Below are 57671 nucleotides of genomic sequence, written 5' to 3'. Positions count from 1 at the left end.
GCGCGGGCTCGCCTGCGTGTCGGCGCCGCGGTCACCGTCCGCGAGGCGGGTGACGAAGTCGCGGTTGGCCGTGCCGGCGCCGGTCCCGGCGAAGTCGGGCGTGGTCGGCGTGCCCACCAGGTCGCGGGTGCCACCGAAGCCGTACGGGGAGACCGGTGCGGCCAGCAGCAGCGCGCTCACCCGGTGCGCGTTGTCGACGAGCAGTCGCATCGCCACTCCCCCGCCGAGGGAGTGCCCGACGACCACCACCGGGCGGCCGGCGCCGAAGAGCGTCGGCTCGTCGAGCAGGGCGGCCACGTCGTCGGCGAAGTCCCGCAGACCCCGGGTGGCGTTCACCGGGGCGGTTTCGGAGTCGCCGTACCCGCGCAGGTCCGGAGCGACCACCCGCAGCGTCGACGGCAGCCGCCGGACCAGCGGCTCCCAGAACAGCGAGGACGAGCAGTTGCCGTGGATCAGCAGCACCGGGATGCCGTCGGGCGGGCCGGCCACGCGTACCGCCTGGGTGATGCCGTTCGCCGTGATGGTCCGCTGTTCGGTCTCCATCCGCGGCATGCTGCCACGGCGGTACGCGCCGGTCCAGGTGCGCGGCAGCCATCCGGAGCGCGCTGACCGTGTGGGCCGACCAACCCACGAGGTGCGCTCAGCGGCGCGTGGTGGGCGGTACGGCCAGCGGCAACGGCAGTGTCGGCCGGACGTCCCGCCGGGGCGGGCCGAAGCTGAGCCCGACCGGGTCCGTGAGGGCCACGCCCGGGTCGAACAGGCGCAGCTCGGTACGCCCGAGCCGGATCACGTCGCCGTCCGAGAGGAGTTCCACGTCGGTGATCCGGCGGTCGTTGAGCCAGGTGCCGTTGGTGGAGCCCAGATCCCGCAGCGAGGCTCCCTGCGGGGCCAGCCACACCTCCGCATGGCAGCGACTCAGGTGCGGATCGTTGACGACCAGCTGGCCGGTGGCCGCCCGACCGATCACCAGCGGCTCGGCCCGCACCCGAAAACTCGCTCCGCGCATCGGCCCAGCCGCGACAGTCAATAACGGCAGCAGTTCCGGATGTTCGTCCATGGACACTTAACCCTCCCCCGTACCATTACTCCGCGCGTCAGCCTGCCATCAGACGGTAATCGTCAATACCGACCGGCCGGTCAGCTCCTCGTCACCTCCCGGCCATGTGCTGTTCGACGGTTCGGGCGGGCGGACGCGACATACGCCGCCTGACCTGCCCTGATCAACGAGCGGGCCGGTCGGCGCGACTCCCGCTCACGAAGCCCTGATCACGACCTACCAGCGAGTAATTTTCGGGTCTAGACTTCGGCCATGACGGCTGTGCGTGTCCCGGGCATCCCGATCATCGAGGCGGGTCAACTGGTTTCCACCAGCCCGGCCACCGGCGCCGAGGCCGGCCGCCTCCCGATTGCCACAGTCGCCGACGTCCGGCAGGCCGTCGACCGGGCTCGCGCAGCCAGCGAGTGGTGGGTCGGCCTGGGCTTCACCGGCCGCCGCCAGCGACTGCTGCGCTGGCGCGCACTGCTCGCGCAACGGATCGAGCAGCTCGCCGAGCTGGTGCACGTCGAGGGTGGCAAGCCGGTCGCCGATGCCATCGTCGAGATCGTCACCGCCATCGAGCACATCGACTGGGCCGCCCGCAACGCCCGCCGGGTGCTCGGCCCGCGCCGGGTACGGTCGCGGCTCATCCTCGCCGAGTTCTCCGCGCACCTCGAATACCAGCCGCACGGCGTGGTCGGCGTCATCGGGCCGTGGAACTATCCGGTCTTCACCCCCGTCGGCTCCGCCGCGTACGCCCTTGCCGCCGGTAACACGGTGGTGCTCAAGCCGAGCGAGTACACGCCCGCCGCCGGCCAGTGGCTGGTGGACAGCTTCGCCGAGGTCGTCGACGGGCAGCCGGTCTTCACCGCCGTGCACGGGCTGGGCGACGTGGGCGCGGCGCTGTGCCGTTCCGGGGTCGACAAGATCGCCTTCACCGGCTCCACGGCGACCGCCCGGAAGGTGATGGCAGCCTGCGCCGAGTCGCTGACCCCGGTGCTGATCGAGGGCGGCGGCAAGGACGCCATGATCGTCGACAGCGACGCCAACCTGGACGCCGCCGCCGAGGCGTGCGTCTGGGGCGGCATGACCAACGCCGGTCAGACCTGCATCGGCATCGAACGGGTCTACGCCGTCGACCCGATCTTCGACGCCTTCGTCGACAAGGTGGTCGCCAAGGCCGGCCGGCTGACCGTCGGCCCGGAGGGCACCGACATCGGCCCGATCACCATGCCCAGCCAGATCGACGTGATCCGCCGGCACATCGATGCGGCGGTCAGCTCCGGCGGGCGCGCCGTGCTCGGCGGCCCGAGCGCCGTGCAACCCCCGTACGTGCATCCGACCGTCCTGGTGGACGTCCCGGAGGACTCGGCCGCCATCCGCGAGGAGACCTTCGGGCCGACGCTGACGATCAACCGGGTCCGCGACGCCGATGAGGCCGTCGCCCGCGCCAACGCCTTGTCGTACGGCCTGGGTGGTTCGGTTTTCGGCCGACGGCGCGCGGTGACGATCGCCCGGCGGCTCCGCTCGGGGATGGCTTCGGTCAACTCCACCCTGACCTTCGCCGGGATGTCCACCCTGCCGTTCGGCGGGATCGGTGACTCCGGCTTCGGGCGGATCCACGGCGAGGACGGATTGCGCGAATTCGGCCGCAGCAAGGCCATCACCCGCCGCCGGGCCCGATCGCTGCTTCCGTCGATGACCTTCGAACGGACCCCGGCCGACGTGGCCCGACTCGTCAAAGCCATCAAGGTGATGTACGGCAGGTGAGTGTCGGATAACCGATCTTCGGCAGAGATCGGCGTATAAGTATATTTGCTTGTCGTGTCCGCAGCCGTACATTGCGTTAAATGGGCCACAATCGATTGCGCTACCGCCTTGTCGACAGCGACCGGTCATGGAGCGCCCGGCAACGGCGACGTCGCTCGGAATGGTTGGTGCGCACTTTTCCCGACATCGGCGACATGCACGTTGTCGACCTCGGCGGCCGGCTCGGCACCTGGCAGCGCGCCACCGTCCGGCCGGCCCGGGTGACCGTGGTCAACCTGGAGCAGCCGCCCGCCGTCGTGCCGGAGTGGGCCCACGTCGAGCAAGCCGACGCCTGTGAACTGCCGGCACACGTCAGCGGCGGCGACTACGACCTGGTCTTCTCCAACTCGGTGCTGGAACACGTGGGAGGGCACGAACGTCGGCTGCGGTTCGCGGCTGCCGCCCGCGCACTGGCCGACCGACACTGGGTGCAGACGCCCTACCGGTACTTCCCCATCGAGCCACACTGGATCGCACCCGGAATGCAGTTCCTTCCGGTACGGCTGCGCACCGCGTTCGCCCAGCGCTGGCCGCTCGGGCACAAGCCGACCCGCAGCCACGAAGCCGCCATCCACCAGGTGCTCTGGACCGAATTGCTGGACCGCTCACAGATGCGCCACTACTTTCCCGACTCGCGGCTGCTGATCGAGCGGGTGGCCGGGCTGCCGAAATCGCTGATCGCCGTGCGCAGCTGAGCCCTCAGAAGAGGGTCAGCTCGTCCTTCTCGATGCCGCGCAGCTTGTTGTAATCCACGACCACGCAGCGGATGCCGCGATCGGCGGCGAGCACCCGGGCCTGCGGCTTGATCTCCTGCGCGGCGAAGACCCCGACCACCGGGCTGAGCAGCGGATCGCGGTTCATCAGTTCGAGGTAGCGGGTGAGCTGCTCCACCCCGTCGATCTCACCGCGACGCTTGATCTCCACGGCGACCGCGCCGGAGTTGGCGTCCCGGCACAGCAGGTCGACCGGCCCGATCGCCGTCATGTACTCGCGGCGCACCAGCGTGTACCCCTCGCCCAGCACACTCGGGTTCGCCGCCAGCAACTCCTGCAGGTGCGCCTCCACCCCGTCCTTGCGCAGGCCGGGATCCACCCCCAACTCGTACGAGGTGTCCTGGAAGACCTCCTCCAGGGTGATCCGCAGCTCCTCACCGGCCTTGTTGACCACCCGCCACACGCCGGGAGCCTCCTCCAGCCGGCACGGAGGGCTCATCCAGTTCAACGGCTTGTACGCCCGGTCGTCGGCGTGGATGGACACCGACCCGTCCGCCTTCACCATCAGCAACCGGGTCGCCAACGGCAGGTGAGCCGAGAGTCGTCCGACATAGTCCACCGAGCACTTCGCAATGACCAACCGCACCCGACGAGGGTAGCCGAGCGACCGGCGACCGCCACCGAGCGGCACTGGCGCGTCGATGCGATGCTGAGATCGTGTTCGAAGTCCTCACCGGCACCGGCCTCGCCGCCTCGGCGGGGCTGAACGCCTACATCCCCCTGCTCGCCCTCGGCCTACTCTCCCGCTACAGCAACCTGATCGACCTGCCCAGCGGCTGGACGTGGCTCGGCAACGGATGGGTCATCGTCATCCTGGCCGTACTGCTCGCCGTCGAGATGGTGGCGGACAAGGTGCCGGTGGTCGACCACATCAACGACGTGGTGCAGACCGTGGTCCGGCCGACAGCCGGCGGGCTCGCGTTCGGCGCCGGGTCGTCGTCGGAGACGGTGACCGTCAGCGACCCGGGAAGCTTCTTCTCGTCGCACCAATGGGTGCCGGTGGCCGTGGGCGTCGTGCTCGCCTTCGGCGTACACCTGCTCAAGTCCGCAGCGCGGCCGGTCGTCAACGCGACCACCGCCGGGTTCGGTGCGCCGGTCGCCAGCACCGCCGAGGACGCCACCAGTGTCATCGTCTCCCTGATCGCCATCCTCCTGCCAGTGCTGGTGCTCGCCTTCCTGGTCGGCCTGTTGGCCTTCACCTACTGGTTCCTGCGCCGGCGCTCGGATCGTCGGCGAGAACGAGAGGCCGCCCGCGCTGCTGGGTTCCGCGTCTGACGCACGGATATGCCGCTGGCCGGCGCCCCGTGTTCGGGGTGCCGGCCAGCGGTCGGTGTCATGCGGGGGGTCAGCTGTTCCAGTACTGGCCGACCAGGTCGGCGGCCTGCTGCTCCCACTGGGCGTAGGCGTCCGGGTAGGCCGAGACCTGCACGGTCTGCGCGGCGTCGGTCAGCGGCATGTCCTGCCAACCGTCGACCTGCTTGAGGCCCTTGAGGAAGGCGGTGGTGGAGTAGTCGGGGTCGGTGATCTGCTCCGGCGTGCCCCAACCCGAGCTCGGGCGCTGCTGGAACAGGCCCTGCGAGTCGTGGTCGTTGCGGTCGCCGAGGTGGCCCAGGTTCTTCAGCTTCGACTCCTGCAGGCTCGTCGCGATCGAGATGACCGCGGCGCGCTCGGGCAGGCCGGCCTTCTTGGTGGCGGCGATGATCGCCTTGACGTTGGCGGTCTGCTCGTCGTTGAGGGTGATGTGCGACTGGGTGCCCTGCACGCCGTGCGGGATCAGCTTGGCGGTGTCGGGCTTGTCGGCCTGCACCACCGCGACCGGCTTGGCATCCACCGGGGTGGCGGCGTGGGCGATCGGGCCGGCGAAGACGCCACCGGCGAACGCGAGACCAGCAACGGACAGCACGCTCTTACGAATGATCGTGTTCATGAGGGTTAGCTCCTTCGGGGGTAAGGACACCCACCCACCAGGGGGACGGTGGCGCGGGTGTGAGCACCTCGTCCGGCGCTGCACAAACGGGGGGGAAGTCTTAACGTCGGCGGCCTACGGGCGGGGGGCTCGTGGGGGGGCTCGTGGCGCCGGGTCCAGATGTAACGACCGGCGGGCCGGGGTCATTCCGGGGGGCGGCCCATCCACACGTCGAACCTCGATCGTGGGGGATGTAACGACCCGAGGGGCCGGGGTCATTCCGGCGGCCCGTCGAGCCAGTGCGGTCGGTCGTGGGGTTGTAACGACCGGGCCGGGCCTGGCATTCCAACCCGGGTGCGGGGCGGGCCGGCGGCCGGTGGTACTGCGATCGTCAGGGTATGTAACCCGTCCGGGGCCGCCACGATTCCGGCCTCAGGATGCCACCGGTCACACCCAGAAACCACCCATAAATGGACAACCTGCCCAACAAGCGCGGTGTGGCCCGGTCAGACCGGCCGGTCGAGTGATGATCCACTCGACATGGCCGATACCGGGGTATCCACGGCACCGGGATACACCGACATCAGGGAACCCGAGTCGATCAACACGCCCCCGCCCGATCTCGGGGTCGGATCGTCCGGTCTGGGGGCTGATCCACTCCAGATCGTCGATGTGGGGGTATCCGCCGAACGGGACACCGCCACATCGGCGACCTGGTGTCGATCAACCGCAAACTAGGTGCATTCGGCCAGCAGCCACTGACGAGACGGCGGGATACCGAGCCCGGAAAGGCTGACAAATGCCTAGGATCGGGCAAGAAACCTATGGAGGTCGAGATGACTGCAGCATTGGAGATGCCCCGGGTCCAGGAGTGTGTGGTCGCGGCATGCGCGTACAACCAGGCCGGTGACTGTCACGCCTTCGCGATCACGATCGGCAGCATGGACCACGCGCACTGCCACACGTTCGTCGAGTCACCCGTCCAGGGCGGCTTGGGCAGCCTGATCGCCCAGGTGGGCGCCTGTCAGCGCGCGGACTGCCTGCACAACGAGCAGCTGGAATGCCACGCGCCGTCGATCAGGGTCGGACCGGACAATGACATGGCCGACTGCATGACCTACGACCACCGCTGAGCTGGGGCGGCCAACCACGCAGGGCCCACCAAACGACGCAGTAACCAAAACGACTACGCGGGCCCCAACGACCACGCAGGATCGACCGAGCACGCCGGCCCGACCGCGCGGGGCTGGTCGAGGGCGGAGGTTGGTGAGCTGCGGGTCAGGGCAGGGCGTTGGCGTGGCGGATGACCGTCACCAGGTCGTCGATGATGGTGGTGAGGGCGAAGTCCTTCGGAGTGAAGACCCGCGCCACCCCGGCGGCCCGCAGCGTGTCGGCGTCACCGGCGGGGATGATGCCGCCCACCACCACGGGAAGGTCAGCCCGGCCGGCGGCGCGGAGGCCGTCGAGCACGGCCGGCACGGCGGCCAGGTGCGAGCCGGAGAGCACCGATAGCCCCACCAGGTCGACGTCCTCCTGGACTGCGGCGGCGACGATCTGCCCTGCGGTCAGCCGGATGCCCTGGTAGACGACCTCGAAGCCGGCGTCGCGGGCGCGTACCGCGATCTGTTCCGCGCCGTTGGAGTGTCCGTCCAGGCCGGGCTTGCCGACCAGCAGCCGCAGACGACCGCTGCCCAGCTCGCGGGCGGTGGCGGTGACCCGTTCGCGGACCGTCGCGAGGCCGGGGTCGCCGCCGGTCCCGGTGCCGCCGGCCAGGCCGGTGGGTGCCCGGTACTCGCCGAAGACCTGGCGCAGCGCGCCGGCCCACTCGCCGGTGGTCACGCCGGCCCGTACACATTGCAGGGTGGCTGGCATGAGGTTGGTGGTGGTCGCGGCGTCCGCGCGGAGCCGGGCCAGTGCCGCGTCGGCGGCTGCGGCGTCACGTTCGGCCCGCCACCGGTGTACGTCGTCCACGGCGGCAGCCTCGACGGCCGGATCGACCTGCTCGACGGCCTCCGCTCCGGCGGCGGTCAGCGGGGAGGGTTCGGTCTCGACGTAGCGGTTGACGCCGACCACCACGTCGGCGCCGGACTCCATCCGGCGGCGGCGCTCGGCGAGTGAGGCGACGAGTGCGCTCTTGAGGTAGCCGGTCTCCACCGCGGCGACCACGCCGCCCAGTTCCAGCACCTTGTCCAGCTCGATCCGGGCTCCGGTGACGATCTCCTCGACGAGCGCCGTCATCACGTGCGAGCCGGCGAAGATGTCGGGGTATTCGAGCAGGTCCGACTCGTACGCCAGGACCTGTTGCATTCGCAGCGACCACTGCTGGTCCCAGGGGCGGGGCAAGCCGAGCGCCTCGTTCCAGGCCGGCAACTGCACCGCGCGGGCGCGGGCGTCGCGGGACATCGTCACGCCGAGCATCTCCAGCACGATGCGCTGGATGTTGTTCTCCGGCTGCGCCTCGGTCAGGCCGAGCGAGTTGACCTGTACGCCGTAGCGGAACCGGCGTTGCTTGGCGTCGGTGACCCCGTACCGGTCCCGGGTGATCTCGTCCCAGAGCGCGCCGAACGCGCGCATCTTGGCGATCTCCTCGACGAAGCGCACCCCGGCGTTGACGAAGAACGAGATGCGCTGCACCACGTCGCCCATCCGCTCGGCGGGCACCTGGCCGGAGTCGCGGACGGCGTCGAGCACGGCGACGGCGGTGGCCAGCGCGAAGCCGACCTCCTGCACGGGCGTGGCGCCGGCTTCCTGGAGGTGGTACGAGCAGATGTTGACCGGGTTCCAGCGGGGCATCTCGCGCAGCGTGTAGGCCACCACGTCGGCGGTGAGCCGCAGCGACGCCGCCGGCGGGAAGATGTACGTCCCCCGGGACAGGTACTCCTTGATGATGTCGTTCTGGGTGGTGCCGGCGCAGCGGGCCAGCTCGGCGTCCTGCTCCAGCCCCACGGTGCCGTAGAGGGCGAGCAGCCACATCGCCGGGGCGTTGATGGTCATCGAGGTGTTCATCTCGGCCAGCGGGATGCCCTCGAAGAGCGCCCGCATGTCGCCGAGGTGGGCCACCGGCACGCCGACCCGGCCGACCTCACCGGTGGCCAGCTCGTGGTCGGGGTCGTACCCGGTCTGGGTGGGCAGGTCGAAGGCGACCGAGAGGCCGGTCTGCCCCTTCGCCAGGTTGCGGCGGAAGAGGGCGTTGGTCGCGGCGGCCGACGAGTGGCCGGCGTAGGTGCGCATCACCCACGGGCGGTCCCGCTCGGGCAGCCGGCTCACAGATGCCTTCTCGTCCATGGCCGGAGTCTAAGTTACCGTTCAGTAAAACGGGCTGTGCAAAACCACACAGGTCCATGTCGCGGACATCCGGGTGTGCACGGCACACCGTGGTTGCTACCGCCACACCCCCGACGCCGCACCCTCCCAGTTCAGGAGGGACACTGGCGCTATGGATGACGAGCTGGCCATCTCAGTTCGGGGACTGCGCAAGTCGTACGGCGACAACGTGGCCGTCGCGGGCGTGGACCTCGACGTCCGCCGTGGCGAGGTGTTCGCCCTGCTCGGCCCGAACGGCGCCGGTAAGACCACCACGGTGGAGATCCTGGAGGGCTACCGGGGCCGGGATGCCGGCGAGGTCTCGGTGCTCGGTGTGGACCCCGCGCATCCCGGCCCGGACTGGCGCTCCCGGGTGGGCATCGTCTTGCAGGGCACCGGCGAGTTCGACGAGCTGACGGTGGCCGAGGTGATCCGGCACTTCTCCGGCTTCTACCCCGACGCCGACGACCCGGACAAGGTGATCGAGCGGGTCGGGCTGGCCGGTAAGGCCAAGGCCCGCACGCACACCCTCTCGGGCGGGCAGAAGCGCCGCCTGGACGTGGCGCTGGGCATCATCGGCCGCCCGGAACTGCTCTTCCTGGACGAGCCGACCACCGGCTTCGACCCGGAGGCCCGCCGCGAGTTCTGGGAGCTGATCCGCGACCTCGCGGCGGCGGGCACCACCATCGTGCTGACCACCCACTACCTGGACGAGGCGGAGTCGCTGGCCGATCGGGTCGGCGTGATCACCGCCGGCCGGCTGGTCGAGGTGGCCACCCCGAACCGGCTGGGCAACCGGCAGGAGGCCCTGGCGACGGTGTCCTGGCGTACCCCGGACGGGACGCTGGAGAGCGCGCAGAGCGCGACGCCGACGGCCCTCGTGGCCGACCTGGCCGCGCGCTACGGCGGCGAGGTCCCGGGGCTGACCGTGACCCGGCCGACCCTGGAGGACATCTACCTCACCATGATCGGACACGCGCGATGACGACCACGACGAGGCCGGCGGCGCCGGTCGCCGCGAGCCGTGGGCGCCGGCCGGGTGCGGGCGCGCTCGCCCTGCGTCAGGGCCGGCTGGAGATCACCCAGTTCCTGCGCAGTCGGGAGTCCGTGGTCTTCACGATGGGCTTCCCCATCATCATGATCCTGATCTTCGCGTCGATCTTCGGCGGCGAGATCGGCGGCGGGGTCAAGTTCACCCAGTACTTCATCACCGGCATGATCGCGACCGGCCTGATGACGGTGAGCTTCCAGAACCTCGGCATCTGGATCCCGATCGAGCGGGACCGGGGAGTGCTCAAGCGCTACCGGGGCACGCCGATGCCGAAGTGGGTCTGGTTCGCCGGCAAGGTGATCATGGTGGTGGCGATCGGCATCGTCGAAACCGCGCTCCTGCTGGCCGTCGCCGTGGCGCTGTTCGACCTCGACCTGCCGGGCACCGCCGCGAAGTGGCTCACCTTCGGCTGGGTCTCCGTGCTCGGGGTCACCGCCTGCACCCTGTGCGGAATCGCCATCTCGTCGCTGGCCCGTACGGCCCGCAGCGGCTCGGCGGTGGTCACCCCGGTCTCCCTGGTGCTCCAGTTCATCTCCGGGGTGTTCTTCGTCTTCACCGAACTGCCCACCTGGATGCAGCAGGTGGCGGCGCTGTTCCCGCTCAAGTGGATGTGCCAGGGGCTGCGCTCGGTCTTCCTGCCGGAGAGCTTCGGCGCACAGGAACCGGGCGGCTCGTTCGAGCTGGGCCGGGTGGCGCTGGTGCTGGCCCTGTGGTGCGTGATCGGCCTGGTGCTCTGCCTGACCACCTTCCGCTGGACCACCAAGCGCGACGGCTGACCGGTCGGCCGGGGCGGTCACCCGCCCCGGCCGCCGTGAACCTCAGTACGTGTAGAAGCCCTTGCCGGTCTTGCGGCCCAGGTCGCCGGCGGTGACCATGCGTTGGAGCAGCTCCGGCGGGAAGAACTTCTCGTCGGCGGTGTCGGTGTAGATGTTCTTCGACGCGTGCAGCAGCACGTCCACGCCGGTCAGGTCGGTGGTCGCCAGCGGGCCCATGGCGTGCCCGAAGCCCAGCCGGCAGGCGGTGTCCAGGTCCTCCGCCGACACCACGCCCGACTCGACGAGCTTGACCGCCTCCACCACGAGGGCGGAGATCAGCCGCGTGGTGACGAAGCCGGCGATGTCCCGGTTGACCACCACGACCGTCTTGCCGATCTCCTCGGCGAAGGCCCGTACGGTGGCCAGCGTCGCGTCGCTGGTCTTGTAGCCGCGAACCAGCTCACAGAGCTGCATCATCGGCACCGGCGAGAAGAAGTGGGTGCCGACGACCGCCTCGGGCCGCTCGGTCACGGCGGCGATCTGGGTGACCGGGATGGCCGAGGTGTTGGTGGCGAGCACCGCGTCGGACTTGCAGATCTTGTCCAGGGCGCGGAAGACCTCGTGCTTGATCTCCAGCCGCTCGAAGACCGCCTCGACCACGATGTCCGCGTCCGCCGCCGCCTCCAGGTCGGTGGTCGGGGTGATCCGGGCGAGCGTCGCCTCGACCTCGGACGCCTCGATCTTGCCCTTCTCGGCGAACTTCTCCAGCGACTTCCGGATGCCGCCGAGCCCTCGGGAGGTGGCCGCGTCGTCCAGGTCGCGCAGCGTCACCTGCCAGCCCGCCTGCGCCGCCACCTGGGCAATGCCGGAGCCCATCAGTCCGGCCCCGACGACCGCGAGTCGACCCGCCATCTAACTTCTCCCTCGCTGCGATTGAGTGCCTGCCTGCACCCTAGTCGGCGAGCCTGAACGACGGCTAAGGGGCGGTCGGGAGGCCCCAGAGCCGCCGGCGTCAGATCTCCAGCGACGGCTCCTCCGGCGCGGTGCCCCGCTCGACCGGCACCCCGAGTGCGCGCAGGTCCGCCACGAAATCCGGGTAGCCCCGGTCGACGTGGTGCACGTGGGAGACCTCGGTGGTCCCGTCCGAGCAGAGCCCGGCAATGATCAGCCCAGCCCCGGCGCGGATGTCGGTGGCCCGCACCGGCGCACCGGACAACCGCTCGCGCCCCCGGACGACCGCGTGGTGCCCGTCGGTCTTGATGTCCGCGCCGAGCCGCATCATCTCGTTGGCGAACATGAAGCGGCCGTCGAAGATGTTCTCGGTGATCAGGGACGCCCCGTCGCTGACGGCGGCGAGCCCGATGGCCATCGGCAGCAGGTCGGTGGCGAAGCCGGGGTACGGCAGTGTCACCACGTCCACCGCCCGGGGCCGGTCGTCCATGCGTACCCGGAAGCCGTCTGCCCGGGTCTCGACCAGGCCGCCGGCCGCGACGACCTTGTCCAGCGCGACCTCCAGGAAGGCCGGGTCCAGCCCGGTCACCGTCACGTCGCCCCTGGTCATCGCCGCTCCGAACGCCCACGTGCCCGCGACGATCCGGTCCCCCACGGTGGCATGCCGCACCGGGCGCAGCCCGGGTACGCCGGTGATCCGCAGGGTGGACGTGCCGGCGCCGGAGATCCGCGCGCCCATCTGGTTGAGCATCGTGCAGATGTCGACGATCTCGGGCTCCCGGGCCGCATTGTCGATCATCGTGGTGCCCTGGGCCAGCACCGCCGCCATCACCAGGTTCTCGGTCGCTCCCACGCTGGGGAAATCCAGCATGATGTCCGCGCCGCGCAGGCCGTGCGGGGCGGCGGCGATGACGAACCCGTGCTCGCCGGAGATCTCCGCGCCCATCCGCGTCAGCCCGGAGATGTGCATGTCCAGCCCACGGGAGCCGATCGCGTCGCCGCCGGGGTGGGCCACCCGCACGAACCCGCGACGGGCCAGCAGGGGGCCCAGCACGCAGATCGACGCGCGCAGCCGCCGGACCAGGTCGTAGTCCGCGTCCGCGCCGGGCTGTTCGGGCACGTCGATCGTCACCGAGCGGGACCGGGCTACGCCACCTCGGGCGACCATCGGGTCGACCGGGTCGTCCGCGTCGAACCGGACGTCGCAGCCCAGCCGGCGCAGCACCTCCCCCATGATCGCGATGTCGGTGATCCGTGGGACGTTGGTGATCACGCTCCGACCCGGGGCGAGCAACGCGGCTGCCATCAACTTCAGCGCCGAGTTCTTGGCGCCCACCACGTGCACGGTGCCGGCCAGCCGGGCATCACCGCGCACCCGGATGACGTCGACATCGTTGACCGCCGGATCGCCGGCGTCGCCGGGACCCACCACTGCCGGCCAGCCGGCAGTGGTGTCCGGCCGCGCAGGGATCGTCAGATCCGGTATCCGTAGGCTGTGCGTCATGGCCGTCCACCTCACGCGCATCTACACCAAGGCCGGCGATGCCGGCATGACCAGGCTGAGTAACAACGAGCAGGTGCCGAAGACCGATCCACGGATCGCCGGGTACGCGGATGTCGACGAGTGCAACGCGGCGATCGGCGTCGCGCTCGCCCTGGGACAGCTCGACGACGAACTGCGGGGAGTGCTGGAGTCGATCCAGAACGACCTGTTCGACGTGGGCGCCGACCTGGCCACCCCGGTCGAGCCGGACCCGAAGTATCCGCCGCTGCGGGTGACCGAGGAGTACGTGGAGCGCCTGGAAGGCTGGTGCGACGAGTACAACGCACGCCTGAGCAAGCTCGACTCCTTCATCCTCCCCGGCGGCACCCCCGGTGCGGCGCTCCTGCACGTGGCGCGGACCATCGCCCGGCGTGCCGAACGGGCCGCGTGGGCACTGGTCAGCCACGATCCGGAGCGAACCAGCCCGCTCCCGGCAAAGTATCTCAACCGGCTCTCCGATCTGCTCTTCATCCTGTCAAGAACGGCAAATCCGGCGGGCGATGTGCTATGGGTGCCGGGCGGCAAGCGCTGATCGTGGGCGCCTCGCCGGCACGTGGAGGTGTGGGTTCCCGATCTGGCCGCCGCCACGCGTAGTTGGGGGCGGCTCCTCGCCGGGCAGGGCTGCGCTCAGCCCTCAGCACCGACCTCTTGATCGACACGGGGTCGCCGATATTGGGGTATCACGACAGCAGGACAGCCCCAGATCGGCGATTCCGTGTCGGTCACGCCGGCCAGCGACCGGAGCCGCGGCTCAGGCAGCCGGCCAGTCCTGGGAGGCCATACGCGGCGAGACCGCCCCCGGAGGGGCGGCCTCGAGCCAAGAGAGGAAACCGGTCACTGTCGACCGCGCCATGGCGATCTCCACCGGTGCGTGGTGACTGGTACAGCGGAGAATCACCCAGTCTGCCGGCATGGAGAGCCGTTCCTGGCCCTCCGGCAAACGGCGGCGCTCCACCGCGAGCCCTTTGCGGGAGAGCACCCGCTTGGGCCGCAGCGCGAAGCTGAACATCCGGTACCAGCGCAGCTCGTCACCGGCGAACCGGCCGAAGCCCGGTGACCAGCCGCGGCCGTCGAGCATGGTGGTGACCCGGACGCTGAGCCGGATGATGCCACCAGTGCGGGTGACCAACGCCCGGCGGACGAAGAGGACGAGAATCGCAACGAGGACGACGGCGACGCCGATCCCGATTCCTTCGACGATCTCCATCCCCGGTACGACTCAGTGGCTCTGCGCGGAAACCGGGGTAGCGCTCTCGGCCAGCACCGTGACACGGTCGGGGCTCACCGACAGGAAGCCACCGGCCACGTCGTACGAGATCTGCTCACCACCAGCGAGCTTGATCCGGACCTGACCGGGCTCGGCGAGCTGACCGAGCAGCGGCGCGTGCCCCGGCAGGACACCGAGCTCACCCTCGGTGGTCCGGGCGACGAGCATCTCGGCGTCACCGGACCAGACCTTCTCCTCGACGGCGACGAGCTCGACGTGCAGCTGCTGTGCCACGCTGTCTCCTTGCTGCGGCGGGCGGATTTCCGAAAGTCTAGTCCTGACGACGACCCGCCCCCAACGCGGGTGGGGAGAGTTGCGCCACGACTACTTCGCCTTGTTGTGGAATTCCGGGTGCTCCAACAGGAACGGGTCCAGTTGTTCATTGTGCAGGGCGGTGAAGAAGTCCGCGACGCCTGCCTCGAACTGCTCACCCTTGTATTTCTTGCCGTCGTAGACCCCACCACCGGGGAGCTTGATCATCTGGATGGTGTTCGGGCGGATGTCCTTGAGGGCGATCCCGAAGTCGACGACGCTGTTGCCCCGACCGTTGAAGATCAGCGACTGCCCGGCGGCGCGGAGCACCTTGTCCAGCTTGATCGGGTTGGCGACCACGTCGGCGCTGAACGCCTGGCCGACCATCGCCTTGACGAACTGCTGCTGATGCCGCTGCCGGCCGTAGTCCCCGTCCGGGACGCCGTTCTTCGGGTAGCGCTGCCGGACGTAGTCCAGCGCCTGCCACCCGCTGAGGTGGTGGGTGCCCTTCGGGTAGACCGCCTGCGGACCGATGTAGCCCTCGCCGCGCGGATTGCCCGGACGGGCCTTGCCGTCCGGCTGCTTGTGCTCGGACTTCACCTCCCGCTCGACGGTCATGGTGACGCCGCCCATCGCGTCGACGATCTTCTGGAAGCCGGTGAAGTTGATGATCGCGCCACCGTCGAACCGCTTGATGCCGGTCACCTTCTGCACCGTCGTGGCCAGCAGCTCGAAGCCGCGCGCCGCGTCGGGATTTTCCCCCGGCACCTGGCTGCCGAACGACATGGCGGCGTTGATCTTGGTCTTCTCGCCGTGGAAGTTGGCCTTCTTGAACGGCGGGATGTCGACGTACAGGTCGCGGGGCACGGAGAACAGGTAGGCCCGGTCCATCGAGGCGGGCACGTGCAGCACCATGATCGAGTCGGCCAGCGGCGCCGCCGTCGGCGTACGCGGGTCGATGCCGACCAGCAGAATGTTGAGCGGACCCTTGATTTCGCTCTTCTTCGCCTGGGCGCCGGCGGCCTGGTCACCGAAGAGGTCGGCCTTGCCGACCGCGCCTTCGTAGCGGGCCATCAGCACCTCGGTACCGACCAGCACCATCCCGCTGAGCATGGTCAACACAGTGCCGAACACCGTGCAGACCCGAGCCCAGCGCGGCACGCCCCGCCAGATCGACGACTTGCGGCCACTCTTGCCGGCCTTACCCACGAGCATCTCCGTTCGTCACGCCCACGAGTAGAAGACGGGCGCGCGTCGCCGAAAGGTTGCAAAAAACAACGCTCGTTCGGGTGAACGCGCGCAACGACCGTATCTCGCCGGTCGCCCGAGCGCCGACCACGAGTAACGGACCGCGACGATGGTAAGGCGCGAAGATGAACAAAAGACTGCCCCGGCATTGCCGGGGCAGTCTTTTGTGTCAGCTCTGGTCGAGCTGTCAGCTCTTCATCAGTTCCTCAGCCTTGCTCTCCAGGTCCTCGAGACCGCCGCACATGAAGAACGCCTGCTCGGGGAAGTGGTCGTACTCGCCCTCGCTGATCTTGCGGAACGCCTCGATGGTCTCCTTGATCGGGACCGTCGAACCCGGCACGCCGGTGAACTGCTCCGCAGCGTAGGTGTTCTGCGACAGGAAGCGCTCGATCCGCCGGGCGCGGGCCACGGTGATCTTGTCTTCCTCGGAGAGCTCCTCGATGCCGAGGATGGCGATGATGTCCTGCAGGTCCTTGTAGCGCTGCAGGATCCGCTTCACCTCGGTCGCGACCTGAAAGTGCTCGGCGCCGACGAACTCCGGGGCGAGGATCCGGGACGAGGACGCCAGCGGGTCCACGGCCGGGTAGATGCCCTTGTCGGAGATCGACCGCTCCAGGTTGGTGGTCGCGTCCAGGTGGGCGAACGTGGTGGCCGGGGCGGGGTCGGTGTAGTCGTCCGCCGGCACGTAGATCGCCTGCATCGACGTGATGGCCTGGCCCCGGACGGAGGTGATCCGCTCCTGGAGCTCGCCCATCTCGTCGGCCAGGGTCGGCTGGTAACCCACCGCGCTCGGCATACGGCCGAGCAGGGTGGAGACCTCCGAACCCGCCTGGGTGAAGCGGAAGATGTTGTCGATGAAGAGCAGCACCTCCTGCTTCTTCACGTCCCGGAAGTACTCGGCCATGGTCAGCGCGGAGAGCGCCACCCGCAGCCGGGTGCCCGGCGGCTCGTCCATCTGGCCGTAGACCAGCGCGGTCTTGTCGATGACGCCGGACTCGGTCATCTCGGCGATGAGGTCGTTGCCCTCACGGGTGCGCTCACCCACGCCGGCGAAGACCGAGGTACCACCGAAGTTGCGGGCCACACGGGTGATCATCTCCTGGATGAGCACCGTCTTGCCCACGCCCGCGCCACCGAACAGGCCGATCTTGCCGCCCTTGACGTACGGGGCGAGCAGGTCGATGACCTTGATGCCGGTCTCCAGCATCTCGGTCTTCGGCTCCAGGTCCGCGAAGGCCGGGGCCTTGCGGTGGATACCCCACCGGTCGTCCGGGGTCAGGGTCTCGCCCTCTTTGAGGTTGAGCACCTCGCCGATCGCGTTGAACACGTGGCCCTTGACCGCGTCGCCCACCGGCACGGTGATCGGCTCGCCGCGGTCACGCACCTCCGCGCCGCGGACCAGGCCGTCCGTCGGCTGCATCGAGATGGCGCGGATCAGGTTGTCACCCAGGTGCTGGGCGACCTCCAGAGTCAGCGTCTTCTCACCGCTGGACAGGTTCACGTTGACGTTGAGGGCGTTGAACAGGGCCGGCATGGCGTCGCGCGGGAATTCGGCGTCGACGACCGGGCCGATGACCCGGACCACGCGACCCGTGGCCGTCTTGGTCTCTACTGGTGCAGTCATCACACTTCACTTCCCGACGCGGCCAGCGCGTTGGCGCCGCCGACGATCTCGCTGATCTCCTGGGTGATCCCGGCCTGGCGAGCCGAGTTCATCTCGCGCGTGTACTTCTCGATCATCTCTTCGGCGTTGTCGGTGGCGCTCTTCATCGCCCGCCGCCGTGCCGCCGACTCACTCGCCGCCGACTCGATCAACGCCGCGTAGATCCGCGTGTTGATGTACCTCGGCAGCAGCGCGTCGAGCAGCGCCTCCGCCTCCGGCTCGAACTCGTACGCCGGCAGCAGCCCCTCGGAGCGCGGCCGGTCCTCCACCTGCATCGGACCGATCACCTTGGTGACCGGGGTCTGCGTCATCAGCGAGTGGAACTCGGTGTAGACGATGTGCAACTCGTCGACGCCGAGCACCCCGTCCGCACCGGCACCGCCGTCGACGTCGTCCGCGCCGGCCGTGAACGCCTTGATCAGCGTCTCACCGACGGCACGGGCGTCCTCGAACGACGGCTGCTCGCTGAACCCGGTCCAGTTCGCCTCGATCGGCCGGTCACGGAACCGGTAGAACCCGACGCCCTTACGCCCGATGACGTAGAGCACCGGCTCCTTGCCGTCCGCCTTCAGTCGCGCGATCAGCGACTCGGCCATCCTGATCGCGTTGGAGCTGTAGCCGCCGGCCAGGCCACGGTCGCTGGTGACCAGCAGGACGCCCGCCCGCCGCACCCGCTCGCGCGGGGTGAGCAGCGGGTGGTCGATCCGCGCGTTGGACGCCAGCGCCGTGAGCACACCGGTGATGGCCTGGGCGTACGGCAGGGACGCCTGCACCCGGGCCTGGGCCTTGGCGATTCGGCTCGTCGCCACGAGCTCCATCGCCTTGGTGATCTTCTTCATCGACTTCGCCGAGCGGATCCGTTGACGAAGAACGCGTACCTGGGCCGCCACGGGATCAGCTCTCGGCCGAGCCGGCGGGCGCGCCGTCGCGGTAGCGGGTCACCGTCTCGCGGCTCTGGTCACCCTCGAGCGGCTTGGCCGGCGCGTCGTTGATCCGAGGCTCGTCCTCCTTGCCGAGGAAGACCTTCTTGAACTCGCTGATCGCGTTGTCCAGGGAGCCGATGATGTCGTCGTTCCACTGGTTGTCGGCGATCCCGGCCAGCACCCCCGCGTGCTTGTGCCGCAGGTACTGGAGGAACTCCGACTCGAAGCGACGGACCTCGCCCACCGGGACGTCGTCCAGCTTGCCCTCGGTGCCGGCCCAGACCGTGACGACCTGCTCCTGCACCGGGTACGGCGAGTAGTTCGGCTGCTTGAGCAGCTCGACCAGGCGCGAACCGCGGTCCAGCTGGGCCCGGGAGGCCTTGTCCAGGTCGGAGGCGAAGGCGGCGAACGCCTCGAGCTCGCGGTACTGGGCCAGGTTGAGCCGCAGCGAACCGGCGACCTTCTTCATCGGCTTCACCTGCGCGGCGCCACCGACCCGGGAGACCGAGGTGCCGACGTTGATCGCCGGACGAACGCCCTGGTTGAACAGGTCGGTCTCCAGGAAGATCTGGCCGTCGGTGATCGAGATGACGTTGGTCGGGATGAAGGCCGAGATGTCGTTGGCCTTCGTCTCGATGATCGGCAGGCCGGTCATCGAGCCGCCACCCAGCTCGTCGGAGAGCTTCGCGCAACGCTCCAGCAGGCGGGAGTGCAGGTAGAAGACGTCACCCGGGTACGCCTCACGGCCCGGCGGGCGGCGCAGCAGCAGCGACACGGCGCGGTACGCCTCGGCCTGCTTGCTCAGGTCGTCGAAGACGATCAGAACGTGCTTGCCGCCGTACATCCAGTGCTGCCCGATGGACGAGCCGGTGTACGGGGCGAGGTACTTGAAGCCGGCCGGGTCGGAGGCCGGGGAGGCCACGATGGTCGTGTACTCCATCGCGCCCGCCTCCTCGAGCTGCCCCTTGATGGAGGCGATCGTGGAGGCCTTCTGGCCGATGGCGACGTAGATGCAGCGGACCTGCTTCTTCGGGTCGCCGGTACGCCAGTTGTCCCGCTGGTTGAGGATGGCGTCCAGGGCGACCGTGGTCTTACCGGTCTTCCGGTCACCGATGATCAGCTGCCGCTGGCCCCGACCGATCGGGGTCATCGCGTCGATGGCCTTGATGCCGGTCTGCAGCGGCTCGTCGACGGACTGCCGGGCCATCACGTTCGGAGCCTGCAGCTCCAGCTCGCGGTAGCCCTCGTTGGCGATGTCGCCGAGCGCGTCGATCGGCTCGCCGAGCGCGTTGACCACGCGGCCGAGGAAGGCGTCGCCGACCGGAACGGAGAGAACCCGCTCGGTGCGCTTGACGCGCTGCCCCTCCTCCAGCTTGGCGGAGTCACCGAGAACGACGACGCCGATCTCCCGGACGTCGAGGTTCAACGCCACGCCGAGCGTGCCGTCCTCGAACTCCAGGAGCTCGTTGGTCATGGTCGAGGGCAGGCCCTCGACGTGGGCGATGCCGTCACCGGTGTCGGCGACGGTGCCGACCTCCTCGCGGGAGACGTCGGGCGAATAGGAGGAGACGTAGCGCTCCAGGGCGCCGCGGATCTCCTCCGTCGAGATGGTCAGCTCGGCCATCCTCTGCTTCCTTAAAATTCAGGGGCCCGGGGATACCTAGTACCGACCGGTCCGAATGGCGTCTGTCATTCAGGTGCTTCGCGGGAGCCGTCAGCGCTTGGCGAACGCGTTACGAGTCTCGTTGAGTCGGCGCAGGATCGTCCCGTCGTAGAGGTCGGAACCGACCCGGACGCTCATGCCACCGAGGATCTCGGGGGCGACCGTCTGCTTGATGTCGACCTGTCGACCGTATAGCTCGGCGAGTCGAGCGCCCAGCCGCTGCTCCTCGGCGTCATCCAGCGGGGCCGCCACGGTCACGTACGCGACCTGCCGGTCCCGCCGGTCGGCGGTGAGCTCGACCAGTCGGGTGAGCGCGCCGCTGAAGGAGCGTCCGCCGAACCCGGAGAGAGCCACCTCGATCAGGCGGACCGTCACCGGGTGGGCCTTGCCCACCAGCAGCTCACGAACCAGCCCGGCGCGCTGAGCCAGCGGCGCGATCGGGTCGGTCAGCACGGTGGCGAGCTGCGGCTGCCCGGCGACCAACTGGCCGAACCGGAACAGCTCGTCCTCCACCTCTCCGAGGTCACCGGTGGCGTCGGCGCTGGCCAGCAGCGCCTCCACACCGAGCCGCTCGGTGCCGTCGAGCAACTCCGACGGTGCCGACCAGCGGCTGGCGACCAACGTGCTGGTCAGGTCGAGCGCCTGCTCGTCGAGCTTGCCGCGCAGCATGGTGCCGAGCAGACCGGCGCGGTCCTCGCCGGACCGTGCCGGGTCGGAGAGCGCCCGGCGCAGCCGGACCTCCCGCCGCAGCAGATCCGCGACGGAGAGGACGCCGTCGGCGGTGGCGGCGACCGCCTGCGGCTGGGCGCCGCGGGTGTAGGCCTCCAGCCGCTCGACGGCTGCCTTGTACGACTCCCGGCTGGCGGCGTGCATCAGCGGGCCCCCGCGCTCTCAAGATCGGTGAGGAAACGCTCGACGGTGCCCTTGCGACGGGCCTCGTCGGCGAGCGACTCCCCCACGATCCGGCTGGCCAGGTCGACAGCGAGACCGCCGACCTCCGCACGCAGGTCGCGCACGATGGTGGCCCGCTCGGCGATGAGCTGCTCCTTGCCCGCGGCGACAACCCGCTCGGACTCCTCCCGCGCCTTGGCGAGGATGTCCTGTCGGATCCCCTCGGCGTCGGAGCGGGCGTCGTCACGGATCTTGGCGGCTTCGGTACGCACCTCGGCCAACTGCGCGCGGTACTGCTCGAGCAGCTGGTTCGCCTCGGCCTGGGCCGCCTCCGCACGCTTGAGGCCACCCTCGATCGCATCGACCCGTGCCTGGTACATCGCCTCCATGCGCGGCATGACGAACTTCAGCAGGATGAAGACGAGCAGGGCGAAGGAGATCGAACCAACGACGATCTCCTGCCAGATCGGCAGGATCGGGTTGTGCGCGCCTTCCGCAGCGAGATACATGTCAGACCTCCGGGTCGAAGAGCGGACGGTCAGTTGACGGCGAAGGCGAGCACCAGGCCGAACAGGGCGAGCGCCTCGACCAGGGCGAAGCCCAGGACCAGCCAGGTCCGGTTGAAGCCGGCGGACTCGGGCTGACGGGCGCTCGACTGGATGTAGGCCGCGAAGACCAGGGCGACGCCGATACCGGGGCCGATGGCGGCGAGACCGTAGCCGATGGTGTTGACGTTACCGTTGATGGCGGCGAGAACGTCCATTGCGGGTATTCCTCCTAGTTCACACGTGAGTTCTCACGTGTACGCGGTCGGTATCCAGAAGCTTGGTCGGGCCGGGTGACCCGCCGAGCGGGTCTCAGTGCTCGTCTGCCAGCGACGACCCGATGTAGTTGGCGCTCAGCGTGACGAAGACATAAGCCTGCAGCACCGCGACCAGGACCTCGAAGAAGGCCATCACGATCGCCATGGCGAAGGAGAAGACCGAGGTCACCTGGACGAAGATGCTGTCCGAGGCGAGCATCACGAACCCGCCGACGGTGAAGACCAGCAGGAGCAGGTGGCCGGCGAACATGTTGGCGAATAGCCGCAGGGCCAGCGTGACCGGCCGGACGATGAAGTTCTGCAGGAACTCGATCGGGATCAGCAGGAAATGCATTGGCCACGGGACGCCGGGCAGGATCAGCATCATCTTCAGGTATTTGCCGAAGCCGTGCTTCCGGACGCCGATGTAGAGGTACATCACGTAGGAGATGGCCGAGAGCACGATCGGGAAGGCGATGTGCGAGTTGGGCGAGATCTGCAACCCGGGCACGATGCTGAAGAGGTTGGTCAGCAGGATGAAGCTGAAGAGCACCGTGAAGTAGGGCGCGAAGCGAATGCCCGCGTTGCCCATCTGCTCGCGGGCGATGTTGTCCCGGACCAGGCCGTAGACCGACTCCGCATACCACTGGGCCTTACCGGGGACCAGCTTGGGCTTCCGGTAGGCGAGCATGAAGAAGATGATCAGCAACGCGACCGCGAGCCAGATCATGATCCCGAACTTGGTGACCCAGGGGCCGGCCACGTTCGGCGGGTAGAAATCTCCGACGCTGGGGGGCCAGGGAAGCCCCTCGGCGGCGACGAGCTGTCCACTCACCGTGTCATCCTCCGCACTCGACAGACCCGCGTGTGCTGGAACTCAAGCACCGAGCCTCTTCATGATCAAGTAGATCGCTCCGGCTGCGCCGAACATCATGCCCGTGGCGATCCCGATGCCCGTGGGAAATCCGATAAGGCGTCCCGCTAGCCATCCGAGGAAACCCCACACCACAATTCCGGCGATGAGATAGCCAAGAACGGTGCCGGCAACGCCCTCCGATGAGTGCTCATCGGACTTCTTGGGGTGAAGGTCGTCGGCCATGACGCCGCGAACGATATCAGCCTGCCTGCGCCAGGGTGTGCGGCACCCCCCACACTGCGGGCAGCGTGCGGGTCGCACTACGGGCGCGTCAACCGTCGCCAAGGCTACTCCCGTCAAGTCCGCCGAGGCAGCCCGACGGGACCGGCAAATTGCCGACAATCGTCCGCTGAGGAGCCCGCAATCGGACGTGATTAGTCGCGCCGCGACCGGAATGTCGGCAGCGGAGACCGCAGCGCCCAGGTCAGGTGGGCTCCGGTCCAGACCACCACGGCCGCGATGACGCCCACGCCCATGGCCCGTAAACCACCCCAACCGGTGGCCGCGATGGCGGACATGGTCAGACCGAGGATCACGATCTTCACGCTGTAGGTGACCAACCCGACGGACATGATCATGCGCGGGTTGATGGCGTCCGCCCAGGCGACGGAGAACCCGGAGATGAGATAGCTCACCACCACCAGCGCGATCCCGGCGGCCACTCCGGCGGCGCCCTCGGCACCCTGGAGGACTGCCGCGAGAGGGACCGCCAGCACCGCCAGCACCGCACAACTCAGCAGCGTAAGGGGAAGGTACGGCAGCCGAACCCGGATCGCGCCCGGCTCACCCGCCCGTGGCTCGCTCATCGGGGGTACGCCGGGAACGTCGCGACCAGCTCGGCCACCTCGGCGCCGATCCGGGTCAGCTCGTCGGCACCGCCGGGCGCCCCGGCATCGGTGCGTACCGCACGGGCGATCAGGGCGGCCACCTGCCGCAACTCCCCCTCCCGCATGCCCTGCGTGGTGACGCTCGGCGTGCCCACCCGGATGCCGGAGGCCACCATCGGCGGCTGCGGGTCGTACGGGATGGCGTTCTTGTTCAGGGTGATCGACGCGGCGTCGCAGCGTCGCTCGGCCTCCGCGCCGGTCACCCCCACCTCCCGCAGGTCGATCAGGGCGAGGTGGGTGTCGGTGCCACCGGAAACCGGGCGCATCCCCTCCTCGGCCAGCCCGGCGGCGAGCGCCTGGGCGTTGCTGACCACCTGCCGGGCGTACGTCTGGAACTCGGGCTGGGCGGCCTCGCGCAACGCGACCGCCTTGGCCGCGACCGCGTGCATCAGCGGGCCGCCCTGGGTGAACGGGAAGACCGCCTTGTCGATCCGCTGGGCCAGCGACTCACGGCACAGGATCATGCCGCCGCGCGGGCCGCGCAGCACCTTGTGGGTGGTGGCGCAGACCACGTCGGCGTACGGCACCGGGGACGGAATCGCCCGGCCGGCGACCAGGCCGATGAAGTGCGCCGCGTCCACCATCAGGTACGCGCCGACCTCGTCGGCGATCTCCCGGAACCGCGCGAAGTCGATCAGGCGGGAGTACGCGGTCGCGCCACAAATGATCAGCTTGGGACGGTGGGCACGTGCCAGGTCCCGTACCTCGTCGTAGTCGATCAGCTCAGTGTCCGGCCGGACCGGGTAGCCGACCGGGTGGAACCACTTGCCGGAGAAGTTCACCCGGCTGCCGTGGGTGAGGTGCCCGCCGTGCGGCAGATCCATCGCCAGGACCGTGTCCCCCGGCTGCACCAGCGCGGCGTACGCGGCCAGGTTGGCGCTCGCCCCGGAGTGCGGCTGGAGGTTGGCGTGCTCGGCCCCGAACAGCTCCTTGGCCCGGGCGACGCCGATCTCCTCAGCCCGGTCCACCTCCGCGCAGCCGCCGTAGTAGCGGCGGCCCGGGTAACCCTCGGCGTACTTGTTGGTAAGCGTCGAACCGAGCGCGGCAAGCACCGCCGGCGAGGTCAGATTCTCGCTGGCGATCAGCTGCAGACCACCCCGCAACCGGTCCAGCTCGCCGAGGACCACCCCGGCGATCTCCGGATCGGTTGCCCTGAGCTGCGCAAAATCCGGCCCCCAGAAGGTGCTCGTCTCGGTCTCCACAGCGAACGAGTCTAGAGGGACGCACACTGGGACCCGTGAGATGCCTCGTCACCGGTGCCACGGGATACATCGGCGGGCGACTGACGCCGCTCCTGCTCGCCGACGGGCACACCGTACGCTGCCTGGCCCGTAAGGCAGTGCGGCTGCGCGACGTGCCCTGGGCCTCGGCCGCCGAGATCGTCGAGGGCGACCTCAGCCGGCCGGAGACGCTGCCCGCCGCGTTCGCCGACGTGGATGTCGCCTACTTCCTGGTGCACTCGCTCGGCCGGCCCGACTTCGAGGCGGCCGATCGCGCGGCGGCGACCAACTTCGCGACGGCGGCCCGCGCGGCCGGCGTACACCGGATCGTCTATTTGGGCGGCCCGGAACCGGCCTCCGACGAGGAGGTCCCCTCCCCGCACCTGCGGTCCCGGGCCGAGGTGGGTCGGATCCTGCTGGCCAGCGGGGTGCCCACGGCGGTGCTCCGCGCCGCGGTGATCATCGGAAGCGGCTCGGCGTCGTTCGAGATGCTGCGCTACCTGACCGAGCGGCTGCCCGCCATGGTCACCCCCCGGTGGGTGGGTAACCGGATCCAGCCGATCGCGGTCCGTGACGTGCTGCGCTACCTGGCCGGCTGCACCGCCCTGCCGCCGGAGGTCAACCGGGGCTTCGACATCGGCGGGCCGGACGTGCTGACCTTCCGCGACATGATGCAGCGGTACGCGCGGGTGGCCGGGCTGCGCCGGCGGATCATCGTGCCGGTCCGGCCGCTCACCCCGTCGCTCTCCTCGCACTGGGTCGGCCTGATCACCCCGGTGCCGAACGCCATCGCCCGCCCGCTGGTCGAGAGCCTGATCCACGAGGCGGTCGCGCACGAGCACGACATCGCCCGGTACGTCCCCGACCCGCCCGGCGGCCTGACCGGCTTCGACCAGGCGGTGACGCTGGCGCTGGCCAAGGTACGCGACGCCCAGGTGGAGACCCGCTGGTCGAACGCGAGCGGCCCGGACGCCCCCGCCGAGCCGCTGCCCAGCGACCCGGACTGGTCCGGTGGGACCGCGTACACCGACCTCCGCGAGCGGACGGTCGACGCGTCACCGGCGGCGCTCTGGCGGGTCGTCGAGGGCGTCGGCGGCGAGAACGGGTGGTACTCGTTCCCGCTCGCCTGGTCGATCCGTGGCTGGCTCGACCGACTCATCGGCGGAGTGGGGCTGCGGCGCGGCCGACGCGACCCGCACCGGTTACAGGTCGGCGAGGCACTGGACTTCTGGCGGGTGGAGGAGATCATCCCGGGCGAGCTGTTGCGGCTGCGCGCCGAGATGCGCCTGCCCGGCCGTGCCTGGCTGGAGATGCGGGTGCTGCCCGCCGACAACGGGCGCAGCCGCTACCAGCAACGCGCCGTCTTCCTGCCCCGAGGGCTGAGCGGGCACGCCTACTGGGCGTCGGTGGCACCGTTCCACGCGGTGGTCTTCGGCGGAATGGCCCGCAACATAGCCCGAGGCGCAGAACAGAACCCCTAAACCACCCCACCCCACCCCCGCGATCTTGCACTTTGGGTCGCAGGTTTGGGTGCTTTGGCACCTTTTGTCGCGGCAGAAAGTGCAAGATCGCGAGGGCGGGGTGGGTTGGGGTGGGTGGGGTTAGTTGCCGGTGCGGGCTCCGGTTACCTGGAAGGCGGCCCGTTCGCTGGGCGGGACGAAGTCGCGCACCGGCTGGCCGCGCAGGCCGGAGGCGAGCACCTCGCCGACCGCGTCCACCATTCGGGCCTGCACCGCCTGACCGACCGCGTCGCGGGGATCATCCGGGTTGGCCGCCATCGAGGCGACCGCGAGCTGCGGCGTGAAGGCCACCACCGTCTCCGTCTCGTACCGCTCGGAGCTGCCGGTCTTGCCGGCCACCGGACGGCCGAGCCGGGCACGCAGGTCGGGCGCGGTGGCACCGTCGCACTGCCGGTACATCGACTGGTCGCCCACCGGGCACCGGGACGCGTCGATCGCCGCCCGGGCCACGTCAATGTCCAGGACCTGCCGGCAGTCCGGCTTGGCGGCGTCCACCGGCCGGCCGGTCGAGTCGCTGATCGAGACCACCGGCAGCGGCCGGCACCAGGTCCCCTCGGCAGCCACCGTGGCGTACGCGGTGGCCAGGTCGAGCGGGGTCGTCGCGGCGACGCCCAGGGTGAACGGGCCCCAGTTCTTCGCACCGTAGCGGGCCAGCCGTTCGTCGGCGTCGGCGCGCAGCACGATGCCGAGCCGTTCGGCCATCTCCACCACCCGGTCGGCGCCGACCCGCTCGGTGAGCCACGCGAAGTAGGTGTTCACCGAGCGACCGAACGCGGTCCACATGGTGCGGGGGCCGTCCATCGACGAAGGGCTGGCGTTCGACGGGCACCACTGCCCGTCGCAACTCGCCTCCCCGGTCACCGGGAACCGGGTGAGCAGTTGCGTCGGCGCCGTGAACTCCGTGGACAGCGGCAGGCCGGACTCCAGCGCGGCCAGCAGGGCGAAGAGCTTGAACGTCGAGCCGCCCTGGTAACCGTCGATCGCCCCGCCGCCGGCGACGAGTTGGTTGACCGTGTTCGGGTGGTTCTTCTGGCCGACCGGATTGTCCTTGACGCTGTAGGTGCGGTTCACCGACATCGCCAGCACCCGGCCGGTGCCGGGCTGCACCACCGTGGTCGGCATCGCCCGCGCGTCGGTCGTCCGGTAGATCTTGCGCACCTGCTCGGTGGTGGCCCGCTGCAACGCCGGGTCCAGCGAGGAGACGATGGAGAAGCCGCCCCGGCGCAACGTGCGCTGGCGCTCGTCGGCGGTCGACCCGAACGCCGGCTGGCTGCTCCACCAGCGGGTGAACCAGTCGCAGAAGAAGCCCCAGTCGTTGTTTCCCTCGGGCACTCCCGTGCAGTCGTTCGGGGTCTCGCTGGGCCGCAGTTGCAGCGGCTCGGCCCGCGCCGCCGCAGCCGCGTCGGCCGGCACCTGGCCCGACTCCACCAGCCGCTCCAGCACGTACGTCCGACGGTCCAGCGCGCTGTCGGCGTCGCCGTTGATCGGGTCGTCGCTGTCCGGCGACTGCACCAGGCCGGCCAGCAGCGCCGCCTGGGCCAGGGTCAGCTCGGCCGGGGACCGGGAGAAGTAGCGCTTGCTGGCGGCGGCGATCCCGTACGCCCCGGCGCCGAAGTAGGCGATGTTGAGGTAGCGGGTGAGGATGTCCTCCTTGCTCAACTCCCGCTCCAGCGCGAGCGCGTACCGCATCTCCTGGAGCTTGCGGGCGGTGGTGACCTCGGTGGCCGCCCGGCGCTGCCGCTCGGTCAGCCGGGGATCGCTGGCGAGCACGTTGCGGACGTACTGCATCGTCAGCGTGGAGGCGCCCTGCCGGGTCTGGCCGTCGCGCCGGTTCACGGTGAACGCGCGTACCACGCCGCGCAGGTCCACCCCGCTGTGCTGGTAGAACCGGACGTCCTCGGCCGCCACGATGGCCTGGCGCATCACCGGCGCCACCTCCTGCAGGGGCACGTCCACCCGGTCCTCCTGGTAGAAGGACGTGATCAGGGTGGTGCCGTCGCTGGCGTAGAGGTTGGAGCGCTGGGCGGTGGGCGGCGTGCGGAGCGTGTTCGGCAGCTCCGAGTACGGCGTGGACAGGGCGCTGAAGCCGATCCCGAAGACCAGGGCCGCGGGCAGGGCAGCCCCGGCCAGCACCAGCCCGGCCAGCACGCCGGCGATCACCACGGTCAGTAGTTTGTCGAGTCGGGCCCGGATCATCAGCTCTCCCCGCAGGAGCCGGTCACACTAGGACCCGTTCAGAATGACCCGGAAGACCCCTTTCGCCCCTCGTTTTCCCCAAACCCGGAGAAAACTCGCACGGCGCTCAGGGCAGCAGCGCGGCGGCCAGCGGGTGGACCGTCTCCTCGATCTCGTCGGCGACCCGGCTGAAGCACTGGTCACCGCGACCCCAGGGGTCGTCCAGATCATCGGTGGGCAGCAGGCTGGTGCCCAGCCGGTTGCCGTGGGCCGCCGCCACCAGGGCCACGCCCCGGGCGTACACCCCCTCCGGGGTCGCCTCCGCCGCCGGCAGCGCGGCGGTGTCCACCGCGGCGAGCAACCGGCCGAACTCACCGAGCACGAACGTGCGGGCCGCCGCGTCCGGACGCAGCGCCACCACGTACTCCTGCTGGTCGGCCGTGGCCGTCAGGACCAGGTCTGCGGCGTCGATGAGGTCCGAACGCAGCTTGCGCGCCGCGAAGCCCTCGACGTCCCCGCCCCGGCCGATGACCTGCCGGGCCGCCGGCGGGTTCATCTCCTCACCGGCGTGCCAGCCGCCGGTGCCGGCGCTGTGGCTGTGCAGCAACTCCTCGGCCCCGGCCGGGTCCTGCGAACGCCGCGCCAACCGCTCCCGGACCGCGAGGGCGAGCAGCCGCTCGGCCATCGGCGAGCGGCAGATGTTGCCCATGCAGACGTGCAGAACGGTGAACGGGGGCACTCAGACCCCCTGGATGTCGACGAGATCCGGAACCACGTCGCGCAGCTTCTCCAGCGGGATCGCGCCGGCCCGCAGCAACTGCGGCACCTCGCCGGTCAGGTCCACGATCGTGCTCGGCACCGGGTCCGGGCAGGGCCCGGCCTCCAGGTACGCCCGCACCGAGTAGCTGAGCTGGTCGCGTGCCTCCTCGGCCGTCACCGCCGCCGGTTGGCCGGTCTTGTTGGCCGACGAGACCGCCATCGGGCCGGTCTCCCGCAGCACCTCAAGCGCCACCGGGTGCAGCGGCATCCGCACCGCCACCGTGCCCGACTTGTCGCCCAGGTCCCACTGGAGGCTCGGCGAGTGCTCGACCACGATCGTCAGGGCACCCGGCCAGAACGCCTCCACCAGCTCGCGAGCGGCCGTGGGCAGCGAAAACACCAACCCGTCCAGGGTGTGGCGCGAACCGATCAGCACCGGCGGCGGCATCTGCCGGCCCCGGCCCTTCGCGTCCAGCAACGCCTTGACCGCGTACGGAGTGAACGCGTCCGCGCCGATTCCGTAGACGGTGTCCGTCGGAAGGACGACCAGCTCGCCGTTCTTGACCGCCTCGATGGCCGCAGCGATGCCGCGGTCCCGATCGGCGGGCGACCGGCAGTCGTAGAGCATCACGAGGAGTCAGTCTGCCACGCCGAGCCGGAAGCGGCGTGCTGGCCGTCCGCCGATCGGGACGCGGTGGCATATCGAGGGCGCCCGGTGAGGTCCCGATGCTCCGTGACGGCGGTGAACCGGCCGTCCGCGACGAGCAGCGCGGGCACCGCCACGTCGTGCGTGTCGTCGTGCTCGATCCCGACCACGCCGCCGGGGCGCAGCAGCTCCGCCGCGCGGGTGAGCACCGGCCGGATCACCGTCAGGCCGTCCACGCCGCCGAAGACCGCCTCCGCCGGATCGTGCCCGGCCACCTCCGGCGGCACCACCACCTCCACCGGCACGTACGGCGGGTTGCAGAGCAGCACGTCCACCCGGCCGACCAGGTCGGCCAGCAGATCCGGCGCGGTGACGTCGGCCTCGACCACCTCGATGGGGCGGTCCCCCGCCGCGGCCCGCTCGGCGGCGTTGCGGCGCAGCCACGCCAGCGCCGCCGGGGACCGCTCCACCGCCACCACCCGCGCCCCGGGCAGCTCCTGGGCCACCGCCAACGCGATCGCGCCGGAACCACTGCACAGGTCCACCACCAGCGGCTCGGGCCGACCCCGGCCCTGCTCGACGCCCCAGCCGGCCAGCAACTCCGTCTCCGGGCGGGGCACGAAGACACCCGGGCCGACCGCCAGCTCCAGGTGCCGGAACCCGGCCCGACCGGTCAAGTGCTGCAACGGCTCCCGGCTGGCGCGGCGCTCGACCAGTTCGTCGAGCCGGGCCACCTGGTCGTCGTCCAGGTCGTCGGCGAGCGCCAGCCGGCCCCGGGGCACCCCCAGCACGTACGCCGTCAGCAGCTCGGCCTCCACCCGCGCCGGGCCCACCCCCGCGGCGGCGAGCGCCCGCGCGGCCCGGACCACGGCGGCGGACGGACGGACGCGGCCTGTCCCTTCGGGGGTGTGTTGCGGCAAAGTACTCACGACATAATCATGAAGTGTCACCGGCGATGTCACGAACGGCCGCGTCGAGGCGCACACGACAGGAGGTTGTGAGTGGGCTGGCTCGACCGGGTCGATGACCAGGTTGACGCCCTCACGCATGCCCGGGCGTTGCAGGAGGCCAGCCGCTCCGCGGAGTCGTACGCCCTGTTGGAGCGGGTGATCCGCACCACCAACGATCCGACGGCGCGCGCGGACGCCATGGTGCAGCGGCTCTCCGCGCTGATCAATCTCGGCCGCACGGCGGAATTCACCCGGGCCATCGAGGAGGCGTCGGCGGCTGTCCGCGACCTCAACGAGCCCTACCTGCACGGGCACCTCAACGCACTGGCAGCCCTCGCCGCGCACCACCAGGGCGCGCTGGACCGCTGCGTCACCCACCTGGTCAAGGCCGCCCGGGCGCTGGGCGCCGTGGAGGACCCCGACCGGGACACGGCCTGGGGCTGGCACGACCTCGCAATGGCCTACAGCTATCTCAGCTTCCACGGGTACGCCCTGGGCGCGATCGAACGCGCCCGGCAGCTCGGGATGACCGCCGGCATCCCGGAGGAGACGTTCGCGGCGCCGGGCATCAGGCTGCGCAACGCCGTGGCGCTGGACCACAACGGGGACAGCGACGGGTGTCTGCGCGTACTCCGGGACGTCGCCGCCGACCTGACCCGCTTCGTCCGCACCGGGCGGGCCGGCAACCTGCGTCCCAGCAGCCTCGCCGCGTACGGCTACTCGGCGGCGCGGCAGGCCGCACTCGGCGACCCGGTGGATGCGACGGGCGAGGCCGAGCCGTCCCGGCTGCTCAGCCACGGCGGCGACAGCGCCCGCGCCCGTGACATGCGGCAACTCGGGATGGTCTGCCTGGCCGTGGCCGACGGGCGGCCCATCGAGGCGGTCGCCCGGCTGGACACCATCCGGGTGTCCACCGAGACACTCGGCTCGGCCGAGTCCGCACGGCTGCGCAGCATCGCGCTGAGCCGGGCCGGCGACCACTCGGCGGCGCACCGGGCCGACCGGCTGGCGTTCCGGCTCGCCGCACAGCGCAACGACCGGCTCCGCGACGTCTACATCGACGGCATCGCCGCCCGGATCGACCACGAGGAGATGCGCCGGGAGGCGGCACGGTACGAGGGTGAGGCGCTGACCGACCCGCTCACCGGGCTGCCCAACCGGCGTCGGCTGGAGCGGTACATCACCGCCGTGGTCACCCGGGGCGACCGGGTGGTGATCGGTGTCTGCGACCTGGACGGCTTCAAGGCGGTCAACACCCGGCACGGGCACCACTCGGGCGACCTGGTCCTGCAACGCATCGCCGGGGTGATCAACCGAGTGATGCGCCGGGGTGACTTCGTGGCCCGCTACGGCGGCGACGAGTTCGTGGTGGTGCTGCCGGACACCGGCATGGTCGAGGCCGCCGAGGTGGCGCGTCGGATCGAGGCGGCGGTGAGCGCCGAGGACTGGGAGTCGCTGGTGCCGGGCACCCCGGTCGGGATGAGCATCGGCTTCGCGGAGGTCTCCGGCGGCAGTGGGCTGCGCGACGCCCTCAGCGTCGCCTTCGAGGAGGCCGACCGGGAGATGCTGCGCGCCAAGTCACGCCCCCGCGCGAGCTGACCGCGAGAGCTGGCGTCGATCAAGGAGTTGTGGTGCCTCATCAAAGGCCCACGGCGTGACAAACCGCCCACCACAACCCCATGATCGACGGGGCGCGGGACGGGACGGGACGGGACGGGGCGCGCGGTCAGCGGCGCGACAGCTCGGTGTCGCCGGCCAGGCGGGCCGCGCGGTCGGCCTCGGCCAGCGCGTCCAGCACCCCGTCCAGGTCCCCGGCGAGCGCCAGGTCCAGGTTGTACGCGGTGTAGCCGATCCGGTGGTCGGTGATCCGGTTCTGCGGGAAGTTGTAGGTGCGGATCCGCTCCGAGCGGTCCACCGTGCGGACCTGCGCCTTGCGGGCGTCCGAGGCGGCGGCGTCGGCCTGCTCCTGGGCGGCGGCGAGCAGCCGTGCCCGCAGGATCCGCATCGCCTGCTCCCGGTTCTGCAACTGGGACTTCTCGTTCTGGCAGGAGACGACGATGCCGGTCGGCAGGTGGGTGATCCGCACGGCCGAGTCGGTGGTGTTCACCGACTGACCGCCCGGCCCGGACGACCGGAACACGTCGATGCGTAGATCGTTCTGGTCGAAGGTGACGTCGACGTCCTCGGCCTCGGGCAGCACCAGCACTCCGGCGGCGCTGGTGTGGATCCGGCCCTGCGACTCGGTGACCGGGACGCGCTGCACCCGGTGCACGCCGCCCTCCCACTTGAGCCGCGACCAGACGCCGTTGCCGCCGTCCGGCACACCCTTGGTCTTGATCGCCAGCGAGACGTCCTTGACGCCGCCGAGGTCGGAATCCTGGGCGTCGATCACCTCGGTGACCCATCCGTGCCGCTCGGCGTACCGGGTGTACATCCGCAGCAGGTCACCGGCGAACAGCGCCGACTCCTCGCCGCCCTCACCGGCCTTGATCTCGACGATCACGTCCTTGGCGTCGTGCGGGTCGCGCGGGATGAGCAGCTCGGCGAGACGCTCCTCCAACACCGGCAGGGACGACGCGATCGACTCCACCTCGCTGGCGAAGGAGGGGTCCTCGGCCGCCAACTCGCGGGCGGCGGTCAGGTCGGCACGCGCCTGCTCCAGCTCGCCGGCGGCCTTGTTCAGCGGCACCAACTCGGCGTACCGACGGCCGACCCGACGCGCGGTGGCCTGGTCGGCGTGGATGGCCGGGTCAGCCAACCGCTTCTCCAACTCCGCGTACTCGTCGAGGAGACCGGCCAGACGCTCGCTGCTCATGCTGCGGATGCTCCTTCGACGGTACGGGGGGGCGCCGGCCGGGCCGGGCGGACAGCCGGTCGCCGGACGAAAACAGGGCGGAACGCGGACGGCGCCCGCATCCGGCAGAAACCGGACGCGGGCGCCGAACGGTGAGTTACTTGGCCTTCTTGGCCTGAACCTTGGCGTACTTCTGCTGGAACTTCGCGACCCGGCCGGCGGTGTCGAGAACGCGCTGCTTACCGGTGTAGAACGGGTGGCAGGCGCTGCAGGTCTCGGCGTGGATCGCCCCGCCCTTGGCGGTGCTGCGGGTCGTGAACGTGTTGCCACAGGAGCAGCTGACCTCGGTGGTCACGTACTCCGGGTGGATGTTTGCCTTCATCTCGCCTCGGTCCTCTCGTTGGTGGTCGCCGGGTCGCCGTCATCGCTCGTCGCGCCGTACGCGACGGGCTCGGGCGTGAACCGGAACCGGTGGCCGATTGACCAGTGTGCCATGGGCCTGAGCCGACCCGATAATCGGGCCACACACCTCGTCCGGCATCGTCAACACGTGCCTCCTCGTCCGCATTCCCGCCGCCCAGCCCGGCATTCGTCCACCCAACGAACCGCCGTCGCGTGCCCCGCCGGGGGTACGCCCGTCGAGCCCGAGGTGCCCCGATGACCCGCCTGATCGCCACCCGGGGCCTGCCGGCCTCGGGCAAGACGACCTTCGCCCGCACACTCCAGCCGTCCGTCCTCCGGGTCAACCGGGACGACCTGCGGCGGATGCTGCACGGCGAGCGGCTCTTCACCCAGTGGGCGGAGGCGCAGGTGACAGTCGTGCAGCAGGCTCAGGTCGAGGCGCTGCTGCGGGCGCGGGCGAACGTGTGCGTGGACGACACCAACCTGCGGGCGCGGACGCTGCGGGGCTGGGCCGAGCTGGCTGCCCGCCACGGCGCGGAATTCGAGGTCCACGACTTCACCGACGTACCGCTGGACGAGTGCCTGCGCCGCGACGCCGCTCGCCCGGTCGACGACCAGGTCGGCGCGGACGCGATCCGCCGGCTGCACGAGCGGTACCTACAGTGGCGCACGCTGCCCCTGCCGGTGCCGCAGGCCCGCACCGGACGGCCAGCCGCCGTGCACCCGCCGTCGGCCGAACCTCGGGAGATCGTGCTGGTGGACATCGACGGGACTGTCGCGCTGGCCGTCTCCCGCAGCCCGTACGACATGACGCGGGTGGGCCAGGACCACCCCAACCCGGCGGTGATCGCGGCGGTCCGGGCGATGCACGCCGCCGGGTACGGGGTGGTCTTCTGCTCCGGGCGGGACGCCTCCGCCCGAGCGGCGACCGAGGCGTGGCTGGCCCGGCACGTCCGGGTCCCCTACCTCGGCCTGCACCTACGCGCGGTCGGCGACTCCCGCAAGGACTCGATCGTCAAGCGGGAGATCTACGACCGGGAGATCCGGGACCGTTACCGGGTGGTCGGCGTGTTCGACGACCGCGTCCAGGTGGTCCAGATGTGGCGTGCCCTCGGCCTCACCGTCTTCCAGGTGGCGGACGGCGACTTCTGACCCTGGCCCGCCGCCCCGGCCCGTGCGGCTCGACGGTGCGGGGCGGCGGGGGCGGGGTCAGGCCGCGGGCGCGGCGGCCCGAGCGGTGAGGGTGATCGCGGTTTCGGTGCGGACGCCGTTGACGGTGACCGCCAGAACCACCGACCCGGGCCGCAGCGCCGTGAGGGTGCCGGTGGCCGGGTCGAAGCGGGCGGTGTGCCACGGGCGCACCCCGGCCGCGGAGCCGATGTGCACGCCCGGCGAGGCCGACCAGTCGGCGCTGACCGGCGCGGCCACCGGCACCGTACGCCCGTCGGGTTGGGTGAGCGTGGCGTCGACCGTCGCCGGGCTGCCGACCGCCACGCTGGGCGGAGCGTTCAGCGTGAGCCGGTCCAGGTGTGCGTGGAACTCCGCGTCCACCCAGCGTGGCCCCTCGGCGAGCGGGTCACGGCGGGCCCGGTCGGCCTCGGCCGGGGTGACCGGGTCCACACCGAACTCCGTCCAGCCGGTGAAGCCGCCCTGGTCGGCGGGGGTGGAGGGCGTCTTGCCCGCGTTGCCGTTGATCACGTAGGGCACTCCGTCCACCCGGTCGGCGTGGAAGGTGCCGACGTGCCCGCCGACGAACAGCGCGCCCTTGCCGGTGCGGTGCTGGAAGTCGGCCAGCCACTGCTCCAGCAGCGCCGCCTCCTTGCGGTCGCCGAGTTGGCTGGCCTGCGCCGGGCTGGGGTCGCGCGCCGGGTGGTGGTGCAGGACGACGACCGAGCCGACGCGCCGGTCGGTGGCCGCCGCGTCAAGCGTCTCGCGCAGCATCCGTACCTGGTCGAAGCCACCGCCGCGCAGCGTCCCGGTGGACGAGTTCAGCGTGACGAACCGGGTGCCGTTGTGGTCGAACACCCGTGCGGTGGCACCGAATGCCGCCTCGAAGTTGCTGATCGGGGCACCCATGATCTCGTGGTTGCCGGGCACGTAGTACCAGGGCAGCGCGTCGCCCAACTCCTCGTCGAGGATCCGCCGGGCCAGCGCGAAGTCGGCCGGGTAGGCGGTGTCCACGAAGTCTCCGTTGATGAGCAGGAAGTCCGGCCGGGCCGCGCGCACCTCGCGCAGCGTCCGCCGGGCCTGGGCGACCAGGTCGCTGTCCGGCGCGGCGGCGACGAACTGGGCGTCGGAGAGCACCGCGAACCGCCACGGCGCGCCGTCCACCGTGCCGTCGCGGACCACAACCCGATCGGTGCGCGGGTTCGCCGCCGGCACGTCGACCGTCGGCGGCACCTTCGCCACCAGGTCATCGATGATCACTTCGCTGGTGTACTGCGCGGCGGCGTTCGTCTCGGCCACGTAGAAGCGGCGCACCCGCACCGGGTACTGCACCCCGGCCGGCACCGCGAACTCCACGTACCGCCAGCCGGTCCAGGTGATCAGCGGGCCGCGCAGCACGTGCTGGGTGTCCTGGGCGTCGTGCAGGTGCAGGCTGGGCCACTCACCGGTGCCGTTGCCTTGGATCCACATGCCGAACGCCTGCGGCTGGCCGGGCACCTCGATCCAGGCCGGCGGGTCGGCGTACGCGGCCCGGGTGCCGGTGGACTGGCTGAAGTCGTACGACATTCGCAGGCCGGTGCCGGTGTGGCCCGGCGCCGGCGCGACCGACCCGCTGGCCCGGGCCTGGCTGAACCGCCAGGACGCGGCGTCGTCGAAGCCCGCGACGGGCACGTCGGTCAGCCCGACGGTGACCGGCAGGACGGTGCTCTGCCGTCCAACGTGGATGGTCACCAGGGCGGAGCCGTTGTCCCGCACCGCGCTGACGCTCAGGTTGCCGTCGCCGGTCGGGGTTATCCGCAACAGGTCCCGGTCGTAGTCGACTGTCACATCGGCCGGCTCGATCGGCGCGGTGTTGCCTTCGGCGTCGTATCCGACCACGCCGACCAGGGCGTTGCCGTCGCGGCCGGTCAACCCCACCCTCGGCACGGTGGAGCCGATCCGGGCCAGCGGGCCGAGCACGGTGAGGTTCAACGAGCCGGTGGCCCGACCCCGCGCGGCGGTGACCGTGCTGGCCCCCGGCGTGCCCGCGTGGAACACCCCGTCGCGGCCGACCCGACCGCGTACCGCCGGGGTCGCCCGCCAGGTGGGCGCGCCGGCCGCCGGGCCGTACGTCTCGTCGTAGCCCGCCGCGGTGAGGGTGCGGGTCAGTCCGGGGAAGACCCGGTCGGGCCGGCCGCCGCGCACCGGCGAGACGCCCGGGGCGACGGTGGGGTCGCTGGCCGTCTCGACCCAGAAGCCGGTGAGCCGGCCGCTGCCCTTCGGCGCGTAGATGGCCAGGCCGTTGGGCACGGCCCGTTCGCTGCCGTCGGAGGGGCCGTTCTCCACCTGCACGGCCGACGCGCCGGGCTCCCGGGCCAGCAGCGTGGACGAGCCACCACCGTCCAGGTTGAGCGCGTGGTGGGCACCCAACTCGGCCATCATCCGGCCCATCTCGGTCTGCGTCACGCCGCGGCTGTCGACCTGACGGCCGTCCACCGTCAACATGATCATTTTCCGGCCGTCGGCGCTGAACCCGACGGCGGTGCGCGGAGCGAGCGTCGGGTCGGCGATGCCCTGCACGACGCCGTCGCGGACCAGGACGTTGCCGCCCCCGACCGCCGCGTGCAGGGTGCTGCCGTCGGACGGCTTCGGCCGCCAGGCCACCGTCACCGGGTCACCGGGGCGAAGCCCCGCGAGGGCGTCCGCGCCCGCGTCGCGGCCGAGCAGCACGGTGCTGCCGGCGACGATCGGGCCGCTGCCGGCCGCGCCGGTCACCGAGGCCACGCGACCGCCGGTCACGGTGACCTCGACCACGCGGGCGGCGCCCTCCACGGCGCGCTGCCGGGAGTACGTCCCCCACAGCTCGGTGAACGCCCCGACGCCGTCGGCCTGCACCAGGTTGTTGAACTGGGTCAGCGATACCGGCCCGGCGGGCAGGGTGGCGGTGCCGTCGAAGTTCACCTCGATCACCCGGCCGAGCCCGTTCACGGTGATCGCCGCCGCGTTGCGATGGCCGCTGACCGCCGACTGGACCAGCTCGCCGTCGCGGACTCCGACGCCCTGGGCGGCACCGGAGTTGTTGATGTCGAAGAAGTCGCCGTTGACCGCGGCGACCGCGCGGGAGGCGTCCACCGCCTTGCGCAGTGGCTCGGCCCGGCTGACCGCCCCGGAGTTGACGTAGTCGACGGTGGCACCGCCGGCGAGGTCCGTGGTGAGCGCGTCGGCGCGCAGCCAGCCATCGGCGTCGTACCGGTCAAAGGACGTGAGCTGCACGCCTGGCGCGACCGGGCGGGTGGCCTTCGTGGTCTCCAGGCCGCCGGCCGGTTCCAGGCCACCAGCGGCGGCGGCAGGGGTGGTCGCGGCTGCCGGGTCGGCGGCCAGGCTGACCGAGCCAGCCGGCCGGGAGGACGCGGGCGGCGCGTCCTCCGCGACGGTGGGCGCGGTCCCGGGCAGCGAGGCCCCGGTAGGCGCGGAGGCGACGGGCGGGGCCGCGGGTGCGGAGGCGACGGGCGGGGCCGCCAGGGCGAGCAGCGGCGTCAGCAGCAGGACGCCGGTGCGACGGGCGGATCGTCTGCGGGTACGCATGGACGACAGTCAACCCGCCAATGAATAGAAGTTTCAAGCCCCGCCGACTGAACCGAAGGAAAATTCCGCCAGCCGGGCTCCTGGCTCCCCGCCGAACCCCTCTGGTGGCGTGCGAGCAGGGCCGGCCACCCCCTCTCGGTCCCCTTTGCTCTGCTTCAACGGGCGCAACACAAAGCACCCCGAAGTGTTGCGCCGGTTGAAGCAGAGCAAAGGACGACGGGCGGACACGACGAAGGGGCACGGCCGCGATGGCCGTGCCCCTTCGTCGTCGGTCAACCGGGGATGGTCACTCCCCCGGCGTCGACTTCGCGATCTGCATCAGGAACTCGATGTTGGTCCGGGACTGCTTGAGCCGGTCCAGCAGCAGGTCCATCGCCGCCTGCGAGTCCAGCGAGTGCAGCACCTTGCGGAGCTTGTGGATGATGGCCAGCTCCTCGGGCGCGAGCAGGACCTCTTCCTTACGGGTACCGGACGGGTTGATGTCGATGGCCGGGAAGGTGCGCTTGTCAGCGATCTTCCGGTCCAGCTTCAGCTCCGCGTTGCCGGTGCCCTTGAACTCCTCGAAGATGACCGTGTCCGCCATGGACCCGGTCTCCACCAGGGCCGTCGCGATGATGGTCAGCGAGCCGCCGTTCTCGATGTTGCGAGCCGCACCGAGGAAGCGCTTCGGCGGGTAGAGAGCGGTGGAGTCGATACCACCCGACATGATCCGGCCGCTGGCCGGCGCCGCCAGGTTGTACGACCGACCGAGCCGGGTCACCGAGTCGAGCAGCACGACGACGTCGTGCCCCAGCTCGACCAGGCGCTTCGCCCGCTCGATCGCCAGCTCGGCCACCGTGGTGTGGTCCTGCGGCGGACGGTCGAACGTGGCCGCGATGACCTCGCCCTTGATCGACCGCTGCATGTCGGTGACCTCTTCGGGCCGCTCGTCCACCAGCACCACCATCAGGTGGCACTCCGGGTTGTTCCGGGTGATCGCGTTCGCGATCGCCTGGAGCACCATCGTCTTACCCGCCTTCGGCGGCGACTGGATGAGCGCTCGCTGGCCCTTGCCGATCGGCATGACCAGGTCGATGACCCGGGTGGTGAGGATGTGCGGCTCGGTCTCCAACCGCAGGCGCTCCTGCGGGTAGAGCGGCGTGAGCTTGTAGAACTCCGGCCGGCGCCGCGCCTCCTCCGGCTCCATCCCGTTGATGGTGTCCAGCCGCATCAGCGGGTTGTACTTGTCCCGCCGCTGGTCACCGCTGTTGCCACCCTCACGGTTGGCACGCACCGCGCCGGTGATCGCGTCACCGCGACGCAGGCCGTACTTCTTGATCTGGGACATCGAGACGTACACGTCGTTCGGGCCGGCGAGGTAGCCGGTCGTCCGCACGAAGGCGTAGTTGTCGAGCACGTCGATGATGCCGGCCACGGGGACGAGGACGTCGTCCTCGCCGACCTGCGGCTCGCGTCCACCGGTGTCGCCACCGGTCTCGGCGCGCTCGCCACGGCCACGTCGGCGGTCGCGGAAGCGGCTGCGCCGGCCACGCCGGCCGCCGCCCTCACCGTCGTCGTCGTCGTTGTCCCGCTCGACCCGCTCGACCCGCTGACCACGGTCGTTGCGGTCGCCGCGGTCGGCGCGCTCCGGCCGGTCGTTGCGCTCGGCACGCTCGCCCCGGTCGGAACGCTCGCCCCGGTCGTTGCGGTCGCCCCGGTCAGAGCGCTCGCTCCGCTCGTTGCGGTCGCCGCGCTCGGCCCGGTCGGAACGCTCACCCCGCTCGCCCCGGTCAGAACGCTCGCCGCGCTCGGCCCGGTCAGAACGCTCGCCACGGTCGGAACGCTCGGCCCGGTCGGAACGGTCGGCCCGCTCGCCCCGGTCAGAGCGCTCGTTCCGGTCGGAACGCTCGGCCCGCTCCCGGCGGCCCTCACCGCGGTCGGCCCGCTCGCCGGTCTCCACCTCGTCGGTACGCGCCTCAGTGCTGCGCGCCTCAGTGGCGCGAGGCTCGGTGGCGGGAGCCTCTGTGGTGCGGGGCTCAGCGGCACGGGGTTCGGTGCTGCGGGGCTCGGTGCTGCGGGGCTCGGTGCTGCGCGCCCTTGTGGTGCGCCCCTCAGCCGGGGCGGTCCGGGTACGACGGGTACGACCCCGGGTCTCGGTCTCGGCAGCCGGCTCGGCCGGCGCCTGCTCAGCGCTGCGGCTCTCAGCCGCCGGGCGATCCACGGTCTCGCGCACCTCCTCACGGGCCGGAGCGGCCGCGGCCGCGACCTCGGCTCGCGGTCGAGGGGTCCCGGCGGCGTTGCCGCCCTGCCGCTCGGAGATCGCGGCGATCAGCTCGCCTTTACGCATGCGAGCCGTGCCGGAGATGCCGAGCGACGCAGCCAGGCTCTGCAGCTCTGGCAGCAGCATCGCCGACAGACCGGTGCCGCTGCGCCGACGACGGGCGGGGGCGGCTGCGGTGGCATCGCCAGCGACGTTGGAAACATCCGACGTCACGTCGGTGGTGTCGCTCAATGGATTCCTTCCCTCGATAAGGCCGGGACTGCCCGGAGTCGGAACTCAGGTGGCCGGGCGGCCTCGGTGCACCCGCCTCGCAAGGACGCGTCGCGGGAGTCTGTGACACAGCAGCCGGTGGTTTCCCGACTCACCAACGTCGGTGAGCAGGTCTCGCCGTCTGCGGCGACCTGTGGAAACTGCGGTGCGGCGTGGGCCTTGGGCAGGGGTGACGGGCTGACCGCCGAGAGCTTCGGGGGTGCGCCGCCCCGCAGGAGATCGCGTGCTTCGCGGCTGTGCTAGGCCTAGAGCGTAATCAACTCTTCCGACCTGCGGCAACAGGGTCCCGCTCGGCGTGTCCCAGTCTACCCCGGGCGACCCGGGCACCGCTGACGTCTATCGGTAACTTCCAGAACTCCCAGTCTGTTCCCAGGTGGAAGCCCGCTGGCGGCTCGCTCAGCGCCAGCACTGTCGGGCCGGCCCCACTGACCACAGCCGCCACACCCGCCGCGCGCAACTCGTTGACCAGCGCAGACGTGGCAGGCATCCCGGCTGCACGGTAATCCTGGTGTAGTCGGTCGACGGTGGCCGGCAGCAGCAGCGACGGATCTGCGGTCAGCGCGTGGACCAGCAGGGCCGCCCTCCCGGCGGTCAACGCGGCGTCGGCGTGCGGGACGGTGGCCGGCAGGGCGGCCCGCGCGGTCGCGGTCAAGCCACGCTCAGCCGGCACGAAAACCGTGGGCCGCACCCCGTCGGCGACCGGCAGGGACACCGCGCGGGCACCGGTCGGCTCGGACCAGGCGAGCGTGAAACCGCCGAGCAGGCACGGCGCGACATTGTCCGGATGGCCCTCGATCTCGGCGGCCAGCCTGAGCACGCCCGGCTCGTCCAGCCGGTGCTCCCCATCGGCGACCAGTGCGCGGGCCAGGAGCACCCCGGCGACGATCGCGGCGGACGACGAGCCCAGCCCGCGCGCCTGCGGGATCCGGTTGACGCACTCCACACTCAGCCCGTCGGGCTGCGCACCGAGCACGTCGAAGGCCGCGCGCATGGCTCGTACCACCAGGTGCCGGTCGTCGTCCGGCAACTCGCCGGCGCCCTGACCGGTCACCGTCACCCGGACGCCGGCGGGCGCGACCTCGGCAGCCAGGTCGTCGTAGAGCCCGAGGGCGAGACCCAGCGCGTCGAAGCCTGGGCCCAGGTTGGCGCTGGTCGCGGGGACCCGGACCCGAACCGGCCCGGCGGTGAAGTTCGTCGGCACGCGCCCATGCTAGGGGTCCGCACCGACGTTCCGGTCCGCTGCCCGCAGCATGGGACCGCCAGGTCAACCGGTCGGGTTCGGAACCGGCTCGGTAACCGGGTCGGTGAGCGACAGCCGGCGGGTGGCGATCCGCCAGCCGATCGCGTACACGAGGGTGACCAGCCCACAGCCCGCCAGCACCACCCGTTCGTCCACCACGTCCACCACCAGGGCCACCGCCAGTTGGCTCACCGAGATGGCCAGCGTCGCGAGCATCATGTCGGTGGCGAAGACGCGCCCGCGCAACCGGTCCGGCACCTCGCCCTGGAGGGCGAAGTTCGACATCACCCAGTTGCTGCCGCCCGCGAAGTGCGCCACGAAGACCAGCAGCAGCACCAACGGGAACCAGCGGACCACCGACGTGCCCAGGTAGGACAGGCCATAGAGCGACATGGACAACGCGAGCCCGGGCAGCAGCCAGGAGCGGTTGGTCAGCACCCTGCGCATCAGGATCGGCCCCACCAACGCCCCGGCCCCGCGTACCGCGAAGAGCAGGCCGGCGCCGAGCGGACCGGCCCCGTACACGCTGGCGAGCAGCGGGAACACCGTCAGCACCCCGTTGCCCAGGCCGACCGCCGACTTGACCGTGACCAGCGCCAGCACGCGGGGCCGGTGCCCGATGTAGCCGAGCGCCTCGCGGACCGCCGACCAGGTCCGCTGGGCCGGCAGTTCCGGGTCGCGGGCCGCCTGCAACGGCCGGCGGATCCGCGTGGCCAGGCCCGCGGCCAGCACCAGGCCCACCCCCGCCACCCAGAAGCAGACGTACGGGCCGGTGGCCGAGCTGAGTACGCCGCCGAGTGAGGCGCCGACCACCGTCATGGTGCCCCAGGCCGAGCCCGCCACCGCGTTGCCGGCGGCCAGTTCGTGCGGCTGGAGCACGTTGGGCAGCGCGGCCTGGGCGGCCGGTGAGTAGAAGGCCTTGGCCACGGCGACCACGCCGATCGCCACCAGCGCCAGCCACGCCGTGCCGGCGCTGCGGACGCCGAGCAGCAGCAGTACGCCCACCAGGGCGGCCACGTTCGCGGCGATCATGATCTTCCGCCGGTCGAACCGGTCGGCGACCGTGCCGGTGTACGGCAGCAGGAGCGCCACGATGCCGGTGTCCACCGCCAGCACCAGCGCGCCCCAGACTCCGCTGCCGGTCAACTGGGGCAGCAGCACCAGCAGCGGCACCATGACGAACCAGTCGGCGCCGAAGACCACCAGCTCGGCCAGGAAGAGGTTGCGGAAGCTCCGATTGCCGGTGAGGACGGAGAGGGTGGTCGCCACGGAGCGGGACCCTACCCGGTCAATGCGGGGCCTACTCCGGTTGCGAGGAGTGTCGATACGGTCACGAAGGTGTAACCCTGGGCCCGCAACCCGGTGATCATGTCAGGGAGGCCGTGCAGCGCGACCAGGCGCCGCCGTGCCCCCACGTCGTGCCCGAGCAGGATCGTTCCCGGCCGGACGTCGGCCACGATCCGGCGGGCGTGCCCGGTCGGGTCATCGGGAAATTCCCGTTCCACCATCTGCAGTGACCAGAGGACCAGGCGGCAGCTCAGCCGGGCCGCCGCGTGCAGCACCGCGCCGCCCAGGTGGCCGTACGGCGGGCGGATCAGCCGGGGCGGCGTTCCGATCAGGTCGGCGATGGTGTCGTGGCTGCGGCTCAGGTCGTCGTACGCCTCGCCGGCGTCCATCCGGGCGAGGTCGTGGTGCGCCCAACTGTGGTTGCCCACCTCGTGCTCGGCGAGTCGGTCGCGCAGGAGGTGGGCGTGTTGTCTGACCTGCACGCCGACCAGGAAGAACGTGGCGGGCACCTGGTGCCGGGCCAGAGCGTCCAACACCATTGGCGTCCACTGTGGAGATGGTCCGTCGTCGAAGGTGAGCGCCACCAGTCGCCTCTCGGTCGCCACCGACCAGACGGCCGTGAGCGTTCCGCTGCCGACGTCCTGCTGCCTGTTACCGACCGTGGCGCCGGCCGGGCCATCGCCGAGCGGCAGCCCGCGGCGATCGACCCGCCACGCCTCGGACGCTCCCGCGCCGACGGCGGCCCCGCCTGCCAGCAGCCCGCCCCGGCGCAGCAGGTCGCGACGGGACCACCCCCGCGCGCCCTCGCTCATCTGCCGCCCCGCTCCGCTCGCACCCTCGAATGCCTACCAGAAGTATGCAAGAGGTGACATAAAGTGCAGGCCGGTTGTTCGATCGGAGTGTCGGCGCCCGCGAACGGGACCGCCCCCGGCAGGTCGAGGCCTGCCGGGGGCGCCGTGGTGTTGCCGGGTCGACTACTCGGTCGGCTCCGACGGGGGCAGCGGCGAGGTGCGGCTGCGGGGCAGCCGCAGCACCTCGAACTGGTCCGTGCCGTCCACCAGCGCACCGGAGGGTCGCGCGGCCGGCTGCGAGCCCTCCGCCGTGGCCGACGCGGACCCGGAGCTCGACGCCGATGCGGCGGCGGGCACCGCCACCTGGTTCGGACTGGACGGCCCCGCGGTCTCCGACCCGGTCGGCTCGGGCACGGCCGCGTCCCCGGAACGCCGAGCGCGACGCCGATCCCGCAGCGACCCCTTGGTGTGCTCCACCATCGTGTAGAGCGTCGGCACCAGGATCAGCGTCAACAGCGTCGAGCTGAGCAGGCCACCGATCACCACCACCGCCAGCGGCTGGGAGATGAAGCCACCCTCGCCGGTCAACCCGAGCGCCATCGGCAACAGCGCGAAGATGGTCGCGATCGCGGTCATCAGGATCGGGCGCAGTCGACGCCGGCCGCCCTCGACCACCGCCTCCTGGACGCCCATGCCCTGCGCCCGGTACTGGTTGATCAGATCGAGCAGCACGATCGCGTTTGTCACCACGATGCCGACGAGCATCAGCACACCGATCAGGGCCGGCACGCCCATCGGCGTCCCGGTGATCAGCAGCAGGCCGATCGCGCCGGTCGCCGCGAACGGGATCGAGATCAGCAGGATCAACGCCTGGGTGAGGCTACGGAACGTGGCCACCATGATCAGGAACACGATCGCGATGGCGGCCAGCACGGCCAGCCCCAGGTCGGCGAAGGCGTCCGCCTGGTCGGCGCTGACCCCACCGATGGCGAAGGTCGCACCCGGCACGTTGATGGCGTCCAGCCGCTTCTGCAGCTCCTGGCTGGTCGCGCCCAGGTTCGAGCCGGTCGCCGTGCCCGTCACCGAGACGCTGCGCTCACCGTCGATCCGGGTGACCTGCTGCGGCCCCTCGGCCTGCGTGATGTCCGCGATGTCGTCCAACTTCACCGGGCCGACCGGAAGGGCGCGCAGCTCCTCCAGCGACACCGGCGCCGTCGCGCTCAACCGCAGCACCACGTTCTGCTGACGGCCGTCGAGCGAGACCTGCCCCAGCGGAGCGCCACGGAACGCCTGCGACACGAGCTGACCCACCGCTGCCTCGGTGAGCCCGACCCGGCCGGCGGCGACCCGGTCGACTGTCACGTCGACCCGCGGCACCCGCTCAGCGAGGCTGGTGGACACGTCCTCGACGCCCGGCACCCCGGCCATCGCCGTCCGGGCGGCCTCGGCGGCGCGGGTCAGCACCTCCGGGTCGCTGCCCTGGACGATCACCTCCAGCTGACTGGTCGAGGCGTCCTGCCCGCCACCGAAGGTGATCTGCTCCTTGTCGATGCCGAGCTTGTCGAACTCCTCGCGCAACGTCGTACGCATCTGCTTGGCATCGGTGTCACCGTCGAGCGCCAGCGACCAGGTCGCGACGTTGTTGCCGCCGCCGCCCGCGAACGGGTTGTCCCCGCCGCCCGCGGTCACCTGGTACGTCTCGACCCCGTCGATACGCCCGAGCACCGCCTCGACCCGCCTGGCCGCCTCGTCGGTGGCGACGAGACCGGTGCCCGCCGGCAACTCCTGGCGGAAGCTCAGCGTGTCCTGACCGGAGTCGTCCAGGAAGTTGGTCTCCAGCTTCTGCGCCAGCCCGAAGGTGCCGAAGAGCACCAGCAGGCCGACCCCGACCGTGATCCAGCGGGTCGACCGCTCGCGGGTGGCGAAGCCGATCACCGGCAGGTACGCCCGCTGCAACGGATTGCGCAGCTCCTTCTCCTCCGCGCCGCGCCGCACCGCCTCGTCGTCGACCGTGCCGCCACGCGGCTTGAGGAACCAGTACGCCAGCACCGGGATCACGGTCAGCGAGACCAGCAGCGAGGCGAGCAGGGCCACCGTCACGGTGATCGCGAACGGTGCGAAGAGCTGCCCGACGAACCCACCGACAAGCGCGATCGGCGCGAACACCGCCACCGTCGTGAGGGTGGACGCGGTCACCGCGCCGGCCACCTCACGGACGCCGGTGATGATGGCGTGCTGCTTCTCCTCGCCGTACTCCAGATGCCGTTTGATGTTCTCCAGCACCACGATCGAGTCGTCCACCACCCGGCCCACCGCGATGGTCAACGCGCCGAGGGTGAGCAGGTTGAGCGAGTAGTCGCCGATCCACAGGGCGAGCAGCGCCACCAGCACGGAGAGCGGGATGGAGACCGCGGTGACCACGGTCGAGCGCACCGACAGCAGGAAGACCAGGATGACGATGACCGCCATCACCAGGCCCAGCAGACCTTCGGTGGTCAACGCCTCGATCGACTTCTCGACGAACGGCGCCTGGTCGAAGACCACGGTCAGCTCCGCGCCGGAGGCGTCCTTGAGGTCGGCCAGCCGGTCCCGGATCTCGTGCGAAATCTCCACCGCGTTGCCGTCCGGCGCGGCGGTGACCATGATGCCGAGGCTTTCCTTGCCGTTGGTCCGGGTGATGGCGGTGATCGGGGCGAGTGTCTGCTCGACGGTCGCCACGTCACCGAGACGGACCGGGACCGCGCCGGGCGCGACCACGATGCCGCGCAGGTCGTCCATGGTGGCGATCGGCGTACCGACCTGCACCGGGAGGGTCAGGCCGCCCTCGGCGACCGCACCGGCCGGCATCGACACGCCGTTGGTCTTGAGCGCCGAGCCGATCGCGGTCGGCGGGAGCTTCGCCGCGGCCAGCTTGGCCTGGTCCGGGGTGACCACCACGACGTCGTCGCGGGCCCCGGTCACCTCGACCGCGCGTACCCCGTCGATGCTCTCCAGCTCCGGCACCACCGCCGAGCGCAGCTTCTCGGCCAGGGCCCGTTCGTCACCGGTGCCGGCAGCGGCCAGCACCATTGCCGGCAGGTCGTCGGTGCCGCCCGCGATGACCTGCGGGTCGACGTTCTCCGGCAGTTGGGCGTCGATCCGGCTCAGCGCGGTCTGCATCTTGTTGACCGCGTTGTCCAGGTCCGTGCCGAACTCGTACTGGACCTGGACGGTCGCCGATCCCTCACGGGACGTGGAGCTGATCTTGTCCAGACCGGGGATGCCCTGCAGGGCGTTCTCGATCGGTTCGGTCACCTGCGACTCGACGATCTCGGGTCCGGCGCCGGGGTAGGCGGCCACGATGAACGCGCCCGGGAACTCCAGTGATGGCAGCAGTTGCTGCTTCAACGACGGCACGGCGAACGCTCCGAACGCCGTGATCACCACCGCGATGAGGGCGACGAGCCCTCGGTTGGCGAGGCTGAATCTGGCGAGCAGCGACATCGGCCTGGTTCACTCCTGAACGAGATTACGGGCGGGGATATCCGAGAGTGTGCCGGACTCGATCACGCCGACCCCCGCCGCCCCCACGCCCGCTCGTCGGCGGCGGCGGGACGCCGCCCCCCGCCGCCCACCCGGCCGGGTGGTTACCGCCTTATGCCAGGTCGAGGGCGCGTGCCGCCGCCAGCGGGTCGTTCGCGATGGTCAGCGGGGACGGCGCCGTGGAGATCGCCCACTCCGGATCCTTCAGGCCGTGACCGGTCACCGTGCAGACGACCGTCGACCCGGCCGGCACCGCACCCGCCGCAGCCTGTTGGAGCAGGCCGGCCACGCTGGCCGCGCTGCCCAGCTCCACGAAGACCCCGACCTCGCGGGCGAGCAGCCGGTACGCGGAGAGGATCTCCCGGTCGGTCACCGCGGCGATCAGACCACCGGAGGCGTCCCGGGCGTCGAGGGCCTTGGTCCAGCTCGCCGGGTTGCCGATCCGGATCGCGGTGGCGATGGTCGACGGCTCCGGCACCACCTGACCGGTCACGATCGGGGCCGCCCCGGAGGCCTGGAAGCCGTACATCTTCGGTGCGCGGGTGGTGGTGCCGGCGGCGTGCTCCTCCGAGTAACCCATCCAGTAGGCGGAGATGTTGCCGGCGTTGCCGACCGGCAGGCAGTGGATGTCGGGCGCGTCGCCGAGCGCCTCGACGATCTCGAAGGCGGCGGTCTTCTGGCCCTGCAACCGGTCGATGTTGACCGAGTTGACCAGCGCGACCGGGTGGTCCTGGGCCAGCTTGGCGGCGAGCGCCAGGCAGTCGTCGAAGTTGCCGTTCACCTGGAGCAGCTTCGCCCCGTGCACCAGCGCCTGGGCCAGCTTGCCCAGCGCGATCTTGCCCTGCGGCACCAGCACCGCGCAGGTCAGCCCGGCACGGGCCGCGTACGCCGCGGCGGACGCGCTGGTGTTACCGGTGGAGGCGCAGATGATCGCCTTGTTACCGGCCTCGACCGCCTTGGACACCGCGACGGTCATCCCCCGGTCCTTGAAGGAGCCGGTCGGGTTGGCGCCCTCCACCTTGAGGTACACGTCGCAGCCGAGCCGCGCCGACAGCACCGGCGCCGGCAGCAGCGGGGTGTTCCCCTCGTGCAACGTGACGACGGGCGTGGCCGCGGTGACCGGCAGCCGATCCCGGTACGCCTCGATCAAACCCCGCCACATGTCGCTCTCCTCGCCTCTGACCCTCGCGCCGACCTGCGCACACGGTCACCCTGGACCAGCCTGTCGGAGCGTCCGGTGGCACACCCCGGGTTACCCACCTGGCGGGACGAGCGAGCGCCCCACGACCGGTGCAACGATTCAGGCCCCGCCCTCGACCCGCAACACACTGGTGACCGATCGCACGATGTCCAGGCCACGCAGTTCACCCACGGTCGCGGCGAGCGCGGCGTCCGGCGCGACGTGCGTGACGATGACCAGTTCGGCGTCGCCGTCCCGGCCGGGCGCTCCGCCCGCGGAACCCTGCCGCACCGTCGAAATCGACACGTCGTGCCGGGCGAACACACCGGCCACCGCGGCCAGCACACCCGGACGGTCGGCCACGTCCAGGCTGATGTGGTAGCGGGTCAGCGCCTCGCCCATCGGCCGGACCGCCAGGGCCGCGTACGCGCTCTCGCTGGCCGCGCGGACTCCGGCGAGCCGGTTGCGGGAGACCGCCACCACGTCGCCGAGCACGGCGCTGGCGGTCGGCGCGCCACCCGCGCCCCGGCCGTAGAACATCAACTGCCCGGCCGCGTCGGCCTCCACGAAGACAGCGTTGAAGGCGTCACCGACGCTGGCCAGTGGGTGGCTGCGGGGGATCATCGCCGGGTGCACCCGGACGCTGACCGTCTCGCGGCCGGCCGTGTCGACGCCCCGGGCCGCGATGCAGAGCAGCTTGATCGTGCAGCCCATCGCCTGGGCGCTGGCCATGTCGGCGGCGGTCACCTCGGTGATGCCCTCGCGGTGCACGTCGGCGGCGCCGACCCGGGTGTGGAACGCCAGCGAGGCGAGGATCGCCGCCTTGGCCGCCGCGTCGAAGCCCTCCACGTCGGCGGTCGGGTCGGCCTCCGCGTACCCCAGTTCGGTTGCCTCTTCGAGCGCCTCGGCGAAGCCTGCGCCGGTGGCGTCCATCGCGGAGAGGATGAAGTTGGTGGTGCCGTTGACGATGCCGGTGACCCGGTTGATCCGGTCGCCGTGCAGCGACTCCCGCAGCGGGCGCAGCAGCGGGATGGCCCCGGCGACGGACGCCTCGTAGTAGAGGTCGCCGCCGCCGTCGGCGGCCGCCTCGTGCAGGGCCACGCCGTCCTCGGCGAGCAACGCCTTGTTGGCGGTGACCACGCTCTTGCCCGCGCGCAGCGCCTCGACCAGCCAGGTTCGGGCCGGCTCGATGCCACCGACCACCTCGACCACCACGTCCACGTCGTCGCGCTTGACCAGGCCGAGCGCGTCGGTGGTGAACAGGGACTCATCGACCGGCAGGTCACCGCGGTCGCGGCCGAGCCGGCGCACGGCGATGCCGGCGATCTCCAGCGGAGCGCCGATCCGGGCAGTCAGGTCGGCCGACTGCTCGTGCAGCAGCCGGACCACCTCCTGACCGACCGTGCCGCAGCCGAGCAGAGCCAAACGCACAGGTGACGTCATCCAACATCCAATGCGAGCAGGTCCTCTTCCGTTTCCCGCCGGACGATCAGACGCGCCTGACCGTCACGTACCGCGACGACCGCTGGTCGGGGCACGTGGTTGTAGTTGCTGGCCATGCTCCGGCAGTAGGCGCCGGTGCCGGGCACTGCGACAAGATCTCCGGGCTGCACGTCGGCGGGCAGGAATTCATCCTTCACCACGATGTCCCCGGACTCACAATGCTTTCCCACCACGCGGGCGAGCAGGGGCTGCGCGGTCGATGCCCGGGAGGCCAACGTCGCCGAGTAGGACGCGTCGTAGAGCGCCGTGCGGATGTTGTCGCTCATCCCGCCGTCGACGCTGACGTACGTCCGGATGCCGTCGAGGTCCTTGACCGTGCCGACCTCGTAGAGGGTGAACACGGCCGGCCCGACGATGGCCCGGCCGGGCTCGATCGACAGCCGGGGCACGGCCAGGCTCTCCGCCGCGCACTCCGAGTCGACGATCTTGCGCAGCCGCTTGGCCAGGTCCTGCGGAGTGGCCGGGTCGTCCTGGGTGGTGTACGCGATACCGAAACCGCCGCCCAGGTCCAGCTCGGGCAGCTCCACCCCACGCGCGTCGCGGATCTGCGCCTGTAGGCCGAGCACCCGCCGGGCGGACACCTCGAAGCCGCTCGCGTCGAAGATCTGCGAGCCGATGTGCGAGTGCAACCCGCGCAGCTCCAGCACGCCCTCGTCGAGGACCCTGAACGCGGCCTCGGCGGCGGCGCCGCCGGCCAGCGAGAAGCCGAACTTCTGGTCCTCGTGCGCGGTGGCGATGAACTCGTGGGTGTGTGCCTCGACACCCACGGTGACCCGGATCAGCACCCCGGGCCGGACGCCCCGCTCACGGGCCAGCGCGGTGAGCCGGTCGATCTCGGTGAACGAGTCGAGGATGATCCGGCCCACACCCGCGTCCAGCGCCCGACTCAGCTCGGCCACCGACTTGTTGTTGCCGTGGAAGCCGATCCGCTCCGGCGGCATCCCCGCCGAGAGCGCCGTGGCCAGCTCGCCGCCGGTGCAGACGTCGAGGTACAGCCCCTCCTCGGCGATCATCCGGACCACCGCCCGGCAGAGGAACGCCTTGCCGGCGTAGTAGACGTCCTCCTTCGGGAAGGCCGCCCGGAAGTCCCGGCAGCGCGAGCGCAGGTCGGCCTCGTCGAGGACGTACACCGGGGTGCCGAACTCGGCCGCGATGTCGCGGACGCTCAGGCCCGCGACGGCGACCGCGCCGTCGGCGCCGCGCGTCACGCTGCGCGGCCACAGCGCCGGCATCAGGGCGTTGACGTCCTCCGGGGTACGCAGCCACGCCGGCCCCCGGCTGCCGATGTCGCCGTGCAGCGCACCAGCCTCGTGAGCCCTCATGTCACATCCTCTCGGGTGCGGAGACGCCGAGCAGGTGCAGGCCGTTGGCGATCACGGTGCGGGTGGCGTCGTTGAGCCAGAGCCGGGCCCGCTTGGCGTCGGAGACCGGCTCGTCGCCGCGCGGGAGGATCCGGCAGGCCGGCTCGTCGTAGAAGCGGTGGTACGCCTGCGCGACGCGCTCCTCGAGGTAGCGGGCGATCCGGTGCGGCTCGCGCAGCTCGGCGGCGGAGGCGACCACGGCGGGGAACTCGGCGAGCGCCTTGAGCAGCTCGTTCTCCTTCTCGTGGCCGAGCAGGTCGGGGCGGAACGCCTCGCCCTCGCCCCGGGTGAGGCCGACCTCGGCGGCGTGCCGGGCCACGCTGGCCGTCCGGGCCGCCACGTACTGCACGTAGTAGACCGGGTTGTCGCGGCTCGCCCGCGTCCACAGCTCGATGTCGATGTCGATCGGCGAGTCGCTGGAGTAGCGGGCCAGGGCGTACCGGGAGGCGTCCACGCCGATCGCGTCGACCAGGTCCTCCAGCGTGATGACCGTGCCGGCCCGCTTGCTCATCCGCAACGGGGCGCCGTCGCGCAGCAGGTTGACCAGCTGCCCGATGAGGATCTCCAGGTTGCGCTCCGGGTCGTCGCCGAAGCAGGCCGCCATCGCCTTCATCCGCCCGACGTAGCCGTGGTGGTCGGCGCCCAGCATGATCACGACCCGCTCGAAGCCGCGCTCCCGCTTGTCGAGGTAGTAGGCGCAGTCCGCGGCGAAGTACGTCCACTCGCCGTTGGACTTGCGCAGCACCCGGTCCTTGTCGTCGCCGAAGTCGGTGGTCCGCAGCCAGGTGGCGCCGTCGGACTCGTAGACCCGACCCTGCTCGCGCAGCCGGACCAGCGCGAGATCCAGCTCACCCCGGTCGTGCAGGTCCTTCTCGTTGAAGTAGGTGTCGAACTCCACCCCGAAGTCGCGCAGCGTGGAGCGGATCTCGTCGAACATCAGCGCGACGCCCTCGACCCGGAACACCTCCTGGGCGGCGTCGTCGTCCAGGGTCAGCACGTCGGGCCGCCGGGCCTGCACCTCGGCCGCGATCTCGGCGATGTACGCCCCGCCGTAGCCGTCCTCCGGTGCGGGCTCGCCCTTCGCCGCGGCGAGCAGCGAGCGGGCGAACCGGTCGATCTGGGAGCCGGCGTCGTTGAAGTAGTACTCCGTGCCCACCTCGGCACCGGCGGCCCGCAGCAGCCGACTGAGCGCGTCACCGACGGCCGCCCAGCGGACGCCGCCGATGTGCACCGGGCCCGTCGGGTTGGCCGACACGAACTCCAGATTGATCTTCTCGCCGGCGAGCCGGTCGCTGCGGCCGTACTCCGCGCCGGCCTCGACGATCAGCCGGGCGAGCTGGCCGGCGGCGGCGGCGTCGAGCCGGATGTTGAGGAAGCCCGGCCCGGCGATTTCCACCGACTTGATGCCGGATGCCCGACCCAGTTGGTCGGCTAGGGCGGCGGCCAGATCCCGCGGCGGGACGCCCACCTTCTTGCTCAACTGCAGAGCGAGCGTCGACGCGTAGTCGCCGTGCTCGGGGTTGCGCGGTCGCTCCACCACCGTGCGCTCCGGCAGCGCGGCGTGGTCCAGGCCACGCTCGTCGAAGACGGCGTGGGCGGCGGTGAGGACGACCGAGGCGAGTTCTGCAGGAGTCACTCCCCCATGTTATCGGGGGTAGACTCGGGCACTCGGCGGCAACCCTGCGCGTCATCGGCCCGCCATCTCCCCTGACCGACCGACCTGACGAGGCACGATGAGCATCAGCACCCCGGGCGGCCCTGAGCGCCGCCCGACCGTGGTCAGCACCGGCAAGAAGCCGGCTGCGGGCCGGCCTGCGTCCGGCGCCAAGGCCGGCTCCAGCAAGCCGACCGGCAAGCCTGCAGGCAGCCCGCGGGCAGGCGGCAAGGGCCCCCGCAAGCCGGTCACCCCGGTCAAGGTGAGCCAGGGTCGGGCCTGGGGCCCGATCGCGCTCTTCGTCGCCGTGGGCGTGCTGGCGGCCGGCATCATCGGGTACGGCGCCTGGGCGTCGTTCCAGGGCGCCAAGCCGTGGGACAAGCGGGCCAACGCCATCGACGGCATCGTCAACATCCGCAAGTCCGACCCGGACAGCCTGAAGTACGAGTCGCACAAGTCCGGCCCGCTGACCTGGAACTACTCGCCGCCGGTGGGCGGGGTGCACAACGCCACCTGGCAGAACTGCATGGGCGACGTGTACGACGCCCCGATCGCCAGCGAGCACGCGGTGCACAGCATGGAGCACGGCGCCGTCTGGATCACCTACCAGCCGAACCTGCCGCAGGACCAGGTCGACAAGCTCGCCGGCAAGGTGCGCGGCGTCGAAAAGATGATGCTGAGCCCGTTCGAGGGCCTGGACAAGCCGATCTCCCTCCAGGCGTGGGGCTACCAGCTCAAGGTCGACAACGCCGACGACGGGCGGATCGACGAGTTCATCAAGGCCCTGCGGGTGAACGCCTCCATCGAGGGTCCGACCGCACTGTGCAACCAGGGTGTGACGGCCACCGGCACCACGCCGCGTGACCTCCAGGCCCAGACGCCCACCCAGTAAGGACGGCGAATGACTGCCCCCGCCACCACCGACAGCGAGCACAACGCGGCACCGGCCGACCCCGACGAGGACGGCCGGGGGCCGGCACGTCGCTACGGCGTCCCGGCGCTCGCCATCATGGTGGTGGTGGGCCTGCTGCTCGGGTACGCCGGCGGCCTGCTCACCCCGCAGCTCACCCGCCCCGGCGACACCTCGGTCGAGGCGGGCTTCGCGCGGGACATGACGACGCACCACACCCAGGCGGTGGAGATGAGCCTCACCGCCTACCGGTCGGCGACGATGCCCGCGGTGCGGCAGATGGCCGTGGACATCGCCACCGGGCAGCAGGGCGAGATCGGCGCCATGCAGACCTGGCTGCGGGAGTGGGGCCTCAGCCCGACCGGGTCGCAACCGCCGATGGCCTGGATGTCCGACGGGGCGACCGTCAAGGACGGGCTGATGCCGGGGATGGCCACCCCGCAGGAGATGACGGCGCTGCGCGACGCCCAGGGCATCGAGGTCGACCGGCAGTTCCTGACCCTGATGATCAACCATCACCTGGGCGGGATCCACATGATCGACGCGGTGCTCGGCGAGACCGACAACGACGAGGTGGTGCGGGTGGCGCAGACCATGAAGGCCACCCAGCAGACCGAGTTGAACAACCTCCGGCAGCTCCAGACGCAGGCCAAGGGCTGACCCTCCGCACGGGCACATCGGGCCCGCGTCCCCGCCGCACGTCGGCGGTGGCCGCGGGCCCGCGCCATGTCGGGCGCTGCGCGCGGCAGACGGCAGCCCTTGATCCACTCCAGATCGGCGACATGGGGGTATCCCTGCGGGTGGATGCCCCCACATCGGCGACCTGGAGTGGTCAAGGGCTGGCCACTGCGTCGAGGCTTGGTCGACCCGTCGCAGCGACTACGCCGGCCCGCTGCGGCGCGTACCGGCAGGGCGACTTGTAGACGTTTGTCGCCTAGCGACCGGTTTGGTCGATTGGAGCGGTCCAACCTATTACGTTGCTTAGAGAGTTTTCTCCCCACATATCGTGACCAGTTGCGATTCGGGCTCGTTGCCAAAGACGTGGGGGTTGCACTCAGAGACGCACGGCGTTCGGTCACCAGTTGGTGCCGACGCCACACCATCGGCGGTGACGGGGCGGTGGCAGCCGTCCGTCGCGGACAGCGGCAGGGCGAGCCGGGAATGCTCAGCCGCGAACAGGAACTCGAACTGATCGACGCGCTGCGGGGCGTCCACCCCGACGAGTTCGGCCTGGATGAGGAGCTGTGGACGCGGCAGAGCCTCACCACGCTCATCCAGCGCCGGTTCGACCTGCCGCTGGACGCGGGCGCCGTCGGGGCGTACCTGCGAGCCTGGGGGTTGGGTCCGCGGGAACCGCGCGAGCGGGCCTGCGGGCTATGCGTCAGCGCGGTCGAGCGGTGGGTCCGCAGCGAATACCCGGCGATCACCCGGGCGGCCCAGGAGCACCTGGCGGAGGTCTACTGGATCGGCCGGGTGCGACTGCGCGGCACCATGCCGGCCGCCGACGTGATCTCCGCCGTCTCGTCCCGAGGCCGGGTGCGGTTCATGATCACCACACCGACGGTCGACCCGCCACTCCCCCGCGACTTCGTGCTGCGGCTCAGCGGCGAGGAGCAGCGCACAGTGCACCTGATCGTCGACGGCTCCTGGCCGCGCAACGAGTGGCCGCGCCGCCTGCCCCGACGGATCGTCCTGCACCCGCTGCCCAGCTGCGGTCGGGCGATCGCGGCGGCCTGAGCACCCGGGTGAGCCGGTCTCCGACACGATCGGCTCACCCGATACCGATTCGGCGTTCGCGCAGCAGGTTTGCTAGTCTTCTCCAGTCGCTGAGCCCCCGTAGCTCAGGGGATAGAGCACCGCCCTCCGGAGGCGGGGGCGCAGGTTCGAATCCTGCCGGGGGCACCAAGAATGACCTCGCCGGGCGCAGGAGCATGTCGGCTCCCCGCGCCCGGTTTTGCGTTTCCGCTGGTAGGAAACCCTGCGCGACGCCGTGGCGTCATCCTGCCGCGTCGGCATAGCGGCGGGCGAGCCCCGCGAAGGCGGCCTTGAGCTCCGCGGGCCTGATCACCTCGATGCCGGTGTCGAACCTGCCGAGGGCTGCTGCCAGACCCGTCCAGGACCAGGAGCCCTGGACGAGCTTGCAACGGTCGGCGCCGAGTTCCTCGACGATCCCGTCGCGGGTGTACGCGGCGACGACTGTGGCGGGAAGGTCGAGGATGACCTCGCCGACGCAGGGCCACTCCGAACTGTCCGCGGAACCCCGGAAGCGGCCGGTGACGAACGTGGCCACGTCTGCCGTGGGCAGCTGCCGTGGGGTGAAGCGTGGTCCGGTGGGGGTACGCGGGCTGATCCGGTCGCAGCGGAAGATCCGCCAGTCGTCGCGGTCGAGGTCCCAGCCGACCAGATACCAGCGTCCCTTCCAGGTGACGAGGTGGTGGGGCTCCACCCGGCGCGGCGGCGCGTCCGTCTCGGCGGTCGCCGCGACGTAGTCGAAGCGGAGAACGTCGTGGGCGTGGACGGCCGCGCCGATGGCTGTCAGGACGGTGCTGTCGACCCAGGATCCCGGGCGGGTGGTGGGCTGGTCGACGGCAGTGACCTGGAGGGTGTCGATGCGGTGCCGCAGTCGGCTGGGCATGACCTGCCGCATGGTGTTCAGCGCTCGTTCCGCGCCCTCCTGGACGTCCGCCCCGGAGGCCGAGACCACCTGGAGTGCGACGGCGATGGCAACCGCCTGCTCGTCGTCGAACAGTAGCGGCGGCATCTGGGCTCCGGCGTCGAGCCGATAGCCGCCGTCGGGTCCTTTGAAGGCCCGGATCGGGTAGCCGAGCTCGCGCAGCCGGTCGACGTCGCGCCGCAC

Annotated in this window: 50 protein-coding genes and 1 tRNA gene (2 of these 51 cut by a window edge); 14 read left to right on the top strand and 37 right to left on the bottom strand. The window is 71.0% G+C overall.

The window, feature by feature from the left end:
- A protein-coding gene (locus ABZ808_RS18825; RefSeq protein ID WP_357007804.1) for an alpha/beta hydrolase crosses the window boundary here: on the bottom strand, positions 1–543 show its 5' portion. The gene continues 519 nt to the left of window position 1, outside the view; the window shows 543 of its 1062 coding nt (coding positions 1–543); its start codon is at positions 541–543; its stop codon lies off the left edge, out of view.
- 97 nt (positions 544–640) lie between these two features.
- Positions 641–1057, bottom strand: a complete 417-nt coding sequence (locus tag ABZ808_RS18820; protein WP_357007801.1) for an FHA domain-containing protein — start codon at positions 1055–1057, stop codon at positions 641–643.
- Positions 1058–1309: 252 nt separating this feature from the next.
- On the opposite strand from ABZ808_RS18820, the gene ABZ808_RS18815 reads away from it, so the two are divergent.
- Positions 1310–2806 carry an aldehyde dehydrogenase family protein gene (locus ABZ808_RS18815; protein ID WP_357007798.1) on the top strand — a complete coding sequence of 499 codons (1497 nt, stop codon included), beginning with the start codon at positions 1310–1312 and terminating at the stop codon, positions 2804–2806.
- Positions 2807–2886: 80 nt separating this feature from the next.
- Positions 2887–3540: a class I SAM-dependent methyltransferase gene (locus ABZ808_RS18810; RefSeq protein WP_357007795.1), complete on the top strand. Its 654-nt coding sequence runs from the start codon at positions 2887–2889 to the stop codon at positions 3538–3540.
- A gap of 4 nt (positions 3541–3544) precedes the next feature.
- On the opposite strand, the gene nucS is transcribed toward ABZ808_RS18810, so the two are convergent.
- A complete protein-coding gene (gene nucS / locus ABZ808_RS18805; RefSeq protein WP_357007792.1) occupies positions 3545–4204 on the bottom strand; it encodes an endonuclease NucS in 660 nt (219 codons plus the stop codon).
- Between the two features lie 71 nt (positions 4205–4275).
- Here nucS and ABZ808_RS18800 point away from each other — a divergent pair, with 71 nt between their 5' ends.
- Complete coding sequence (locus tag ABZ808_RS18800; protein ID WP_357007789.1) at positions 4276–4893, top strand: DUF4126 domain-containing protein; 618 nt, start codon at positions 4276–4278, stop codon at positions 4891–4893.
- Positions 4894–4963: 70 nt separating this feature from the next.
- On the opposite strand, the gene ABZ808_RS18795 is transcribed toward ABZ808_RS18800, so the two are convergent.
- Entirely contained in the window at positions 4964–5545 is a 582-nt protein-coding gene (locus ABZ808_RS18795; protein ID WP_357007787.1) for a hypothetical protein, read from the bottom strand.
- Between the two features lie 815 nt (positions 5546–6360).
- Between ABZ808_RS18795 and ABZ808_RS18790 the strand changes: the two genes are divergently transcribed.
- Positions 6361–6657, top strand: coding sequence for a DUF1540 domain-containing protein (locus tag ABZ808_RS18790; RefSeq protein WP_357007785.1), 297 nt, complete (start codon positions 6361–6363; stop codon positions 6655–6657).
- 145 nt (positions 6658–6802) lie between these two features.
- Here ABZ808_RS18790 and ABZ808_RS18785 read toward each other — a convergent pair whose 3' ends face one another.
- Positions 6803–8809: a protein meaA gene (locus ABZ808_RS18785; RefSeq protein WP_357007782.1), complete on the bottom strand. Its 2007-nt coding sequence runs from the start codon at positions 8807–8809 to the stop codon at positions 6803–6805.
- Positions 8810–8960: 151 nt separating this feature from the next.
- Between ABZ808_RS18785 and ABZ808_RS18780 the strand changes: the two genes are divergently transcribed.
- Both ABZ808_RS18780 and ABZ808_RS18775 read left to right on the top strand, forming a co-directional pair.
- The gene (locus ABZ808_RS18780; RefSeq protein ID WP_357007779.1) at positions 8961–9812 is read left to right on the top strand and encodes an ABC transporter ATP-binding protein; all 852 of its coding nucleotides are present in this window, start codon (positions 8961–8963) and stop codon (positions 9810–9812) included.
- Complete coding sequence (locus ABZ808_RS18775; protein WP_357007776.1) at positions 9809–10654, top strand: ABC transporter permease; 846 nt, start codon at positions 9809–9811, stop codon at positions 10652–10654. The genes ABZ808_RS18780 and ABZ808_RS18775 overlap by 4 nt, the downstream gene beginning before the upstream one ends.
- 42 nt (positions 10655–10696) lie before the next feature.
- Here ABZ808_RS18775 and ABZ808_RS18770 read toward each other — a convergent pair whose 3' ends face one another.
- Together ABZ808_RS18770 and murA are read right to left on the bottom strand one after the other, a co-directional pair.
- On the bottom strand, positions 10697–11545 hold the full coding sequence (locus ABZ808_RS18770) for a 3-hydroxyacyl-CoA dehydrogenase family protein (protein ID WP_357007773.1): 849 nt from the start codon (positions 11543–11545) through the stop codon (positions 10697–10699).
- 100 nt (positions 11546–11645) lie between these two features.
- A complete protein-coding gene (gene murA, locus ABZ808_RS18765; protein ID WP_357007770.1) occupies positions 11646–13088 on the bottom strand; it encodes a UDP-N-acetylglucosamine 1-carboxyvinyltransferase in 1443 nt (480 codons plus the stop codon).
- Between murA and ABZ808_RS18760 the strand changes: the two genes are divergently transcribed.
- Positions 13087–13659, top strand: coding sequence for a cob(I)yrinic acid a,c-diamide adenosyltransferase (locus ABZ808_RS18760; protein WP_357007767.1), 573 nt, complete (start codon positions 13087–13089; stop codon positions 13657–13659). The two genes, murA and ABZ808_RS18760, sit on opposite strands and share 2 nt — an antisense overlap.
- A 219-nt stretch (positions 13660–13878) precedes the next feature.
- Here ABZ808_RS18760 and ABZ808_RS18755 read toward each other — a convergent pair whose 3' ends face one another.
- From ABZ808_RS18755 to glyA, 13 genes are all read right to left on the bottom strand, one after another.
- A complete protein-coding gene (locus tag ABZ808_RS18755) occupies positions 13879–14334 on the bottom strand; it encodes a DUF2550 domain-containing protein (protein WP_357007764.1) in 456 nt (151 codons plus the stop codon).
- 12 nt (positions 14335–14346) lie between these two features.
- Positions 14347–14628: a F0F1 ATP synthase subunit epsilon gene (locus ABZ808_RS18750; RefSeq protein ID WP_357007761.1), complete on the bottom strand. Its 282-nt coding sequence runs from the start codon at positions 14626–14628 to the stop codon at positions 14347–14349.
- A gap of 90 nt (positions 14629–14718) precedes the next feature.
- A complete protein-coding gene (locus ABZ808_RS18745) occupies positions 14719–15861 on the bottom strand; it encodes an LCP family protein (protein WP_357007757.1) in 1143 nt (380 codons plus the stop codon).
- A gap of 220 nt (positions 15862–16081) precedes the next feature.
- Positions 16082–17518, bottom strand: a complete 1437-nt coding sequence (atpD, locus tag ABZ808_RS18740; protein WP_357007754.1) for a F0F1 ATP synthase subunit beta — start codon at positions 17516–17518, stop codon at positions 16082–16084.
- A complete protein-coding gene (locus tag ABZ808_RS18735) occupies positions 17518–18447 on the bottom strand; it encodes a F0F1 ATP synthase subunit gamma (RefSeq protein ID WP_357007751.1) in 930 nt (309 codons plus the stop codon). Before ABZ808_RS18735 ends, atpD begins: the two co-directional genes overlap by 1 nt.
- A 4-nt stretch (positions 18448–18451) precedes the next feature.
- Complete coding sequence (atpA, locus tag ABZ808_RS18730; protein ID WP_357007748.1) at positions 18452–20104, bottom strand: F0F1 ATP synthase subunit alpha; 1653 nt, start codon at positions 20102–20104, stop codon at positions 18452–18454.
- 90 nt (positions 20105–20194) lie between these two features.
- Entirely contained in the window at positions 20195–21019 is an 825-nt protein-coding gene (locus ABZ808_RS18725; protein ID WP_357008228.1) for a F0F1 ATP synthase subunit delta, read from the bottom strand.
- The gene (locus ABZ808_RS18720) at positions 21016–21543 is read right to left on the bottom strand and encodes a F0F1 ATP synthase subunit B (protein ID WP_357007745.1); all 528 of its coding nucleotides are present in this window, start codon (positions 21541–21543) and stop codon (positions 21016–21018) included. The genes ABZ808_RS18725 and ABZ808_RS18720 overlap by 4 nt, the downstream gene beginning before the upstream one ends.
- A gap of 29 nt (positions 21544–21572) precedes the next feature.
- The gene (gene atpE / locus ABZ808_RS18715; protein ID WP_355591314.1) at positions 21573–21797 is read right to left on the bottom strand and encodes an ATP synthase F0 subunit C; all 225 of its coding nucleotides are present in this window, start codon (positions 21795–21797) and stop codon (positions 21573–21575) included.
- A 94-nt stretch (positions 21798–21891) separates the two neighbouring features.
- Complete coding sequence (gene atpB / locus ABZ808_RS18710) at positions 21892–22671, bottom strand: F0F1 ATP synthase subunit A (RefSeq protein ID WP_357007742.1); 780 nt, start codon at positions 22669–22671, stop codon at positions 21892–21894.
- Positions 22672–22713: 42 nt separating this feature from the next.
- A complete protein-coding gene (locus tag ABZ808_RS18705) occupies positions 22714–22935 on the bottom strand; it encodes a hypothetical protein (protein ID WP_355591308.1) in 222 nt (73 codons plus the stop codon).
- A gap of 191 nt (positions 22936–23126) precedes the next feature.
- The gene (locus ABZ808_RS18700) at positions 23127–23558 is read right to left on the bottom strand and encodes a hypothetical protein (protein WP_357007739.1); all 432 of its coding nucleotides are present in this window, start codon (positions 23556–23558) and stop codon (positions 23127–23129) included.
- Positions 23555–24841 (bottom strand): serine hydroxymethyltransferase, encoded by a 1287-nt coding sequence (gene glyA, locus ABZ808_RS18695; RefSeq protein WP_357007735.1) that lies wholly within the window; start codon positions 24839–24841, stop codon positions 23555–23557. Before glyA ends, ABZ808_RS18700 begins: the two co-directional genes overlap by 4 nt.
- A gap of 35 nt (positions 24842–24876) precedes the next feature.
- On the opposite strand from glyA, the gene ABZ808_RS18690 reads away from it, so the two are divergent.
- Positions 24877–26340: an SDR family oxidoreductase gene (locus tag ABZ808_RS18690; RefSeq protein WP_357007732.1), complete on the top strand. Its 1464-nt coding sequence runs from the start codon at positions 24877–24879 to the stop codon at positions 26338–26340.
- Between the two features lie 120 nt (positions 26341–26460).
- Here the strand turns inward: ABZ808_RS18690 and ABZ808_RS18685 are convergent, their stop codons facing one another.
- The 4 genes from ABZ808_RS18685 to prmC form a co-directional block, all read right to left on the bottom strand.
- Positions 26461–28575, bottom strand: a complete 2115-nt coding sequence (locus ABZ808_RS18685; protein WP_357007729.1) for a transglycosylase domain-containing protein — start codon at positions 28573–28575, stop codon at positions 26461–26463.
- Between the two features lie 106 nt (positions 28576–28681).
- Positions 28682–29293, bottom strand: a complete 612-nt coding sequence (locus ABZ808_RS18680) for a phosphotyrosine protein phosphatase (protein ID WP_357007726.1) — start codon at positions 29291–29293, stop codon at positions 28682–28684.
- Complete coding sequence (locus ABZ808_RS18675; protein ID WP_357008224.1) at positions 29294–29941, bottom strand: L-threonylcarbamoyladenylate synthase; 648 nt, start codon at positions 29939–29941, stop codon at positions 29294–29296.
- Positions 29941–30888 (bottom strand): peptide chain release factor N(5)-glutamine methyltransferase, encoded by a 948-nt coding sequence (prmC, locus tag ABZ808_RS18670; protein WP_357007723.1) that lies wholly within the window; start codon positions 30886–30888, stop codon positions 29941–29943. Before prmC ends, ABZ808_RS18675 begins: the two co-directional genes overlap by 1 nt.
- A gap of 72 nt (positions 30889–30960) precedes the next feature.
- Here prmC and ABZ808_RS18665 point away from each other — a divergent pair, with 72 nt between their 5' ends.
- A complete protein-coding gene (locus ABZ808_RS18665; protein ID WP_357007720.1) occupies positions 30961–32508 on the top strand; it encodes a GGDEF domain-containing protein in 1548 nt (515 codons plus the stop codon).
- 127 nt (positions 32509–32635) lie between these two features.
- Here the strand turns inward: ABZ808_RS18665 and prfA are convergent, their stop codons facing one another.
- Positions 32636–33724: a peptide chain release factor 1 gene (prfA, locus tag ABZ808_RS18660; RefSeq protein WP_357007717.1), complete on the bottom strand. Its 1089-nt coding sequence runs from the start codon at positions 33722–33724 to the stop codon at positions 32636–32638.
- A gap of 136 nt (positions 33725–33860) precedes the next feature.
- A complete protein-coding gene (rpmE, locus tag ABZ808_RS18655) occupies positions 33861–34085 on the bottom strand; it encodes a 50S ribosomal protein L31 (RefSeq protein WP_030333150.1) in 225 nt (74 codons plus the stop codon).
- A gap of 275 nt (positions 34086–34360) precedes the next feature.
- On the opposite strand from rpmE, the gene ABZ808_RS18650 reads away from it, so the two are divergent.
- Positions 34361–35257: an AAA family ATPase gene (locus ABZ808_RS18650; RefSeq protein ID WP_357007714.1), complete on the top strand. Its 897-nt coding sequence runs from the start codon at positions 34361–34363 to the stop codon at positions 35255–35257.
- Positions 35258–35314: 57 nt separating this feature from the next.
- Here the strand turns inward: ABZ808_RS18650 and ABZ808_RS18645 are convergent, their stop codons facing one another.
- The 10 genes from ABZ808_RS18645 to argS all read right to left on the bottom strand — a co-directional run bounded on the left by ABZ808_RS18645 (position 35315) and on the right by argS (position 53886).
- The gene (locus ABZ808_RS18645) at positions 35315–38836 is read right to left on the bottom strand and encodes a phosphodiester glycosidase family protein (protein WP_357007711.1); all 3522 of its coding nucleotides are present in this window, start codon (positions 38834–38836) and stop codon (positions 35315–35317) included.
- 286 nt (positions 38837–39122) lie between these two features.
- Positions 39123–41327, bottom strand: coding sequence for a transcription termination factor Rho (rho, locus tag ABZ808_RS18640; RefSeq protein ID WP_357007708.1), 2205 nt, complete (start codon positions 41325–41327; stop codon positions 39123–39125).
- Positions 41328–41622: 295 nt separating this feature from the next.
- Positions 41623–42567: a homoserine kinase gene (thrB, locus tag ABZ808_RS18635; protein WP_357007705.1), complete on the bottom strand. Its 945-nt coding sequence runs from the start codon at positions 42565–42567 to the stop codon at positions 41623–41625.
- Positions 42568–42630: 63 nt separating this feature from the next.
- Positions 42631–43875 (bottom strand): MFS transporter, encoded by a 1245-nt coding sequence (locus tag ABZ808_RS18630; protein WP_357007702.1) that lies wholly within the window; start codon positions 43873–43875, stop codon positions 42631–42633.
- 11 nt (positions 43876–43886) lie between these two features.
- A complete protein-coding gene (locus tag ABZ808_RS18625) occupies positions 43887–44705 on the bottom strand; it encodes a polysaccharide deacetylase family protein (RefSeq protein WP_357007699.1) in 819 nt (272 codons plus the stop codon).
- 162 nt (positions 44706–44867) lie between these two features.
- On the bottom strand, positions 44868–48167 hold the full coding sequence (locus ABZ808_RS18620; RefSeq protein WP_357007696.1) for an efflux RND transporter permease subunit: 3300 nt from the start codon (positions 48165–48167) through the stop codon (positions 44868–44870).
- Between the two features lie 151 nt (positions 48168–48318).
- A complete protein-coding gene (thrC, locus tag ABZ808_RS18615) occupies positions 48319–49368 on the bottom strand; it encodes a threonine synthase (RefSeq protein WP_357007693.1) in 1050 nt (349 codons plus the stop codon).
- Between the two features lie 138 nt (positions 49369–49506).
- Positions 49507–50817, bottom strand: coding sequence for a homoserine dehydrogenase (locus tag ABZ808_RS18610; RefSeq protein ID WP_357008221.1), 1311 nt, complete (start codon positions 50815–50817; stop codon positions 49507–49509).
- An 8-nt stretch (positions 50818–50825) separates the two neighbouring features.
- Positions 50826–52211, bottom strand: a complete 1386-nt coding sequence (lysA, locus tag ABZ808_RS18605; RefSeq protein WP_357007690.1) for a diaminopimelate decarboxylase — start codon at positions 52209–52211, stop codon at positions 50826–50828.
- A 1-nt stretch (position 52212) separates the two neighbouring features.
- Positions 52213–53886 carry an arginine--tRNA ligase gene (gene argS, locus ABZ808_RS18600; protein ID WP_357007688.1) on the bottom strand — a complete coding sequence of 558 codons (1674 nt, stop codon included), beginning with the start codon at positions 53884–53886 and terminating at the stop codon, positions 52213–52215.
- A 97-nt stretch (positions 53887–53983) separates the two neighbouring features.
- Here argS and ABZ808_RS18595 point away from each other — a divergent pair, with 97 nt between their 5' ends.
- The 4 genes from ABZ808_RS18595 to ABZ808_RS18580 all read left to right on the top strand — a co-directional run bounded on the left by ABZ808_RS18595 (position 53984) and on the right by ABZ808_RS18580 (position 56719).
- Positions 53984–54796, top strand: coding sequence for a DUF3105 domain-containing protein (locus ABZ808_RS18595; protein WP_357007685.1), 813 nt, complete (start codon positions 53984–53986; stop codon positions 54794–54796).
- Between the two features lie 9 nt (positions 54797–54805).
- On the top strand, positions 54806–55474 hold the full coding sequence (locus tag ABZ808_RS18590) for a DUF305 domain-containing protein (RefSeq protein WP_357007682.1): 669 nt from the start codon (positions 54806–54808) through the stop codon (positions 55472–55474).
- A 381-nt stretch (positions 55475–55855) separates the two neighbouring features.
- The gene (locus ABZ808_RS18585; protein ID WP_357007679.1) at positions 55856–56551 is read left to right on the top strand and encodes a winged helix-turn-helix domain-containing protein; all 696 of its coding nucleotides are present in this window, start codon (positions 55856–55858) and stop codon (positions 56549–56551) included.
- Between the two features lie 93 nt (positions 56552–56644).
- A tRNA-Arg gene (locus ABZ808_RS18580) sits at positions 56645–56719 on the top strand.
- Positions 56720–56810: 91 nt separating this feature from the next.
- Here the strand turns inward: ABZ808_RS18580 and ABZ808_RS18575 are convergent.
- A protein-coding gene (locus tag ABZ808_RS18575; RefSeq protein ID WP_357007677.1) for a WYL domain-containing protein crosses the window boundary here: on the bottom strand, positions 56811–57671 show its 3' portion. 108 nt of this gene lie beyond the right edge of the window; the window shows 861 of its 969 coding nt (coding positions 109–969); its start codon lies beyond the right edge, outside the window; the stop codon is at positions 56811–56813.

It is taken from the genome of Micromonospora sp. NPDC047527 (genome assembly GCF_040643015.1).
In the GTDB taxonomy this organism is placed as follows: domain Bacteria; phylum Actinomycetota; class Actinomycetes; order Mycobacteriales; family Micromonosporaceae; genus Micromonospora.
The sequence above is the reverse complement of the archived record's forward strand: the minus strand, read 5'-3'. Positions and strand labels throughout refer to the sequence as shown.

What these genes read in the sequence shown, in the direction of transcription:
- ABZ808_RS18820 (WP_357007801.1), bottom strand. Translation starts at nt 1,057, where the DNA reads ATGGACGAACATCCGGAACTGCTGCCGTTATTGACTGTCGCGGCTGGG.
- ABZ808_RS18815 (WP_357007798.1), top strand. Translation starts at nt 1,310, where the DNA reads ATGACGGCTGTGCGTGTCCCGGGCATCCCGATCATCGAGGCGGGTCAA.
- ABZ808_RS18810 (WP_357007795.1), top strand. Translation starts at nt 2,887, where the DNA reads ATGGGCCACAATCGATTGCGCTACCGCCTTGTCGACAGCGACCGGTCA.
- ABZ808_RS18795 (WP_357007787.1), bottom strand. Translation starts at nt 5,545, where the DNA reads ATGAACACGATCATTCGTAAGAGCGTGCTGTCCGTTGCTGGTCTCGCG.
- ABZ808_RS18790 (WP_357007785.1), top strand. Translation starts at nt 6,361, where the DNA reads ATGACTGCAGCATTGGAGATGCCCCGGGTCCAGGAGTGTGTGGTCGCG.
- ABZ808_RS18785 (WP_357007782.1), bottom strand. Translation starts at nt 8,809, where the DNA reads ATGGACGAGAAGGCATCTGTGAGCCGGCTGCCCGAGCGGGACCGCCCG.
- ABZ808_RS18780 (WP_357007779.1), top strand. Translation starts at nt 8,961, where the DNA reads ATGGATGACGAGCTGGCCATCTCAGTTCGGGGACTGCGCAAGTCGTAC.
- ABZ808_RS18775 (WP_357007776.1), top strand. Translation starts at nt 9,809, where the DNA reads ATGACGACCACGACGAGGCCGGCGGCGCCGGTCGCCGCGAGCCGTGGG.
- ABZ808_RS18770 (WP_357007773.1), bottom strand. Translation starts at nt 11,545, where the DNA reads ATGGCGGGTCGACTCGCGGTCGTCGGGGCCGGACTGATGGGCTCCGGC.
- ABZ808_RS18760 (WP_357007767.1), top strand. Translation starts at nt 13,087, where the DNA reads ATGGCCGTCCACCTCACGCGCATCTACACCAAGGCCGGCGATGCCGGC.
- murA (WP_357007770.1), bottom strand. Translation starts at nt 13,088, where the DNA reads ATGACGCACAGCCTACGGATACCGGATCTGACGATCCCTGCGCGGCCG.
- ABZ808_RS18755 (WP_357007764.1), bottom strand. Translation starts at nt 14,334, where the DNA reads ATGGAGATCGTCGAAGGAATCGGGATCGGCGTCGCCGTCGTCCTCGTT.
- ABZ808_RS18745 (WP_357007757.1), bottom strand. Translation starts at nt 15,861, where the DNA reads ATGCTCGTGGGTAAGGCCGGCAAGAGTGGCCGCAAGTCGTCGATCTGG.
- atpD (WP_357007754.1), bottom strand. Translation starts at nt 17,518, where the DNA reads ATGACTGCACCAGTAGAGACCAAGACGGCCACGGGTCGCGTGGTCCGG.
- atpA (WP_357007748.1), bottom strand. Translation starts at nt 20,104, where the DNA reads ATGGCCGAGCTGACCATCTCGACGGAGGAGATCCGCGGCGCCCTGGAG.
- ABZ808_RS18720 (WP_357007745.1), bottom strand. Translation starts at nt 21,543, where the DNA reads ATGTATCTCGCTGCGGAAGGCGCGCACAACCCGATCCTGCCGATCTGG.
- atpE (WP_355591314.1), bottom strand. Translation starts at nt 21,797, where the DNA reads ATGGACGTTCTCGCCGCCATCAACGGTAACGTCAACACCATCGGCTAC.
- ABZ808_RS18705 (WP_355591308.1), bottom strand. Translation starts at nt 22,935, where the DNA reads ATGGCCGACGACCTTCACCCCAAGAAGTCCGATGAGCACTCATCGGAG.
- ABZ808_RS18700 (WP_357007739.1), bottom strand. Translation starts at nt 23,558, where the DNA reads ATGAGCGAGCCACGGGCGGGTGAGCCGGGCGCGATCCGGGTTCGGCTG.
- ABZ808_RS18685 (WP_357007729.1), bottom strand. Translation starts at nt 28,575, where the DNA reads ATGATCCGGGCCCGACTCGACAAACTACTGACCGTGGTGATCGCCGGC.
- ABZ808_RS18675 (WP_357008224.1), bottom strand. Translation starts at nt 29,941, where the DNA reads ATGCTCTACGACTGCCGGTCGCCCGCCGATCGGGACCGCGGCATCGCT.
- prfA (WP_357007717.1), bottom strand. Translation starts at nt 33,724, where the DNA reads ATGAGCAGCGAGCGTCTGGCCGGTCTCCTCGACGAGTACGCGGAGTTG.
- rpmE (WP_030333150.1), bottom strand. Translation starts at nt 34,085, where the DNA reads ATGAAGGCAAACATCCACCCGGAGTACGTGACCACCGAGGTCAGCTGC.
- ABZ808_RS18650 (WP_357007714.1), top strand. Translation starts at nt 34,361, where the DNA reads ATGACCCGCCTGATCGCCACCCGGGGCCTGCCGGCCTCGGGCAAGACG.
- ABZ808_RS18645 (WP_357007711.1), bottom strand. Translation starts at nt 38,836, where the DNA reads ATGCGTACCCGCAGACGATCCGCCCGTCGCACCGGCGTCCTGCTGCTG.
- ABZ808_RS18625 (WP_357007699.1), bottom strand. Translation starts at nt 44,705, where the DNA reads ATGAGCGAGGGCGCGCGGGGGTGGTCCCGTCGCGACCTGCTGCGCCGG.
- ABZ808_RS18620 (WP_357007696.1), bottom strand. Translation starts at nt 48,167, where the DNA reads ATGTCGCTGCTCGCCAGATTCAGCCTCGCCAACCGAGGGCTCGTCGCC.
- thrC (WP_357007693.1), bottom strand. Translation starts at nt 49,368, where the DNA reads ATGTGGCGGGGTTTGATCGAGGCGTACCGGGATCGGCTGCCGGTCACC.
- lysA (WP_357007690.1), bottom strand. Translation starts at nt 52,211, where the DNA reads ATGAGGGCTCACGAGGCTGGTGCGCTGCACGGCGACATCGGCAGCCGG.
- ABZ808_RS18595 (WP_357007685.1), top strand. Translation starts at nt 53,984, where the DNA reads ATGAGCATCAGCACCCCGGGCGGCCCTGAGCGCCGCCCGACCGTGGTC.
- ABZ808_RS18590 (WP_357007682.1), top strand. Translation starts at nt 54,806, where the DNA reads ATGACTGCCCCCGCCACCACCGACAGCGAGCACAACGCGGCACCGGCC.